The sequence below is a fragment of the Arthrobacter sp. BB-1 genome (assembly GCF_006151685.1).
Taxonomy (GTDB): Bacteria; Actinomycetota; Actinomycetes; order Actinomycetales; family Micrococcaceae; genus Arthrobacter.
In genome coordinates, this window is record NZ_VDEV01000015.1 from 1 (window position 1) to 57,671 (window position 57,671).

The window sequence follows — 57,671 nt, forward strand, 5'->3', positions numbered from 1 at the left end:
CAGTAGAGCTCCTTCGGGGGTAGCGACCAGGGCGTCTTCATTCTTGCGAAGTTCTTCGATGACCCGGGAAACAAGGTCGGCAGGGGCAACATCCTGGCCGGTTTCCTGGGTAATGGTTGTCACGCCGGCATCCGTGATTCCGCAGGCGATGATCTGTGAATACGGTGCAAGCTCGTTGTTGCAGTTGATGGCGAAGCCGTGCATTGTTACGCCTTCGTGCACCCGGATGCCAATGGCAGCGATCTTCCGGTCCGGGCCCTTGCTGTCTGCGGTGATCCAGACTCCGGCCCTGCCTTTGATGCGGACGGCGTTGATCCCGTAGTCGGCAAGAACGGCAATAATCACCGATTCCAGGCGTTCGACATAATCACGGATGCCTGCCCGGTTCTTCAGTTTGATGATGGGGTATCCCACCAGCTGGCCCGGACCATGCCAGGTCAGTTTCCCGCCGCGGTCCACCGGGACCACCGGGGTGCCGTCGAACGGCCGTTCGTGGTCCTCGGTCCGCTTGCCGGCGGTGTAAACCGGTGCGTGTTCCAGGAGGAGGACGGTGCTGGGGGCCACCCCCGCGACCACTTTGTCATGGAGTTCGCCCTGGATTTCCCAACCACGGGTGTAATCGACAAAATCGGGAGCAAGACCCAGCTGTGAAAACTCAAGAGTCATGGCATCCAGCTTAGACCCCGTGGCGTTCCCGGCCCGGTTTAGTGCTTAAGCTCACCCATCCGCTGGAGGCACGTCACAGGCTGCCCGACGCCGGTGCGGAGCGCGGCTGCGGGGCCTGTGGATAACTTCTGCGGGCCCCGCCAAATTCGGCTAGACATAAGCCATGGAAGATTTGCAGGCACCCGAGGTGCCGGGCTTCGCCGTCGAACGCTTGCTTGGGCAGGGCGGCAGTGCGCTTGTCTGGCTGGCCAGGGAGCAAAGGACGGGGCGGAACTTCGCGGTGAAATGCTTCCGCCCGGGCCCGGGCGGGGTAGAGGGTGCCGAAGCGGTCACGGAGGACGCGGTGCGGCGCGAGATCCGGATCCTGTCTGCCCTGGACCACCAGCATCTGGTCAAAGCGCATGATGCCGTCCGGCTGCCCGGGCCGCCGGACGGCGGAACGGCCCTGGTCATGGACTACGCGCCAGGCGGGTCCCTGGCAGCCCTGGTAGCCAGCCGCGGCCGGCTCAGTATTGGGGAGACAGTGACAGTGCTGACGCCCCTGGCCCAGGTCCTGGGCTACCTGCACGGCAAAGGATTTACCCACTCGGATGTCTCTCCGGGAAACGTCCTGTTCACCGGACAGGGCAAGCCGCTGCTGTCCGACCTCGGCATTGCGCGCATGTTGGGTGACCCCGGCAGCGCCGGGCGTTCCGGGACGCCCGGCTTCGTGGACCCGGCCCCGGTGGACGCGGTGCGGGGCCTGCAGCCGGAACGGGATGTGTATTCGACGGCGGCACTTGGCTGGTTCTGCCTCACCGGCCAGGCTCCGCCACGGACGGCTGACCGCCCGCCGCTGTCCCTCCTGGTTCCGGAGGTTCCGCGGGCGCTTGCGGCCGCCTTGGAGGCCGGCCTCAACGAGGACCGGAGGAGCCGGCCCACGGCGGCGTCCTTGGCCATAGCCGTCTACCGCAGCGCATCGCCCCGGCCGCTGGATCTCGCGGCCTCGGTCCATCCCACGGTGATCCCGGAGTTGATGACCCGCCGGCACGTCCCGGCGCCCTCCCGGCGCGGAGCAGTGCAGGACAAAGCCGCGGCCGCTGTCAGGCGGATCGCCACTGCGGCGTGGGTGCGGCTGCCCCAGCCGAGGCAACGCATGCCTTTCCCGGACACAGCGGGTGAAGCCCACCCTTCCCAGGGCAAACACGCGCGCACAGCTCCCGGCGCGCGCACACCGGCCGGCGGGGTCCGGCGCCGTGTGCGGGTGCTGCGCCTGCTGCCGGCCGCAGTGGCTGTGGCAGCTGCCGGCCTGTGGTGGCTTTCCGGAACCGGAGGCACGCCCGCCGAATCTGCCCCCGCACCGGGATCAGCCGCTGCCCCCGCCGGACCGCCACCGGCAGCGGCCGGGACCGAAGGAGGGACAGGCCCGGCGGGTGCGGCCAGGCACCAGGCCGGGGCCGCCGATCCCGTCCAGGCTGTCGAAGGCCTGGCCCGCCTGCGGGACCTCGCCTTCAGCGGGGGCCAGTGGGAACTGCTGGACGAGGTCAATGCCAAGGGTTCGCCGGCGGCGGCAACGGACCAGCAGACGGCGGAACCCCTTCGCAGGTCCGGCCACGTCCTGGCCGGGTTCTCCAGCAACATTGACGAGCTCCGGACCGAGGACGGTGCAACCGCCGCCCGTGCCGTGGTGCGCCTTCTCTCGGGTTCCTCTGCATATGAGGTGAAGGATGCCCGGGGCGCCGTCATCGGCAAGGGGCCGGCGGCGGGCGCGCTCCAGCTCAGGTTGGTACTTGTGGCCGAGGACGGTACGTGGCGGATCAGCGACATCCTGCCGGGAAGCTGACCCGGCTGACCCGGCTGATCCGGCCGCCGGGCTGGTCAGCCCAGGCCGGCGCCTTCCTTGCCTGCAACCTTGTCCCTGCCGGCAACCCACTGCGCGGCCTGGGCCAGCGTGGGATGCTGCCACACAAACCCTTCCGCCTGCAGCACCGCAGGTTCCATGCGCTGGCTGGACAGCAGGAGTTCCTCCGCCAGATCGCGCATCAGCAGCCGCAGGACGGGGGCCGGGACCCGCAGGGCCGAGGGCCGGTGCAGTGCGTGGGCGATTTCCCCGACCAGCGCGTTGACGTCGGTTTGTTGGGGAGCGCAGACGTTGACCGGGCCGCTGATACCGGACTCCAGCAGAAAGAGGGACGCCGCCGACACGTCCGGAAGGGTTATCCAGGGCCAATACTGTCGGCCGTTCCCCAGCGGCCCGCCGACGCCCAGCCGGATCAGGGGCAGCAGCCTGCCCAGGGCGCCTCCCTTGCGGCTGAGGACCACGCCCGTCCGCGTCACCACCACCCGTACACCCGGGGGAGCGGTGGCGGCGGCGTCCTCCCACTCCCCGCAGATGGCGGCCAGCGTTCCGGAACCGCGCGGCGCATCTTCGCGGAGCACCGTATTTCCGGCGTCGCCATAGTAGTTGGAGCCTGACTGGCTCAGCAGGACAGGCGGCGGGGAATCAAGCTGCTGCATTGCCCGGGTGAGGGTACGCGTCGAGTCCACCCGCGAGCTGAAGAGCTCCTCGACGCGCTTGCGGGTCCACGGCCTGTCACCGATGCCGGCGCCGGAGAGATTGACGACGGCGCCCGCCCCGGCGAGGGCCTGTGGGTCCAGTTCGCCCGCGGCCGGGTTCCAGCGGACTTCCGCCGCCTTGCCGGGGGCCCGCCTGACCAGGGACACGACGTCGTGTCCCGCGTTCCGGAACGTTGCTGACATGGATTTGCCGATCAGCCCGGAGGCCCCGGCCATGACGATGCGCATGGTCCATCTCACCACGCCACGGCCCCTGCGGCACCTCCCGACCGGCCGCAGAAGGGTTGACTATGATCGAACGATGACCTTTTCGAGCTACTTCCGTTTCCCGCATCTGCATGGCGATCTGGTCACTTTCGTGGCCGAGGATGACGTATGGATTGCGCCCCTGGGCGGCGGCCGCGCCTGGCGTGTCTCCGCGCTCCAACTGCCCGCCCGCAACCCCCGCTTCACCCCCGACGGCAAGCGGCTGGTGTGGACGGTGGTCCAGGGAACGGCACCTGAAGTGGTCTCTGCAAAGGTCGACGGCGGCGGGTACCGCCAGCTGACCTACTTCGGCCACAGCACCACAAGGGTCAAGGGCTTTACGGCCGGCGGTTCGGTGGTGGTCACCAGCGCCTTCCGGCAGGCCGAAAGCAGGCACACGCATGCCTACAGCGTGCCCCTGGAGGGCGGCTGGGCGGAGGAACTCCCGTTCGGACCAGTCGAGTCCGTGGCTTTTGGCCCCGAAGTGGGCGACGAGCGCCCCGTGGTGGTGGGCAGCGTGCTGTCCCGGGAACCGGCCTGGTGGAAGCGCTACCGCGGAGGCACGACGGGGAAGCTGTGGATCGACACGGATGGAAACGGGGAATTCGAGCGGCTCCTTCCGGAGCTTGAGGGCAACCTCGCTGACCCCATGTGGGTGGACGGCCGCATTGCGTTCCTTTCCGACCACGAGGGTTACGGGAACCTGTATTCGGTCCTGCCCGGCGGAAAGGACCTGCGCCGGCACACGGACCACGAGGACTTCTACGTCAGGCACGCCTCCACCGACGGCAAGCGCGTCATCTTCGAGTCCGCGGGCGAACTCTGGGTGCTGCACGATCTCAGTTCCGACGCCGTCCGGCTGGACATCAGCCTGGGCTCCGCCTCACAGTCCCGGCGCCCGGCACTGCTGAAAGCAGCCAAGCACCTCGGCGCAGTGGTACCGGACGCATGCGGCTCAGCCAGCGCGGTGGAATCCCACGGCACCATCCACTGGCTCCGGCACAAGGATGGCCCGTCGCGCATCATCGAAGCCACGCCGGGGGTCCGCGCCCGGCTGCCCCGGCCCCTTGGTGACGGCAGGATCGCCTACCTGGCAGACCACGACGGTGTGGAGGCGCTGTACATCAAGGACATTGCCGCCCCTGTGCCGCAGCCTGCCGCAGCACACGGCACCGATGCACGCAGCCCCCATGCCGCGGGCACGGAAAGCGGGGACGGGCGTCCGGATACAGCGGGTCAAGGGGAAAGCGTGGTGCTGCCGCAGCCCGTCCCGGCTGCCGGCGCCGGCGTGCTTGCCGGGAACGCCCCGGCCGTCCACGCCTCGGACGAGCAGGCCGACGTCGCGCCTGGATCCGGCGCACCAGCTGCGGAAGCACCGGCAGGTCCGGCCGCAACCCGCATCGCTTTCCCCAAGCCCTCGCGCGCCAGTGCCTTGGAGGCGAGCCCGGACGGCCGCCGGATAGCCCTCGGGACGTCCTTCGGTGAGGTCTACGTGGCGGACACGCAGACGGGAGAACTGACACTCCTGTCAAGCATCGGTGAGGGCACGGTGGCCGACCTCGCATGGTCCGGAGACTCGCAGTGGCTCGTATGGTCGGAACCAGTCACGTCCTTCGGCTCCCGCAGCCGGCTGCGGCTGGCCAGCATTGCAAAGCCCGGCGCCGCCCCGGTGGACGTCACCGATGGCCGCTTCTGCGACCAGTCCCCGGCCTTCACCCCGGACGGGAAGTTCCTGGCCTTCCTGTCCAACCGCAGCTTTGACCCGGTGTACGACGGACATTCCTTCGACCTCTCCTTCCCCAGCCCCATCAAGCCGTACCTTGTGGCACTCGCTGCGGACACGCCGTCGCCCTTCGGCCCCGCCGTGGACTCCGAAGGGGCGGACACGCCGTCCGCTGGTGAGGCAGGCCGGAAGGACGAGGGCGGCCCGGAGCAGCCGGAGGTCCGGGTAGACCCCGAAGGCCTGGCGCACCGGGTCATCACCGTGCCCGTGCCGCAGGGCAACTACACATCCCTGAAGGCCGCCGAGGGCGCGCTGCTGTGGCTCGACTGGGCCCTGGCCGGCGTTACCGGTGATGGAAAGGCCAGCCAGGAGGACAAGGACTCCCGGCCAAGCCTGGTCCGGTTCGACCTCGGCCGGCGCAAGCAGGCCACCCTCGTGGACGCGCTGGACAGCTACCGGCTGTCAGGGGACCGCAGCAAGGTGGTGCTGATCTCGGACAAGCAGGTCACGGTGGTCCCCGCCGACGCCAAGACGGATGAGGAGTCCGGGAAGCTGGTCAAGGTTGACCTGGGCCGGATCCGGGTGATGATGGACCCGCTCAGTGTTTGGGGCCAGGCCTTTGACGAGGCCTGGCGGCTGCAGCGCGATTTCTTCTGGACCGAGGACATGGCCGGGCAGGACTGGGACTCCATCCACCGCCGCTACCGTCCGCTCGTGGAACGCCTGGGCTCGCACGATGACCTGGTTGACCTCCTCTGGGAGCTGCACGGCGAGCTGGGCACGTCCCACGCCTACGTCCGGCCGGCTCCGGTCACCGAAAACGGCAGCCACGGCCAGGGCAGGCTGGGCGCGGACCTGGCCTGCACCGCCGCCGGGTGGGAGATCACCCGGATCCTGGCCGGTGAGTCTTCCGATCCGCTGGCCACGTCACCCCTGACCAGGCCGGGAGTGGGGGCGAAGGCCGGCGACGTCCTGCTGGCCATCGACGGCGTGCCGTTGTCCGAAGCTGTCACCCCGGCCATGCAGCTGGTGGGTGCGGCCGGACGCGCAGTGGAGCTGACCCTCCTGAACGGTTCGGCGCACGGGGCCGCCGCAGGCACCCAGCGCCGCGTCGCCGTCGTTCCCATCAAGGACGAGGAGCGACTCCGGTACCAGGAATGGGTGGCCTCAAACCGGCGCACCGTCCGGGAGGCCTCGGCGGGCACGTTCGGCTACCTGCATATCCCGGACATGATGGCCAACGGCTGGGCGCAGCTGCACCGGGACCTTGACACCGAGACTGCGCTGGACGGCCTCATCGTCGATGTCCGCCGGAACCGCGGAGGCCACACCTCGCAGCTGGTGGCGGAACTGATCGGCCGCAAGGTGACCGGGTGGAGCATGCCGCGCGGGGAAAAGCCGCGGACCTACCCGCACCACGCGCCACGCGGCCCGGTGATCATCCTGGCGGACGAATTCGCCGGTTCTGACGGTGACATCATCACGCAGGTGTCAAAGCTGCGGGGTATCGGTCCGGTCATCGGCACGCGCACCTGGGGCGGTGTGGTGGGCATTGACAACCGGTTCTCCCTCGCCGACGGCACCGGCGTGACGCAGCCGCGGTACGCCACCTGGTTCGGCGGCGGGGTGGGCTGGAGCGTGGAGAACTACGGTGTGGATCCGGACATCGAGGTCACCTACCCGCCGCATGCCTATGCCGCGGGCCGCGACCCCCAGCTGGAGTACGGCATCGGTGCGCTGAAGGAAATGGTCCAGGAGCTGCCCACGGACCGCCCGCCGGCCCGCGAAGGGTACCGACGCCTGCGGCCGGCTCCGCTCCCGGCGCGCCGCCAGGGGAACTGACCGGGGAGCAGCCCGGGGGCGCCAGCGAGGCACCCGAAACAGCAAAAAGGCCCTGCCTGGCCGGAAAGATTCCGGTCAGGCAGGGCCTTTTGCCGTCAGCCCTGGATCAGGGCTGGATCAGGAGCCCAGGGTCAGGACTGCAGCGTCGCATCCAGGGTGATGTCGATGCTTGCGAGGGCGCCGGAGACCGGGCAGCCCACCTTCGCTTCAGCGGCGATCTTCTGGAATTCCTCTTCGGAGATGCCGGGGATCCGGGCGGACATGGTCAGGTGGCTGCCAGTGATGCCGGTGCCCGGAACGAAGGTGACGTCCGCCTTGGTGTTGACTTCCTCCGGCGCGTGGCCGGCCTGGGCCAGCGCGTGGCTGAAGGCCATGGAGAAGCAGGCCGAGTGGGCTGCGGCAATAAGTTCTTCAGGGCTGGTCTTGCCGCCGGAAGCCTCGGTACGGGCCTTCCAGGTGACCTCGTAGGTGCCCAGGCCTGAGCTGTCCAGCGTGGTGTTCCCCGAACCCGTCATCAGGTCGCCGTTCCATACCGTGTGCGCGGTGCGTGTTGCTGCCATAACCACTCCTCAAGTCGATTCGAACCGGGGCAGGCCAGTGCCTGGCCCCGCCGTCTCCCATCCTAGGGACTTCCCGGGAGCCGTGCACCAGCTGTCCGCTGTCAGAGGATTGTGACCAGGGCAGGCGGGTAGCCACCGCGGCCAATACATAGCGACGGCGGGACATAACGACGGCGGGACATGACGACGGCGACGCCCCCGGCTGAGGGGGACGTCGCCGTGATCGCGTCAGCGGCCGGCGTTACTTCCAGAGGGTCGCGATGGCGATGTTCAGCAGCGCGAGGCCGCCGACGCCGTGCGCCAGGCCCGCGCTGATGTCCTCGCCCTTCTTGTACTTCCGGCGGCCGATGAAGGCCAGCACGCCCACGGCGAGGGCAACGGCGAACTTGATGCCGAGCTTGAAGTAGTTGGCGTCCATGTCCAGGGCCGGGATCAGGCCCATCAGGGCGACGCCGGTGAGGAGCTGGAGCATGGCGCCGTCGAACTGGCGGGGGTGGACGGTGGGCTTCTTCATCTGGCCGATCCAGATGCCCACGATCATGGCGGCGCCGACGATGTGCAGGAAAACCACGATGTTATAGACGATGTTCATGGGACCAGTGTAGCCAGAGATTCTACAGCCTGTAGTAGTTAAACGCCGACGGCGGTGCAGGCCGCCCGGTGGATTTCCACCGGTGCCTGCACCGCCGTCGTACGTTTTGGTCCGTTACAGGCCCAGATCAGCCTCGAAGGCGCCTTCTTCAAGGCGTGCCTTCAGGGTCTGGAGGAACCGGCCGGCGTCCGCGCCGTCCACCAGACGGTGGTCGTACGTCAGGGACAGGTACATCATGGAGCGGATGGCGATCGAGTCGTCGCCGTTTTCATCGGAAACAACCACGGCACGCTTGACGATGGCGCCGGTGCCGAGGATGCCTACCTGCGGCTGGTTGATGATCGGGGTGTCGAACAGGGCCCCGACCGAGCCGATGTTGGTGATGCTGAACGTGCCGCCGGACAGTTCATCCGGGCCGATCTTGCCGTCGCGGGTGCGGCTGGCAACGTCGGCGATCTTGCCGGCCAGGCCGGCGAGGTTCAGGCTGCCGGCGTCGGAGATGACCGGGACCAGCAGGCCCTTGTCGGTGTCGACGGCGATCGCCAGGTGCTCCGCGTTGTGGTAGGTGATCTCCTGCTTTTCCTCGTCGTACGCAGCGTTGAGCTTGGGGTGCTGCTTGAGGGCCTCGGCCACTGCCTTGGCGATGAACGGCAGGAAGGTCAGCTTCACGCCGTTCTGCGCCTGGAACGAGTTCTTGGCCCGGGCGCGGAGCTTGGCCACCTTGGTCATGTCCACTTCGTGGACCTGCGTCAGCTGCGTGGAAACCTCAAGGGACTCGCGCATGCGGCGGGCTATGACCTGGCGGATGCGCGGAGCCTTCTGCGTGGTGCCGCGCAGCGAGGAGACCGCGCCGTTGGATGCTGCGGCGGCGGGTGCTGCCGGGGCCGAAGCGGCTGGAGCGGCGGCCGGTGCAGCCTTTGCTTCGGCCGCAGCAATGACATCCTGCTTGCGGATGCGGCCGCCGACGCCGGTACCCGAGAGGGAGGTGATGTCCACGCCGTGCTGGTTTGCCAGCTTGCGGACCAGGGGAGTCACGTAGCCGGATTCGCCGCCGGCAGCGGGTGCCTCGGCTGCGGCCGGGGCGGACTGCGGTGCACTCGCCGGTGCAGGCGCTGCCGCGGGGGCCGGCGCTGCTGCCGGTGCTGCTGCGGGGGCTTCCTGCTTCGGTGCCTCCTGCTTGGGCTCTTCCTGCTTCGGTGCCTCCTGGGCGGGGGCGGCCTGCGGTGCTGCAGGTGCCGGAGCGGCAGCCGCGCCTGAGCCGATGACGGCCAGGACGGAGCCAACCTCTGCGGTCTCGTCCTCGTTGACGCGGATCTCCTGGAGCGTACCGGCCACGGGGGAGGGGATTTCGGTGTCGACCTTGTCGGTGGACACCTCCAGCAGGGGCTCGTCCACCTCCACGGTGTCCCCGACGGCCTTCAGCCAGCGGGTGACGGTGCCTTCGGTGACGCTCTCGCCGAGGGCCGGGAGGGTGACCTCGTGGCCCTCGCCGCCGCCTGCAGCGGGAGCCTGCTGGGCCGGTGCCTCTTCGGGCGCTGCTTCCTGTGCAGGGGCTTCGTCCGGTGCGGGGGCCTCGGTGGACGGGGCCTCGGCGGGGGCGGCCTGCCCAGCAGCCGGGGCCTCTTCGGCAGGAGCTTCTGCGGCGGGTGCACCGCCACCGGAGCCGTCGCCGATGCGGACCAGGGGAGCGCCGACCTCGGCGGTCTCGTCCTCGGCGACCAGGATTTCCTCAATCACGCCAGCTACAGGAGAGGGGATTTCAGTGTCTACTTTGTCGGTGGAGACTTCGAGCAGGGGCTCGTCCACCTCTACCCGGTCACCTACCTGCTTGAGCCAGCGGGTGACGGTTCCTTCGGTGACGCTCTCACCGAGGGCGGGCAAGTTAACGGATTCAGACATGTCGTCCCCGTTCTCCTTATTGATCTTTAGTGCGGATGATTGCTGCCTTGTTGGCCAGCCTAGTGCACCCGGCATTCCGTGCCGGGTGCACCAGGCCCTGTGGTGCTTGGGGGAGACTAGCCGTGAAGGGGCTTGCCCGCGAGTGCCAGGTGGGCTTCGCCCAGGGCTTCGTTCTGGGTGGGGTGGGCGTGCACCAGCTGCGCCACATCCTCGGGGTAGGCTTCCCAGTTCACGATCAGCTGGGCTTCGCCCACCTGCTCGCCCATGCGGGCGCCGATCATGTGGACGCCCACCACGGGGCCGTCCTTCTGGCGGACCAGTTTGACCAGGCCGGAGGTGCCCAGGATGGAGCTCTTGCCGTTGCCGGCCAGGTTGTATTCCTGCGTCTGTACCTGGTCCTCGCCGAACTTTTCCTTCGCGGCCTTTTCGGTGTAACCAACCGTGGCGATTTCGGGCTCGGAGTAGGTGACCTTCGGGATGTTGATGTCCTCGACGATCACGGGCTTCAGGCCGGCGATTTCCTCGGCCACGAAGATGCCCTGCTGGTAGCCGCGGTGTGCGAGCTGGACGCCGGGCACGATGTCGCCCACTGCGTAGATGTTGCCGACGCCGGTGTGCAGGCGCTCGTTGGTGATGACGAAGCCGCGGTCGATTGTGACGCCGGCTTCCTCGTAGCCAAGGTTGGCGGTGACGGGGCCGCGGCCCACGGCAACCAGGAGGAGGTCGGCTTCGAAGGTCTTGCCGTCCACCAGGGTGACCTTGACGCCGTCCTCGTTCTGCTCGACGCCCTGGAAGAAAACGCCGGTGGAGAACTTGATGCCGCGCTTCTTGAAGGCACGCTCGAAGTTCTTGACGATGGTGGCGTCCTCGTTGGGAACCAGCGAGGGCAGGCCTTCCACGATGGTGACGTCCACGCCGAAGGACTTCCAGACGGAGGCGAACTCGACGCCGATTACGCCGCCGCCCAGGATGATGGCGCTCTTGGGGATGAAGTCCATGGTGAGGGCCTGGTCCGAGGTGATGACCTTGCCGCCGAGCTCCAGGCCCGGGAGGGTGCGGGAGTAGGAACCGGTGGCCAGGACGATGTTCTTGCCCTTGTACGCGGTGCCGTTCACCACGACGGTGTCGGTGCCCTGGAGCTTGCCTTCACCTTCAATGACAGTGATGCCCTTGGACTTGATGAGGCCCTGCAGGCCCTTGTACTTGCCGGCGATGATGCCGTCCTTGTACGCGTTGACAGCGTTGATGTCGATGCTGTCAAGGGTGACGTTCACGCCGTACTTGGCGGAGTCACGGGCGTGGTCGGCCAGCTCCGCAGAGTGCAGGAGGGCCTTGGTGGGGATGCAGCCGTTGTGGAGGCAGGTGCCGCCCAGCTTTGCCTTCTCCACGAGGCCGACGGTGAGGCCAAGCTGTACTGCCCGCAGCGCGGCGGCGTATCCGCCGCTGCCGCCACCGAGTACCAGGATGTCGAATTCTTGCGCAGTTGCCTGATCGGCCACTTAAACGCTCCCTCGCGTGAACGATGACGCGGTCCTGCGCATCATCTGGTCTTGGAACCTGCACTGCCGTGATTATTCCAGCAGGCCAATTCTCTTGCATTTGTGACTACCGTGGTTCACCTTAGCGAACCACTTATCCATGCTCCACCCTGGCACCACGTTTGTGGAGCGCTTGTGTCGAGTGTCACGCGGCTTTGTGGCACAGGGATCACCGGTCCCGCAAAGCCGCGTGCCAGCACGGTGCCGGCCGCCGGATGTCAGGCAGCAGCAGCCAGGATGTCCTCCACGTAGGCCACCAGCGTCCGGACCGTGCAGCCCGTTCCCTGCTTGTGCGTGTAGCCATAGGGGCTCCCGTTATTGAAGGAGGGCCCGGCGATGTCGATGTGGGCCCAGGGGATCTGTTCCCCGTCCTTGCCCTTACCCACGAACTCACGGAGGAAAACGGCCGCGGTCATCATGCCGCCGTGGCGTTCGCCGATGTTCGCGAGGTCGGCCACCTGGGAATCAAGGCTGGGCCGCAGTTCCTCGGGAAGCGGCATCGGCCACACGAGCTCTCCGGCCCGGTCCGCTGCGGCCTTGAGCGGGCCGGTCACGCTGTCCGATCCCATGACGCCCGCGGTCCGGTTCCCCAGGGCGATCAACTGCGCCCCGGTGAGGGTTGCGACGTCGATGATGGCGTCCGGGTACTCGGCGCTGGCGGCAACGATGCCGTCGGCCATGACCAGGCGCCCTTCGGCGTCGGTGTTCAGGACCTCCACGGTCTTGCCGCCGAACATCATCAGGACGTCAGCCGGACGTGATGCGGCGCCGGAGGGCATGTTCTCGGCGATGCACAGCCAGGCGGTTGCCTTGACCGGCAGGCCGAGTCCCGCGAGGGCCAGCACAGTATTAAGGACGACGGCGGCGCCCGCCATGTCGCTCTTCATGTCGCCCATGCCAAGGGCCGGCTTGATGGAGATTCCGCCGGTGTCAAAGGTGATGCCCTTGCCGACGAGCGCGATCTTTGACGTTGCCTTGGCGGGAGAGTATTCCACCTTGACGAGGCGCGGCTGGCGGGCGGAGCCCTTGCCCACGCCCATGATGCCGCCGAAGCCCTCCTTCTCGAGGCGCTTCTCGTCCCAGACGGTCACCTTGACGGGCAGGCCCTTGGCCAGGTCCTTTGCAGCTTCGGCGAAGGACTCGGGGTAGAGGTGGCTGGGCGGCTGGTTCACCAGGGAACGGGTGGCGTTGACCGCCTTCCCGATCAACGCCGCCCTCTTAAGGACGGGGCCAAGTTCCTTCTGGTCAGCCAGGTCGGTGAAAATAACCGCATTGCGGACCGGATCCTTCAGGCCGTCCCTGGAGGTCCGGAACTCGGTGAAGGAATAGGCCCCCATGGCGGCACCTTCGGCCACCGCTGCGACGTCGGTGACTGTCGCCGTCGGAAACGCCAACGCGACCGTGGCGAAACCGGCGAGCTGGCGGATGGCGGAACCGGCCGCCCGGCGCAGTGCTTCCCCGGCAAGCGGTTCCGCAGCCGATACCTTGCCCACGCCGGCCAGGACCAGGACACCCGCGCCGGTTTCCGGCAGGCCCGGCAGGCGCACCAGCTGGTCGGCCGCGCCCGTGACCCCGAGCGCCTTGAGCGAATCCGCGAGTGCCTCGGCGGACCTGGCAGTCAGCGGGTTCTCCAGGAGGACGGGACCGTCTGCACCCTGCCCAACGCCTATGACCACCGCGTCGCTGGGGCTCTTCTTCAGGTCCCGCGAGAGGGTACTAAGGTTGATTTCAGTATTCTTGACCACGGGGTCAGTCCTCGATTCTCGAAAGATGTTCGGGCAGGGGTGCATGTTCGGCGTTCTGCCATGGTTGCCCGGGTACGGCCGTTCGGAACGCAGTCCGGGTGTCTGCAGGCCCGTCTGGCAGGCCAGTTCCGATCGTAGCCCGTAGCCGCCGCGCCGGGGGAATTTCGTGAGAGGTGCGCCACACCGGGTGCCGGAATGCGCGGCCGTCCCGGGGCGTTGTAAAAGAATGTCCACCCGCACCTGTGAAAGGAACATGCCGTGCTTGAACGGATCTCCGGCTCCCTGCTGGACCCCGGCGCGCTCTACGCGAGCAACATTGGGCTGTTCCACAGCCCCGGGCTCCGCGGGCTGAACCTGGTGATGGGCTTCACGGGATTCGCCGATGCCGGCCACGTGGTGAAGCAGATCAACGCGGAGCTGCTGGACTCGCTCGACGCCGAGCCGGTGGCGGTGTTCGATGCCGACCAGCTGATCGACTACCGCTCGCGCAGGCCGCACCTGACGTTCGTGGAGGACCACCTCCAGGATTACCAGGAACCGAAACTGGCCCTATACCGCCTCGTCGACGGGCTGGGTAAGCCTTTCCTCCTGCTGGCCGGCTTCGAACCGGACCTGCAGTGGGAACGCTTCGCACGCGCCGTGGTGGGCATCGTGGAGCAACTGGATGTCAACCTGGTCACCTGGATCCACTCCATTCCGATGCCGGTTCCGCACACCCGCCCGGTGGGCGTCACGGTGCACGGGAACCGGCCGGAGCTGATCGAAGGCATCTCCGTGTGGAAGCCCACCGTGGAGGTTCCCGCAGCCGTGGGCCACATCCTCGAACTCCGCCTGATGGAGGCCGGACGGAATGTGGCCGGTTATGTCATCCACGTGCCCCACTACCTGGCCGAGGCGGAATACCCCACGGCCGCCGTCGCCGGCCTGGAATACCTTGGCGCAGCCGCCTCGCTGATGCTGCCCTCGGACAGGCTCCGCGAAGCGGGCCGTGAAGTCAGCCGCCAGATCGCCGAACAGATTGATGCCTCCGAGGAAGTCCAGCAGGTGGTGTCGCGGCTGGAGACCCGCTATGACGAAAAGGCGGAGGGCACAGTTCGCCGCTCGCTCCTGGCGGACGAGAACGACGAACTGCCCAATGCCGACGACCTCGGCGCCGCGGTGGAAGCGTACCTGGCACGGGAGAACCCGGGTCAATAAAGGGGCTGGACCAATAAAGGCCTCCGGCCGCCGCCCGGGCATAATGAAGTGGTGACTGCACCCCGCGCCTGGCTTATCTGGACCATCGGAATTTTTGGGTACCTGGTAGCGGTGGCGCAGCGGACGTCCTTTGGCGTAGTGGGACTGGAAGCCACCGAGCGGTTCCAGGCCAGCGCGTCAGCGATCTCGTTCTTCACCGTCCTCCAGCTCCTGGTCTACGCCGGACTCCAGATTCCCGTTGGCCTGCTGGTGGACAGGTTCGGCTCTCGCGCCATGATCGCCGGCGGTGCGGCCCTGATGGGGCTGGGCCAGCTCCAGCTGGCTTTTGCCGACACCATTCCCGGGGGAGTCGCAGGCCGGGTGCTGGTGGGGGCCGGGGACGCCATGACATTCATCTCTGTGATCCGCCTCATTCCGCTGTGGTTTGCTCCTGCCCGGGTGCCCCTGGTGACCCAGCTCACGGGCATGTCAGGCCAGCTCGGTCAACTGTTCAGCGTGATCCCGTTCGCCTTCGTCCTGCATCTCTCAGGCTGGACCCCCGCGTTCCTGATGCTGGCAGGCCTGTCAGCCTTCGCCGTCGTCCTGGTCCTGCTGCTCCTGCAGGATGCACCGCCAGGCACCGAACGGCCACACGCGAAGCAGGGCCTGCGGGCTACGGGTGCGTCACTTGCCCGGGCGTGGCGCCAGCCGGGAACACGGCTGGGCATGTGGAGCCACTTCACCATCCAGTTCAGCGGCACAGTGTTTGCGATGACCTGGGGCTACCCCTTCCTCATTTCCGGCCAAGGGCTGGACGCCGGAACAGTGGCCGCACTCATGGCGCTGTACGTCGCCGCCGCAATGGCCGTAGGTCCCTTCATCGGGCGCTTCGTTTCACGGCATCCGCTGCGGCGTTCCACCATGGTCCTGCTCATTGCCGGCGCCACCGCCGGGGCATGGGCTGCCGTCCTGCTGACTCCCGGACAGGCGCCCCTGTGGCTGCTGGCCGGCCTTGTCGTGGTGCTTGCCGTCGGCGGCCCCGGCTCGATGATCGGCTTCGACTTTGCGCGGACGTTCAACCCGGCGCACCGGATCGGAACAGCGACGGGCATTGTCAACGTGGGCGGGTTCATCGCAGCCCTTGTTGCGATCTTCCTGATCGGGCTGGTGCTGGACGTCCTGTTTGCCAGCGGCTTCTCCAACGGCGTGCTGTATGGCCTGGATCCGTTCCGCATTGCGCTGAGCGTCCAGTTCCTGCTGCTCGGATCAGGTGCGGCGGCGATGCTGGTCTGCCGGCGCAAAGTGCGGCGGCAGATGGCCGCGCAGGGCGTCGTTGTTCCACCGCTGCGCAGCGCCATTGCCCGCCAGCGGCGGGAAAACCTCGCCCGTCGCCGGCAGCCAACGCCTGTGGATGACGCCGACTAGTCCTGCACCGACTAGTCCTGCACCGACCAGTCCTGCACAGGGCAGGTTTCTTCACATAGCCGACGGCGGGCCTTACCCGGCATCGGAAGCCAGCGAAGGCTGGAGGCATGACACCTCCAGAACACCTGACAGTCCGCAGCCCGCAAGACGTCCTGGGCTTCATTCCCCATTCGCTGGGCTACTGGCCGTCCGCAAGCCTGGTTGCCATGACGTTGCAGGGCAAACGGCTGGGCGCCACGCTCAGGCTGGACCTTCCCGCTCCGGAGGTCCTTGCGCAGCCCGCCGCTTTTGCCCGGACGGTCTGCGCCTACCTTGAAGCGGACCAGCACGCCGACGGGTCGCTGTTGGCACTTTTCACGAACAACGGCTGGCTGGCGGGTCCGGACGGCTACGGCAGCCTGCTCGCGGAGTTGCAATGGACGCTGGACCATGCGGGAATGCCGGTAAGGGACGCCTGGTACGTCGGCAGCGAGTACTGGCGGGACGCCTTTTGTGCCGATCCCGCCTGCTGCCCTTTTCCAGGACGTCCGGTCCAGGAGATCCGGGACAGCACCCTGAACGCCGAAATGGTGTACCGCGGAAGCAGCGTGGGTCCGCCGCCGCATGAACAGCCGGCCGCGGTCCTGCCGGGTTCCAGCCTCCACTGTGCTGCCGTCCGGGAGGCGGAGGAGGCGTGGTCGGCGGAACTGGACCTTCGCCGAGGAAGCAGGGGGCAGTTTGACGCCGTGCTCGGGCTCTGGACGGCCCTGCTTAACCGTCCGCCGGGTGAACCATGGCTTCCCGAGGCTGACCGCGACGGTTTCCTGCGGGCAACCCTGCTGGTGCCGGGATGGCGGGATGCCGTCCTGATGATGGCCGCCGCCGGACGGAGGGCAGCGGAAGCCGGGGCTGAGCAGTTCGCCATCTTTCGCGATGAGTGCCGCCTGGATCCCGTGGCGCCGCCGGCAGGACCCCCGGGAGCAGGCCCCGCCGAGGAAGTGGCCGGGCTTGGCGGTGGCGTAAGCGGCCGGGTGCTGGAGGTTGGGGTTCCTTGCTATGGCGATGTCCTGATGGGGATCCAGCCCGCCGTTCCGGACTGGGAGAGGCTCGACGCGCTGGATCTCGTACTCCAGCAGCTGGCCGCGGCCGGCGGCCCGGCAGCCGCAGCCTCGCTCACGGGAAGGGGCTGGATCGCCTGGTGCCGGGGCCGCGGTTCGTTCTCGGCAGCCCACCTGGCGCAGGCCCTTGAGATCGAACCCGGGTATCGGCTGGCCGAGCTGCTGCTGGAAATGGTCCACCGAGGCACCATCTGCGGCTGGGCGGCCCGGAAGGAAGCTGCGTGGCAGAAATTCGGTCCTGACGCCGCCTAGGGCCACACGCAGGATGGCGGGGAGGGTGCCGCGGGCCCGGGGCGGCGGCCCCTGTGGCGGCGGAGAACGGCGGGGAGGCCGGAATCGGGGAAATCATGAGACAATGGATGCCGAGACCCGGTTGGGTCCGTGTATCGAGCGCTCAGGATTGTGCCCTTCGGGGAACATTACAGCGGCTCCGGCAGTTGTCTTAATAGACTCTGCCGGCCGTGGTGGCGCTTGGTTTTCACCACGGACTTGACAGGGTCATAGTGGTGTTGCCCGTATGGTGATTCCACAGACCACCGCTAGAAAGGTTTTCTGTGACCCCGTCTTCCACGAAGAAGGACCCCGCCGCCCAGGACGAACTGTCCGCCGAGGAGAAGCAGGCTGCGACCAACGCCAAGCGGGCAGCTACGCGGGCAGCCAACAAGGCATCTGCCGGTGAGGCCGCGGACGGCAAGCGCGAGCCCAAGAAGCGCGGCCCCAAGCCCGGTGCAAAGGCAGCTGCCGAGGCTGCCGGCAAGTCTGCGGCCGGTGGCGCGGACGATGTAGAAGAAGTCGAGGAAGAGCTCGACGACATCATCCTCGAAGGACCTGAGGTCATCGAGGAGGACGCCGAAGCAGATCCAGCCAAGGGAGCTGCCGGCTCGGGCAAGGGCTTCGTCTATTCGGACGCCGACGACGACGACGCACCCGTGCAGCAGGTCATGTCCGCCGGGGCTACCGCCGACCCCGTCAAGGACTACCTGAAGCAGATCGGAAAGGTCGCGCTGCTCAACGCAGAGCAGGAAGTGGACCTGGCGCTCCGGATCGAAGCCGGCCTGTTTGCCGAGGAAAAGATCAACGCCGACGACGGCTCCATGGATCCGAAGTACAAGCGTGAGCTCGAATTCATCATCCATGACGGCAAGCGCGCCAAGAACCACCTCCTCGAAGCGAACCTCCGCCTGGTGGTCTCGCTGGCCAAGCGCTACACCGGCCGCGGCATGCTGTTCCTGGACCTCATCCAGGAAGGCAACCTGGGCCTCATCCGTGCGGTGGAGAAGTTCGACTACACCAAGGGCTTCAAGTTCTCCACCTACGCCACCTGGTGGATCCGCCAGGCGATCACCCGCGCCATGGCTGACCAGGCACGCACCATCCGTATCCCCGTGCACATGGTGGAGGTTATCAACAAGCTGGCCCGCGTCCAGCGCCAGATGCTGCAGGACCTGGGCCGCGAACCCACGCCTGAAGAGCTGGCCCTCGAACTGGACATGACTCCCGAGAAGGTTGTTGAAGTCCAGAAGTACGGCCGCGAGCCCATCTCGCTCCACACACCCCTGGGCGAGGACGGCGACTCCGAGTTCGGCGACCTGATCGAGGACTCCGAAGCCGTGGTACCGGCGGACGCCGTGAGCTTCACGCTTCTGCAGGAGCAGCTGCACTCCGTCCTGGACACGCTGTCCGAACGCGAAGCCGGCGTCGTGGCCATGCGCTTCGGCCTGACCGATGGTCAGCCGAAGACTTTAGACGAAATCGGAAAGGTCTACGGAGTCACGCGCGAGCGTATCCGCCAGATCGAATCGAAGACCATGTCCAAGCTCCGCCACCCGTCGCGGTCGCAGGTGCTCCGGGACTACCTGGACTAAAGCCAGGTCCGGTCAACAAAGCGGCCAGCCAGCCGCCGCGCCCCAGGCGCGGCAGCCGGCGGGCCGCTTTGGGTTTCCGCCGTAGCGGGCGGAACCGTTGCGGGTGGGCCCAGGGCGACGCTGAAGGTTGGTGCTTAAAAGGATTGGGACCCCACCTTGCGGTGGGGTCCCAACAGCTTCGGGAACCTAGTCGATTTCTACGACGGCCTTCTCGTGAAGCTTGCCCGTCTCGTCGTGCCAGTCGGAGCTCAACGGCTTGAGGGTGGCCTCCACTGCACGGGCATGGTGGCCGCAGAACAGCAGTTCACCGCCGGAGGACTCCAATACAACCCGGACGTAGGCCTGCGCTCCGCAACGGTCGCACCGGTCGAGTGCATTGAGTGTGCGGTCTGCCACTGCTGTTGTCATGTCGGCCTCCTTAGTAGATCAGTACGTCTATATAACCAGCATTCGTAACAAAACCATCGCAAGGATGGGGCAAGTTCGCTGTGCGCGTATCCGCAAAGTTGGCTCAAGTTCGCCGCAGCAGCCGCCGGCACCACCGGCGTGGCGCGCTCCACAGCCACCGCCAGGTGTGGCAGCCGTCCGCCCGGCTCCGGGCCGACTACCCTAGAGGAAGCGATTCCAGCCTGCTGTTTCCGTCCCTGAAGGAGTTCATCACCAGTGGCACCAAGTTCTGATTACACCGCCCGGCACCTGTCTGTATTGGAGGGCCTCGAGGCTGTCCGTAAGCGCCCGGGCATGTACATCGGATCCACAGACTCACGCGGACTTATGCACTGCCTCTGGGAGATCATCGACAACTCCGTGGACGAGGCCCTGGCCGGATTCGGCCACGACATCAGGATCATCCTCCACGCAGACAACTCGGTCGAGATCCACGACGACGGCCGCGGCATCCCCATCGACAAGGAACCCAAGACTGGCCTGACCGGCGTCGAGGTGGTCTTCACGAAACTCCACGCCGGCGGCAAGTTTGGCGGCGGCTCCTACACCGCCTCCGGCGGCCTGCACGGCGTCGGCGCGTCCGTGGTCAACGCGCTGTCCTCCCGCCTCGACGTCGAAGTGGACCGCGGCGGCAAAACCTACAAGATGTCCTTCCGGCGCGGCGAGCCCGGACGCTTCAAGGACGTTGGCTCCAGGATCGACCCCGCCGCACCCTTCACTCCGTTCGTGGACGATTCCGTCCTGGACGTGGTGGGCAAGGCCAAGCGCGGCGTCACGGGCACCCGCATCCGGTACTGGGCCGACCGGCAGATCTTCACCCCGGACGCCAAGTTCTCCTACGACGAACTCGCTGCCCGGGCGCGGCAAACGTCCTTCCTGGTGCCGGGCCTGAAGCTGACGGTCCGTGACGAGCGCAGGGTCCCCGGAACCGCCGGTGAGTCCGGGCCGCACGAGGAAGTCTTCCACCACGACGGCGGGATCTCCGAGTTCGTCGAGTTCCTGGCCGCAGACCCGGCCGTCACCGACGTCTGGCGGCTGCACGGCTCCGGGAAGTTCAAGGAGACCGTTCCGGTGCTGGACGAACGCGGGCACAGCCAGCTCGCCGAGGTGGAACGCGACTGCGAGGTGGACGTTGCCCTGCGCTGGGGGATCGGCTACGACAGCACCGTGCGGAGCTTCGTCAACATCATCTCCACCCCCAAGGGCGGAACCCACCAGTCGGGTTTCGAGCAGGCCCTGGTCAAGACGTTCCGCAAGGCCGTGGAAACCAATGCCCGCAAGCTCAAGGCCGGCAACGACAAAATTGAAAAGGACGACATCTTCGCGGGCCTGACTGCTGTCCTGACGGTACGGCTGGCCGAGCCGCAGTTCGAGGGCCAGACAAAGGAGATCCTCGGCACCTCGGCCGTCCGCGCGATCGTGGCCAAGGTGGTGGAGCGCGAAATCACGGCCAAGCTCGGCTCGGCGAACAGGAACGACAAGGCCCAGTCCGCGCTCCTGCTGGAAAAAATCGTCAGCGAGATGAAATCGCGCATCTCGGCGCGCGTGCACAAGGAAACCCAGCGGCGCAAGAACGCCCTGGAAACTTCCTCCATGCCCACCAAGCTGGCTGACTGCCGGACGGACGACGTCGGACGTTCTGAACTGTTCATCGTGGAAGGCGACTCGGCGCTGGGAACCGCCAAGCTGGCCAGGTCCTCCGACTTCCAGGCCCTGCTGCCCATCCGCGGCAAGATCCTCAACGTGCAGAAGGCCTCGGTGGGGGACATGCTCTCCAACGCCGAATGCGCAGCCCTCATCCAGGTGGTGGGCGCTGGCTCCGGCCGCAGCTTCGACATCAGCGCCGCCCGCTACGGCAAGGTGATCCTGATGACGGACGCCGACGTTGACGGCGCCCACATCCGCACGCTGCTCCTGACGCTCTTCTTCCGCTACATGCGCCCCATGATCGAAGAGGGCCGCGTCTTCGCCGCGGTCCCGCCCCTCCACCGCGTGGAGGTCATCAACGCCGGCCAGAAGGCCAACGAGATGATCTATACCTACTCGGAGGCGGAGCTCCACGTCCTCCTGGCCCGGCTGGCCAAGGAAGGCAAACGGTACAAGGAGCCCATCCAGCGCTACAAGGGCCTGGGCGAGATGGATGCCGAGCAGTTGGCCGAGACCACCATGGACCCGCGGCACCGCACCCTGCGCAAGGTGGGCATCGAGAACGCCAAGCAGGCAGAGGAGATCTTCGACCTGCTGATGGGCTCCGACGTGTCCCCGCGCAAGGACTTCATCATTGCCGGCGCGTCCAGCCTGGACCGGGAACGCATCGACGCCTGACGTCGGGAAGCGGGCCCCCCATAGCGGGAGGCCGACGGCGGGACTCAGCCCAGCAGGCCGGGCACCACCAGCAGGGCGGTGGGCAGCGCGAGCAGCAGCACGGAGCCGGCCATCACCATGTGCCGGACCGGCGCCGGGAGCTCAGGCTGGGGTGAAAGCAGCCTGCTGACCCGGGTGGCCGTGGTGCGGGCCGGGTCCGGGTAGGACGTGCCGGCGGCCGTTTCGAGGCCGGGCAGTGCCAGGCTGGACGCTCCGGGATGGAGTTCCGCTCCGCCGGCGTTCCCGGCCGAGCCGCTGGCCACGATGGCGATTGCCTTGATCAGGGTGGCCTTGCTCTCGGTTTTCAGTGCGACGTCGTCGGCCAGCATTTCAATCAGCGAATTTACCGACTCCTGGGCAAGGCGGGTGGTGGGCAGCCACGGCAGGGCCTGGCGCCAGGCAGCAAAGGCCCACAGCAGCAGGTGGTGCCGTTGGCTCAGGTGCGCGTTCTCATGGATCAGGACCGCCCGGAGTTCGGCCGGTTCAAGCGCCGCCATCAGGCCGTCCGAGAGGACCGTCACAGAACGGGCGCCGCCGGGAAGGCAGTAGGCCACGGGGGAGTCGTGGCTGATAACGAGCGTTCCTGTTCCCTCAGCGGACGGCGAAGCCAGGAGGGCAAGCAGTTCGCGGTGCCGCCGCCGCTGGCGCTCGATCTTGTAGTACGTCAGCAGCAGCGTGAACACCAGGTGGGCGGTGAGCAACGCGGCGGCGGAGAGGGCAAAGATGTGCCAGAACCCCAAGGCTGTGGTGGGGGCATTAAAGAGCACCATTCCGGCCAAGGCCCGGAGCCCTGAAATCAGGTTGTCCCCGACAGGCTCCAGGCCGTAGACCAGCATGGCGCCGATCATCGACAGGCCGCCGGCCAGGGCGATCGCCTGCCACAGGAGCATGGCGGTGAACGGCGAGCGGGCGGGCCACTTCGCCCGCGAGAGGAGGATAGGCACCGGCCACGCCAGGACTATCGCAAGGACCGCCAGCAGGTACGAGGCCCAGAACATGGTGCGTTACAGGTGGCCAAGCAGTTTGCGCAGCGTCTCGGCCTCGCCCTCGGACACGGACCCGATGAAGCGTGCCAGCACGGCCTCGCGGTCCGGCGCTGATCCCAGCACCTCATGCATCAGCTCAGCGGTGTGGTCCTCGCGGCTGGATACTGCCTGGTAGCGGTGCGGACGGGTGCCGCGTTCGCGTTCCACCAGGCCCTTCTTCTCCAGCCGGGACAGCACGGTGAGAACGGTGGTGACGGCAAGTTCCTTGCCTTCGTGGCCTGCCGTGCCGTCCTGTCCGGCAGAGGTCTGTGCCAGCCGGTCCCGCAGGGTATTCGCGGTGGCTGCTTCCTGGCCCGCCCAGAGCAGATCCATCACTGCCCGTTCCAGTTCACCAAGACTAGCCATTGCACTTTTCCTTTGTTTCCCCGCGCCACCGCCTCGAAGCGGCGGTGGCTGCATGCTTTTGTTTCAACTACAACCTCTAATTTACCCGGTTTTCCCCTGACTTTCTACGCCGGGTAGAACACGGGTCGGACGGGCACCCCGCCCTGGTGTTACAAGAGCCGGAATGCCGGTTTTACACCGCTGCGGACGCTGTTCTACACTCGGTAGAAGTTAGACTTCTACAAAACGTAGAAGATCTGCAGCCGTTGACAAGAGGGAATACCTTGGACGCTATGGACGCCCTGGAAATCGCACGCTGGCAATTCGGTATCACCACCGTCTACCACTTCATGATGGTCCCGCTGACTATCGGCCTCGGCCTGGTGGTCGCCGTGATGCAGACCGCCTGGCACCGCACAGGCAAGCAGGAATACCTCCGCATGACAAAGTTCTGGGGGAAGCTCTTCCTCATCAACTTCATCATGGGCGTGGCCACCGGCATCGTGCAGGAGTTCCAGTTCGGTATGGCCTGGAGCGAGTACAGCCGGTTCGTCGGAGACGTGTTCGGAGCTCCGCTGGCATTGGAGGCCCTCCTTGCCTTCTTTGTCGAGTCAACGTTCCTGGGCCTGTGGATCTTCGGCTGGAAGCAGCTGAAGCCGGGCATCCACCTCGCGTGCCTCTGGATTGCGGTGATCGGCTCGGTGTTCTCCGCCTACTTCATCATCGTGGCCAACAGCTGGATGCAGCACCCCGTGGGCGTGGAAATGGTGGACGGCCGGCCCGTCATGACCGATGCCTGGGCAGTCTTCACCAACAACACAGCACTCGTTGCTGTGCCCCACACGCTGTTCGGCGCGCTGGCCGTCGCCGGCGGCTTCCTGCTGGGCATCGCCTGGTACCACCTGTGGCGGAGGCGGCGCGACGGCGTGGACACCGTGGGTGCCGACGGCAAGGTTATCCCCGGCGAAGCAGCAGGGATCCCCGGCCGTGACGTGAACGACCACAAGGTGTGGCTCCGGTCCCTGCGCATCGGGGCGGTGGTGGCCATGATCTCCTTCGCCGGCACCGCCCTCACCGGCGACCTCCAGGGCAAGCTGATGTTCGAGCAGCAGCCCATGAAGATGGCCGCGGCGGAAGCTGCCTGCCACGACGGCACCGGATTCTCTGTCCTCAGCATCGGCAACATCGGCTCGCAGAACTGTGACGACATCGTGGCGCTGATCGAGGTTCCGGGCATCCTCTCCTACCTGGCCAAGGGCGACTTCACCACCGAAGTCCAGGGCGTCAACAGCCTGCTGCCCGAATACCAGGAGAAGTACGGCACGCACCTGCCGGACAACCCGATCTACGGCGAACGCGCCGGACAGGCAATCGACTACCTGCCGGTCATGGAGGTGACCTACTGGGGCTTCCGCATGATGATCGGCTTCGGCGGGCTTGCCGCCCTGGCAGCGCTGGTGGCGCTGTGGATCACCCGGAAGGGAACTGTTCCCGAGTCCCCGTGGCTCATGCGACTGGCGGTCTTCGGCATCCTTGCCCCGTTCGGCGCCAATGCGGCCGGCTGGATCTTCACGGAAATGGGACGCCAGCCTTTCGTGGTGGCTCCGAATCCCGATCCCAGCGGCATCGACCAGGTCTTTATGTTCACGGCGGCCGCCGTTTCGCCGGGGGTCTCGGCGGGCGAACTGCTGGCATCACTGGTGGCATTGACGGCGGTCTACGCGGTCCTGCTGGTGGTTGAGGTCAAGCTGCTCGTCAAGTACATCCGCGGCGGGGTGGTCTCCGCAATGCCGGAACTGGTCCACGCACCCGTGGACGAGAACGAGGACGCCACCCCCGGACAGGGCGGCCCCGGCGGCGGGAAACCGGCCGACGACGTCCTGGCCTTCGCGTACTAGCCCGACACCAAGCAGAGGAAACACAGAATGGAACTGCTCCCCACCATCTGGTTCATCGCCATCGCGGTGCTGTGGACCGGCTACCTCTTCCTGGAGGGCTTCGACCTCGGTGTCGGAATGCTCATGAAGCTTTTCGCCCGCAACAACACCGAACGCCGGGTCCTGCTCAACACCATCGGCCCGGTGTGGGACGGCAACGAGGTCTGGCTCCTGACGGCAGGCGGCGCCACCTTCGCTGCCTTCCCGCTCTGGTATGCCTCCCTGTTTTCGGCCCTCTACCTGCCGCTGCTGGTGGTGCTCGTTGCCCTGATCTTCCGGGCGGTGGCCTTCGAATACCGCGGCAAGGTGGACACGGACCAGTGGCGTGCCCGGTGGGACTGGGCCATCGCGCTGGGTTCCTTCTTTGCCGCCTTCGGAGTAGGCGCCGCGCTGGCCCTCACCACCACCGGGCTTCCCCTGAATGCGAACGGCGACCGTGAAGGCGGCCCGCTGGCCTGGTTCAGCGGCTACGCGGTGCTGGGCGGGCTTGCCGTGGTGGGATTCTCGCTGCTGCATGCCCTTGCCTTCCTGGCGCTGAAGACCGACGGCGACGTCCGGCACCGGGCCCGCCAGTGGTTCGTGCGGCTGCTCCCTGCCCTGCTGCTGCCCATCGCCGCCTGGGCCCTCAGCATCCAGTTCCTCGACGGCAAGCCCTGGACCTGGGCCCTGGTCGTGGTGGCTGTCGCTGCTGCCGCAGCGGCCTGGGTGTGGGCCCGCAAGGGAGCCGAAGGCAAGGCATTCCTGGCCCTCGGCGCCTTCCTGGTCCTCGGTACCGCATCCATCTTCGGCGCAGTATTCCCGGTGGTGCTGCCTTCAACCCTGGACGGCGCCTTTGACCTGACCATCTCCAACGCTTCCTCCTCGGACTACACTCTTGGGCTTATGAGCGTCGTGGCCGCCTTCGGCCTTCCCCTGGTCATCGCGTACCAGGCCTGGACCTACTGGGTCTTCCGGCGGCGGGTCAGCGCAGCGCACATTCCGGAGGCCCACAGCTTCCTGCCGGCCATCGCCGCCAGGGCCTTCACCACGAAGGGCTGACATGCGGTCAAGTTTCCCGCCCGGTCCCGCCACCCGCTCCGCCATCTACCTGCTTGGACTGCTGGCTGCGCTCAAGGCGCTGTCACTGGTGCTCATGGGCCAGGCAGTGGCGTCAGTCCTCACCGGACTTGTGGCGGGGGATGCGGGCTGGGCCGGCCAGGTTCCCCTGGGACTGGCCGGCGTGGTCCTGCGGTCCCTGACCGTCTGGGGACAAGCCGTTGCGGCCCGCCGGGCCGCCCTTGGCATCAAGGAGGAGCTGCGCACCCAGCTCCTGGAAAGGGCACTGCGGAACGGGGCCAGGGAGGCGGGACCGGCCGACGGCGGACTCGCCGTCCTGGCAACGCGCGGCCTGGACGCCCTGGACAACTACTACACCCAGTTCCTCCCCGCCCTGGTCAACTGTGCCGCGATCCCGCTGCTCCTGGGGGCCCGGATCCTCTTCGCCGACTGGGTCAGCGCGGTGGTGATTGTCCTGACGGTGCCGCTCGTGCCGCTGTTCATGGTGCTGATCGGCCGCTACACCGAGGACAACGTCCGCGAGGCACAGGCCTCGCTGGCACGGCTCTCCGCCCACATGCTGGAACTGGCAAAAGGCCTGCCCGTCCTGGTGGGACTCGGCAGGGCCACGGCGCAGCGCAAGGCGCTGGAAGAAATCTCGGAGGAATACCGCGCCCGCACCATGGGAACCCTGCGCACGGCGTTCCTGTCCGCCCTGGCGCTGGAACTGATCGCCACCATCTCGGTGGCCGTGGTGGCGGTGTTCATCGGCGTCCGGTTGGTGCACGGCGACATGCCGCTTGAGGCAGGCCTGCTCGCCCTGATCCTGGCACCCGACTGCTATCTTCCGCTGCGTGAACTGGGCACCGCCCACCATGCCAGCGACGACGGCCGCGTGGCCCTTGCCGAAACCACCGCGGTCACGGAGGCTCCCGAGCCGCGGCCGCTTCCCGCGGCCAAGGCGGGAAGGCCTGGTGCGCCGCTCACCGTCACCGGCCTGGCCGTGAGCTACAGCGGAAGGTCCGGGCCCGCCGTCGGCCCGCTCACCTTCTCGGCGCCCCAAGGCAGGATCACCGCCTTGGACGGGGCCAGCGGCGCAGGGAAGAGCACAGTCCTCGGCGTCCTCGCCGGGACCATTGGCGATGGTGCCGGCACCACGGTGTCCGGCGCGGTCCAGGGACTTGACCGTGCCGCCCTGGCCTGGGTGCCGCAGCATCCGGTGATGCTCGCGGAAACCGTCCTGGAGGAGGTGGTGCTCTACCTTTCCGGGGACATCCATGGCGGCCGCGGCCAGGCAGGCGTGCAGGCCGCAGCGCGGGCCTGCCTGGCCCGCGCCGCTGCCGGCCACCTGGCCCGGCAGCACCCCGCAGAACTGAGCCCTGGCGAGCTGCGGAGGGTCGCTCTGGCGCGTGCCCTGGCGAGGATCGAGGCGGGGGCCACAGTCCTGCTGCTGGACGAGCCCACTGCCCATCTGGATGACGCGTCGGCGATGGCCGTCGAGGACGCCATCAGGAGGATTCGGGGCCGGGTAACCGTCATCCTGGTGGCGCACAACGAACGCACCCGCAACCTGGCAGACCACGTTGTGCCCGTGGGGCCGGGCCGAACGGTCACGGCGGCCAGCCACCAACCTGCCGGCCACCAACCTGCCGCGCTGCCGGCGGACGCCGCCCAGGCAGGACGTATTGCCCCGGCCGGCCCCGATGCAGGCGAAACGCCCTACAGCCCACCCACGACGGACGCGGGCGCCGCCCCTGCGGCAGCAGAGGGAGCCGGCAACCGCGCCACCGCCCGGCTCCTCTCGGCGCTCCTCGCGCCGGTCCGCGGCAAGTTCGCCGCCGCCGCTGCAGTGGGCACGCTCGCGGCGGTCTTTGCCGTGGCGCTGTCCGGCCTGTCCGGCTGGCTGATCATCCGGGCCAGCGAGCAGCCGCCCATCCTTTACCTGCTGACGGCGATTGTGGGCGTGCGGTTCTTTGGCATCGGGCGGGCCGTGCTCCGTTACTGGGAACGGCTCCTCCTCCACGATGCGGTGTTCGCCGCCCTCACCCGGCTCCGCGGGCGGCTGTGGGAGTCACTGAGCCGCAGGGCGCTCGCCCTCCGCCGCCTGCTCCAGGGCGGCAACGTGCTGGGAACGGTGATTGACGACGTCGATACCGTCCGCGACCTCCTGCCCCGCGTTGTGCTGCCGCCGCTGACCGCCCTTGCCGTCTCCGCGCTGGCGCTGGCAACCACCGGGCTGCTGGTACCGGCCGCGCTCCCGGCCGTCCTTGCGGCCGCTGCGGGCAGCCTGTTCCTGGCCCCTGCCGTGGCACTGTGGGCCGACCGGAAATCTGCCAGCGCCGAACAGGTGCTGAGGTCCGGAGTCCTGCGCCGCATTTCCGCCGCACTTGATGCCAGGGCCGAGCTCCATGCCAACAATGTCGCCTTTCCGGTCCTTGCCGGACTGCGCGCCCAGGACCGCAGGGCCACCCGCGCGTCCCAGCGCTCGGCCTGGGCGGACGGCCTGGGCCACGCCATCACCACCGCGTCCTGCTGTGCGGCGGCTTTCGCGGCCGCCTGGCTGGCGGCTCCCGCGGTGTCCGACGGCCGGCTCGAGCCCGCCACGGCGGCGGTTCTGGTGCTGCTGCTCCTCGCGCTGGTGGAACCTTACGCAGCGATGACGACGGCGGTCCGCCAGTTCCCCGCGCTCCGGACAGTCATGCGGCGGGTTGCGGCCTCCGGCGCACTGGACGCCGACGCCCCGGGTTCCGGGGGCGGCGCTGCCGACGGCCTGCAGGAGGTGCCTGCCCGGCGCAGCGGTGCTCCCGGCGTCGAAATCGAGAACCTTGCCGCGGCCTGGCCGGGCGGCCTGCCGGTGTTTACCGGGCTGGACGCGGTGGCGGAACCGGGCCGGTGGCTGGCAGTCACCGGGCCCTCCGGCTCCGGAAAGTCCACCCTGCTCTCGGTCCTGCTGGGCTTCCTTCCGGCCGCTGCGGGAGCTGCCCGGGTGACCGGCCGGGCAGCGTGGTGCCCGCAGGAGGCCCACCTCTTCGACTCGACCATCCGCGGCAACCTGCTGCTCGGCAGGCCTTCCTCCGATGACCGGACTGCCGGCGGCGGAACCGGCGGAGCCGGCGGCGACAATGAACTCCGCGATGTGCTGGCGTCCGTCGGGCTGTCCGGCCTGGTGGAGCGGCTGCCGGCCGGCCTGGACACCAGGATCGGTCCCGGCGGGGCGTTCCTGAGCGGAGGGGAGCGCCAGCGCCTGGCGGTGGCCCGCACGCTGATGACGGGTGCGGAGGTCATCCTGCTGGATGAGCCGACGGCCCACTTGGATGCGGAATCTGCGCGGACGATGCTGGCCGACCTGCGCACAGGCCTGCGGGACCGCACGGTGGTGCTGGTGACCCACAACCCTGCCGATGTCCATCCGGAGGATGCGAGGCTGGTGCTGGCCGGATCCGGGGACGCCGGAGGTGCAGGACGCAATGGTGCGCCGGCGTATGCCGCCGTGGCGGAAGGTGCTCAGCCGTCCACGTCGTGAAGGTGGTGGACGACGTCGTGCAGGAAATACTGGGCCAGCGTCAGTACGGTGAATTCGGCGCCGTTGCTGCGCAGCCCTTTCCGTCCCCACTCAGCTTGGCGGACGCCGGCAAAGGATTCCGCCACCTGCTTGCCTTCCGCGGCCAGCTCGGCGCTGACTACGGCGGGATCGGCGTTGGCGTAGTCCTTGTCCAGCGCTGTCTGGTCCTGGTCCCAGTTCTCGAACCGTGCGCCGTCCGTATCCAGCATGAGGTTGAGCCTCTGGTCAAAGAGGCTGAAGACGTCCCGGACGTGGCAGGCGTACTCCAGCGCCGACCAGGTGTGCTCATTCGGGCGCTCGGCAGCGTCCGGCCTGCGCAGGACGGCCCGCCAGCGGGGGAGCATGTTTTCGATGGTCCCGGGGACCGTTGACGGGGTGACCGTGGAAGCGTCAAAAGAGCATTCCGGGCAGGGACGGGTCAGGACCCAGGTCCAGTCCTTCTCATCAGGAACGATAGGCATGAAAGCAGTCTAGGCGGGATCGGGCCAGGCCATGGCAGGACCCACCACATCCACCGGCTGGGAGAGCGGGACGCCGGATCCGTCCCGGCGGCCGTGCTCCTGCGGCAGGGACCTGGCAACCCCGGCAGCCGACGACGCCTTGGCCGGGCCGTGGCCAGCCCAGGCCAGCAGCAGCGTGTCCTCGCCCTTCAGGAAGCGGTGGGCCCGCACACCCGCCGTGGCGCGGCCCTTCACCGGGTACTCGGAGAACGCCGTCACCTTGGCCGTGCCGGGGGCGGTGCCGGGAAGGGCTCCGGTGGTCCCCGCGATTGTGACCACGACGGCGGCCTCGTCCTTGGGCTGGACGGCGCCGAAGTACACCACCCGGTCCCCGGCCGCGAGCTTGATCCCGGCCATGCCGCCTGCGGTGCGTCCCTGCGGCCGCACGCCGGCGGCGGCGAACTTGAGCAGCTGCGCCTGGCTGGTCACGAACACCAGCTCGGCATCGTCGGCTCCCGCAGGCACCACATTGACCACAACGTCCTTGTCCTTCAGGGAAATGACGTCCCAGTCTTCCCTGTTCAGGGGATAGTCCGGCTGCACGCGCTTGACCACTCCCTGCGCCGTGCCGATGGCGAGTACTTCGTCCAGCGGGACGAACGCCACCAGTGTTTCCCCCTTCAACAGGGTCAGGAAGTCCTTGGCCGGAACCCCGCCCGCGAGGTTCGGCAGCCCCGAGACGGGGGGCAGCACGGGCATGTCCATCACCTGCAGGCGCAGCATGCGCCCCTGCGAGGTGACCGCGGCGATCTCGCCCCGCGCCGAGGTCCTGACCACGGACGTGTACACATCGTGCTTGGCCCGGGGTCCGGCCTCCGCCAGCGGCTCCTGGTTGCTGGTCCGGGCCACCTGCCCGGATGCGGTCAGGATGGCCCAGCAGGGGTCGTCCGCAATTTCCAGGGCCAGCGGCGCGGCCTTGCCCTTCCTGCCGTTGGCCCCGGAAAGTTCGGCGGCCACGGTGGGGGCCACGGCCTCCGATTCCAGCAGGACCGTCCGGCGCGGGGTGCCGTGCTCTTCGGCGAGGGCGCCCAGTTCGTCGGAGACGAGCGTGCGCAGCCGCTCCTCTGAACCCAGGATCGCCTCCAGCTCCGCGATCTCGCGGCGCAGCTCGTCCTGTTCCTTCTCGAGCTCGATCCGCGAGTACTTGGTCAGCTGCCGCAGCCGGAGCTCCAGGATGTAGTTCGCCTGGATTTCCGTGAGGTCGTAAATGGACATCAGCCGCGCCCGGGCGGCGGCGGCCTCATCGGAGGACCGGATGATCTGGATGACCTCGTCGATGTCCACGATGGCGATAAGGAGGCCCTCCACCAGGTGGAGGCGGTCCTTCTTCTTCCCCAGCCGGAACACGGTCCGGCGGCGGACCACATCGATCCTGTGGTTCACGTACACGCTCAGCAGCTGCACCAGGCCCAGGGTCTGCGGCTGCCCGTCCACCAGGGTGACGTTGTTGATGCCGAAGGAGTCCTCCATCGGCGAGTAGCGGTAGAGCTGCTGGAGCACCGCGTTGGGGTTGAAGCCGTTCTTGAGTTCGATGACCAGCCGCAGGCCGTGCTTGCGGTCCGTCAGGTCCACGATGTCGCTGATGCCCGTCAGCTTCTTGGCGTTGACGGCGTCCTTGATCTTCTCTATGACCTTCTCCGGACCCACCATGTAGGGGAGCTCGGTGACCACCAGGCCGGTCCGGCGTGCGGAAAGCTGTTCCACCTCCACCTTGGCCCGGGTCTTGAAGGATCCGCGCCCGGTGGCGTAGGCGTCGCGGATGCCGTCCAGGCCCACGATCCGGCCGCCGCTGGGGAGGTCCGGGCCGGGCACGAAGCGCATGAGGTCGTCCAGTGTCGCGTCCGGGTTGGCGATCAGGTGCCGTGCGGCGGAGATGACCTCCACCAGGTTGTGCGGGGCCATGTTGGTGGCCATGCCGACGGCGATGCCGGTGGCGCCGTTGACCAGCAGGTTGGGGAAGGCCGCGGGCAGGACGTCCGGCTGGGTCAGCTGGTTGTCATAGTTGGGGACAAAATCCACCACGTTTTCATCGAGGTGGTCGGTGAGCGTGAGGGCGGCCGCCGCCAGCCGCGCCTCGGTGTACCGCGGTGCTGCAGGGCCGTCGTCGAGCGAGCCGAAGTTGCCGTGCCCGTCGATGAGCGGCAGCCGCAGCGAGAAGTCCTGCGCCATGCGCACCATGGCGTCGTAGATGGCCGTATCGCCGTGCGGGTGCAGCTTGCCCATGACCTCGCCCACCACGCGGGCGCTCTTCACGTGGCCGCGGTCCGGGCGCAGGCCCATGTCGCTCATCATGTAAAGGATGCGGCGCTGCACCGGCTTAAGCCCGTCCCGGGCGTCGGGGAGGGCCCGCGAGTAGATCACCGAATACGCGTACTCCAGGAAGGACCCCTCCATTTCGGAGGTGACATCGATGTCCACGATGTTCTCCGTGTAGGGGGTGCTGTCTTCCACGGTGGGGGCGGGGGTTTGGCGGCGGGCCATGGGGTTGGTGAATCCTTCTGGAGTGCTGTGCAATCGGTTTATTCTGCGCAAGCGGCGGTGCTGCGGGAGTTTTTGGCTAGGCTAAGCCTATGGTGGATCAGCCCGTGGACGGCGAATATCCGGAACATTGGGAAGCCGATGTCGTCCTGCGGGACGGCGGAACCGCGCATCTGCGGCCCATCCATCCCTCTGACGCGGACGCTGTCCAGGCGTTCCACATGGGACAGTCGCAGAATTCAATCTACATGCGCTTCTTTGCGTTCAAGGCCAAACTCTCCAGCAAGGAGCTCAAGCGGTTCACCGAGGTGGACTACCGGGACCGCGTGGCGTTCGTCATCACCATCGGCGGCGAAATCGTGGGTATCGGCCGGTATGACCGCCTCGACGACCCCACCGAGGCGGAAGTGGCGTTCAACATCGCGGACGCCCACCAGGGGAGGGGCATCGGCTCCATCCTGCTGGAACACCTTGCCGCCGCCGCCCACGAGAACGGCATCCGCCGCTTCAGCGCCGAGGTGCTCCCGGAAAACCGCAAGATGCTGATGGTCTTTTCCGACGCCGGCTATGACGTCAAACGGCACTTTGACGACGGCGTCGTGAGCCTGGAGTTCAACATCGACCCCACCGAAAAATCCCGGGCCGTGATGGAATCCCGCGAGCACCGCGCAGAGGCGAGGAGCGTCCGCGACCTGCTGACGCCGTCGTCCGTGGCCGTCATCGGTGCCAGCCGCAAATGGGGGACGGTGGGCTACCAGCTGCTGGAGCACATCATTGAGGGCGGCTTTTCCGGACGCGTGTATGCCATCAACCCCGAGGCGCTGGAACTGGCGGGCATGATGTCCTTCGGCAAGCTCTCGGAAGTCCCCGAGCCCGTCCAGCTTGCGGTGGTGGCCGTCCCCTATGAAGAGGTAGCCGCCGTCGTGGCCGACTGTGCCGCAGCCCGGGTCAAGGGGCTGGTGGTTGCGTCAGCGGGCTTCGCGGACGACGGCGAACGCGGCCTCGCGAGGCAGCGGGACCTGGTGCGGCAGGCCCGGGCCAACGGCATGCGGGTAATAGGGCCGGCGTCGCTGGGAATCGTGAACACGCACCCCGACGTGTCCCTGAACGCTTCCATGGCGCCCTCGCTGCCGCTGCGGGGCGGCCTGGGCCTGTTCTCGCAGTCTGCCGCCATCGGCGTCTCGCTCTATGCCGCCTCCAGCAGGCGGCGGCTGGGCCTGTCCACCTTCCTCTCCGCCGGGAACCGTGCCGATGTGTCCGGTAACGACATGATGCAGTACTGGGAGGACGACGCCGACACTTCGGCCGTGGGCCTCTACCTGGAATCGATCGGCAATCCGCGCAAGTTTTCCCGGCTGGCCCGCCGGCTGGCGCGCATCAAGCCGGTGATCGTGGCGAAGTCCGACGCCATGGGGCTGCGGCTGCCGCCGGGGCATGCCGTCCGGACCACCCAGGCGCCGGCCGGGGCCCTCGACGCCATGCTGCGCCAGTCCGGCGTCATCCGGGTGGAAACCATAGAGCAGCTGGTGGATGTTGCGCAGGTCGTCTCCGGCCAGCCGCTCCCGGCCGGGCCCGGCCTGGCCATCTTCAGCAACTCCCAGGCGCTGGGGAAGGTGGTGGCGGACAGTGCCTCCTCGCACGGCCTCGGCATCGGCCAGATGGTGGCGGGGGTGGACCTCGACGCCGGCCAGTCAATTGCCCTGCCGGCCCTGCGATCGGCGCTGCTCGCCGCGCTGGAGTCCGACGCCGTCCACGCGGCCGTTGCCGCACTGCTCCCGGCCCGCGGGCTCACCGTGGACAGCATCGCCGAAGTACTTGCCGAATGCTCCGTGAAGTCCGGAAAGCCCGTGGTGGCCGCCTTCACCGGGATCCTCGATCCCTCGGTCTACGTCGAAGGCATGGTGGGGACGGGGGAGCGTGCCGTGCCCTGCTTTTCCAATCCGGGCGCTGCCGTGGCCGCGCTCGCGGCCGTGGTGCGGTATTCCGAGTGGGTCTCGCGCGACCACGGGCACTTCGTTGAACCGGAAGGCTGCGATCCGCAGCGCGCCCGGGACGAACTCGAGGCCCACCTCCGGGATGTAAGGGGTGAGCAGCTCAAGCAGCTGGACCCCGCGGCCACGCGTTCCCTCCTGGGCCACTACGGCATCACCGTGCTGCCCTCGGTCGGCTTCGACACCCCCGACGAGGCGGTGGCGGCCGCGGAGGCCCTCGGCTGGCCGGTAGCGCTGAAAACCACCGATCCTTCCCTGCGCCACCGGCTTGACCTCGGGGGAGTGCGGCTGGACATCCAGGACGCCGAGTCCCTGCGGCTGAACGTGCTGCAGATGCGCCGGACCCTGTCCCGTTACGGCGACCCTGCCCTGGAGGTGCAGACCATGGCACCCGTCGGGCAGGCCTGCACCTTCAGGGCCATCGAGGACCCGCTCCTGGGACCGGTCATCTCGTTCGGCCTGGCCGGCGACGCCGTCAACCTGCTGGATGACTGGGCGCACCGGGTGCCGCCGCTGTCCGCGGCGGACGTGCACGACTTTATCCGCGGACCGCGGGCGGCCCGGAAGCTGTTCGGCTACCAGGGCCTGCCCGCGGTGGACGTCGCCGCACTCGAGGACCTGGCCGGCAGGCTCGCGTGGCTGAAGGACAGCCATCCGGAAATCGCCCTGCTGGAGTTCAATCCCGTGCTGTGCGGGGCTTCCGGAGCGGTGATCCTGGCCGCGGACGTCCGGATCGGCAACGCGGCCCAGCGCACGGACAGCGCCCGCCGCGCCATGCTCGGCTGACGCGGTTAGCAATGTGACCGGCCCATCTGTGAAAATGGGGGAATGAGCTCACAGCCTCCCGCGTCGGCGCCCGAAACGCCCGGCAATGAAAACCAGGCAGTCCGCCACAGCTCACACAACCACGGTGCCCAGGGCCAAAGCCTGGACGGGGCGCTGCAGAAGGCCGGTTTCTATCCGCGCCTGGTTGCCGACGTTGTTGACGACGCCCTGGACGGCCGCGACTGCGTAGCCCACCTGGTGCACCTGGAAACACACTTTGACCGGGCCGAGGTCCGGCGCCACATCACCGTCCTGGTGCTGACTGCGGACATGCTGGTGATCACCCACGTGGACGACCAGCAGCTTGACGAGGCCGGCGAACAGATCGTGGCCCAGATCTCCACGGAGTCCGTTCCCGTGGCGCAGATCCGCTCCGTGGTGCTCAGCTACATGTACGCGCAACCGCAGAACTACAAGCCATCGGATCCCGTGCGCGAGGTGACGCTGTCCATCGCCTGGTCCGGCGGCCAGCGGCTGGATATGGGTCCAGCCAGCTGCGGGGATCCCCAGTGCGAAGCCGACCACGGCTACAGCGGCACCATTGCCCAGGAAGACATCGTCCTCCGGATCAGTGCCGAGGCGGATGGGCTGCAGGCGGTCCAGGACGCCAAGCTTTTTGCCCGCGCGCTGCGCGCAGTGAACACAGGTTCCGCCGCTCCGGCGCCGCATGTCCAGTCCCTCCCTCCGCGGCCGCGTCCGGGTGTGTTCGGCAACCGGCTGAGCCGCGGGCACCAGCAGCGCTGAGATGCCGGACGAACGCCGCTCAACCATCCCTGACGCAGCCGCCCCCTCCGGCGCCGCCCCAGTCCAAGCGGGCCGGGCGCCCGAGCTTCCGCCCGCCCCTGCCTACGGCCGGCGCTCCGTAGCGGACGTGCTGTCCAGCGCCGCGGCAAGCCTGGGACTCGATGGCTTCACCAACACGCTCGGTTTTCCTGCCGCGCCGCGTGTCTGCGTCGTCGTGGCCGACGGCCTGGGCAGGAACCTCCTGAAGCAAAAGTCCGCGCACACACCTTTTCTCAGGTCGGTCATCCAGGCCGGGCAGCGTGAGGTTCCGGTGTGGCTGGACTCAGCATTCCCCTCCACCACGGCTGCCGCACTGGCCAGTTTTGGTACCGGGCTGCCCCCTGGCCAGCACGGCATGGTGGGCTACGACGTGCTGGACCCCGCCCAGGACAAGGTAGTCAACATGCTGGGCAACTGGGACGCCGGCGTGGATCCACTTGCCTGGCAGCCGTTCCCCACCGTGCTGGAACGCGCTGCCGGCCAGGCCGCCGTCACCACGGTCAGCCTTCCCCAGTTCGGTGATTCGCCCATGACCAGGGCTGCCCTGCGCGGCGGAAGCTTCATAGCCGGCACCACGTCCCATGCCCGGACCGAGGCCGCCGCCGAAGCCCTCGCCGCCCCTGGACCGGGCCTGCTGTACTTCTACCTCAATGAGCTGGACAAGGCCGGACACCGCTACGGCTGCCAGTCCGAACACTGGGAACACCAGATCGAGGAGCTGGATTCGACCATGAAGCGGTTGAATGCCTCCCTGCCGGCGGGGACCACCATCCTGCTGACTGCGGACCACGGCATGCTGGACGTGCCGGAACAGCAGCGCATCGACTTCTCCGCAGACCCGGCGCTGGTGGAAGGCGTCCGGCACACCGCGGGCGAACCGCGCATGGTGCACCTCTACCTGGAACCCGGAGCGGACGGCACAGGGCCCGACGCCGGTGCACGCGGGCGGCTTCTCGCCGCCTGGCGGGCCCGCTTCGGTCCGCGCATCTGGGCCTTCACCCGGGAGGACGCCATTGCGGCGGGCCTCTTCGGTCCGGTGCGGCCCGCCGTCGAGGGCAGGATCGGGGACGTGATGATTGCAGCCCGCGATGAGCTCGCGCTGTATGACACAAGGCGCGTCCGCCCCACGGCGATGGACGTGGTGGGCCAGCACGGATCCCTGACCAAGGCTGAGCGGGAGGTTCCGCTGCTGTGTTTCACGGCAGGCGGCAGGAGCGTCCGCCGTGGCTGAACTCGTCTTTTTTTCGGGCACCATGGACTGCGGCAAATCCACCCTTGCGCTGCAGATGGACCACAACCACCGCGCCCGGGGCCGGGGCGGGGTGCGCTTCAGCCGGAACGACCGTGCCGGCGAATCAAAAATCTCCAGCCGGCTGGGCCTCGAAACCGACGCCGTGGAGGTGGCGGACGGGACGGACTTCTGGGAGGAAGTCATGCTGCGGCGAACCCAGGGCCAGCGCGTTGATTACCTGATTTGTGATGAGGCACAGTTCTACACGCCGGAACAGGTGGAACAGCTGGCCAAGGTGGTGGACGAGATCGGCGTCGATGTGTTTGCTTTCGGCATCACCGCGGACTTCCGCACCAGGCTTTTCCCAGGCTCGCAGCGGCTCATCGAACTGGCGGACCGGGTGCAGGTCCTGCAGGTGGAAGCCCTCTGCTGGTGCGGCCGCCGGGCAACGCACAACGCAAGGACGCTGGACGGCGTCATGGTCACCGAAGGTGCCCAGGTGGTGGTGGGTGACGTTGACATGGCCGTTGACGGATCCGCTGCTCCGGCGCCTGGCCACATTCCCGTTGTGGGCTACGAAACCCTCTGCCGGCGGCACTTCATGCGGCGCGTCACTGCCCATGGTGCCAACCTCATGGCCGAGCAGGACCAGCTGCTGCCGTTCGACGTGGACGCGTGCCTCTGGCGCGGCACCGGCGGAACAGGGGCAGGCGCCTAGTCTCCGCGGGTCCCGAAGACGATCTCGTCCCAAGACGGAACACTGGAGCGCTTGGGCCTTGCGGGCTGCCTTTCCGGTGCACCCGTTTCCGGCAGCTGGCCGGTGGTGGGGGAGTTGTCGTCAGTCCTTGGTGCCGGCCGCCGCGGCTTCCCGCCGAGCAGCTCATCCAGTCCCGCCCCGCTTCCCGACGCGCCCGCGCCCCGTGGCGCATCAGGTTCAGCGGAGCCGGAGGGCCGCTGGGGGGAGGCCACGATGGTGATTTCGCGGGTGTCCGTGCTGACCCCGTTGTGCAGCCGGAGGTTGTCGTCAACCGGGTCAGGGTGCGGGGGGATGAGGCTCAGCCGGGAAAGCATCGACGGCCGGGCATCCCGGCGCCGGATGAAGGAATCACCCTGGGCGGCGGGAGCACTGCCGCGGTCTTCTTCCGGTTCCGCGGCCTGCTCGTCCGCTTCCGGCAAGACCTCGGAGGGCCGGGGGTGGGCCGCGGGCACGCCGTGCGTCAGCAGCAGGGCAAGGGCGTCGTCGGAATCTTCATCCACGCCCAGCCGCTGGCCCCGGCGGGAACGCAGCATGTCCAGGAGGCCGTCGGATTCCTTTTCCTTGCCGGGAGCCTGGCCGGCGTGGTCTCCCGGGCTTCCGGGAGCGGAATCGGCATCGGTCTCAAAGTCAAAGGGCCGGTCGGAGACGGCTGACAGCCGGCGGGCGGGGACTGGCCCGTCCAGCGGCTCCAGCTCGCTCAGCTGCTGGGCCCACCGGTTGGCGTTCTGCAACGACTTCCGGGCCGGGCTGAAGGTCCACAGCGCCGGGGGCTCCTCGCCTATGCCTGGCGTGTTGCCCGTCTTGGGTTCGAAGGTGGCAGAGACAGTCCAGGTGCCGTCCTGGCGGCGCCAGGAGTCCCACTCCACCGTTGAGGGGTCTATGCCATGGGCTGCCAAGCGGTGGCCCACCATGTCGTTCAGGGTGGCAGGGTTGTCGCCGAACGCGGAGCGGTAGGCGTCATGGCCGGGAGAAGGGGACGCCACTTCCACCTTGCGGGCCTGCTGGGCTACGTACTCCCGTTCTGCAAGGACCGGACCTTCATACCGTTCAACCTTGGCCAGCGGAAGCCCGGAAAGCTCGGCGACGTCGGCCGCCGTGGCCCCCGCACGTATCCGCGCCTGGATGTCCCGTGGGGACATGGGAACTGCCGGCCGCTCAGCCCGCGGCTTAACCGCCGGCCTGCTGGCCGCTCTCAGCGCTTCGTCGATCGGCAGCTGGAACATCTCGCCGCCGGCCCCGCTCAACAGGAGGTGAGTCCCGTCGTCGTGTACGCCTACAAGCCGTAGATCCTGCATACAAATCCTCCACCCTGGCATTACTATCACTCGAAACTTTGCCACCCTGGGGGCGGGTTTTCGCTCAAGGGGCAGGGCGCGCCGCGATTTTCCGGGACAACGCTCGCAAATCACTGCCGCAGCCGGCTTTTCGTCCGGGCACCAACGGGCGGCATCCTGCGTTGTCACAGGTGTTGTCCCAGACACGCACACAACAGGAAGAAGGCCAGGGCCACGATGTCCACCGATTACGATGCCCCGCGCAAGTCCGAGGAAGACGCCAACGAAGATTCGCTGGACGAGCTGAAGACGCGCCGGGCGGACAAGCCGGTCGCGGTGGTGGATGAGGACGAAAACGAGCTGGCCGCCGGCTTCGAACTCCCGGGAGCGGACCTCTCCGGCGAGGAGCTGGTGGTCCAGGTAGTTCCGGCGCAGGCTGACGAATTCACCTGCTCCTCCTGCTTCCTGGTGCGGCACCGGTCCCAGATCGCCAGGGAGAAGGACGGCCGGTTCTACTGCAGGGACTGCGAGGGCTGAAGGGCTGCCGCCAGTTTGTCCGGGCGGCGGGTGGATGCCAGCCAGTACGGCGTCGGGTCCGAGGGGTCGGTGATGTCGATCTTGACCACGGGATCGATCCAGCCCCGGATGCACAGGTAGGCCAGGCCGTTCAGCCGGGTGCCGCGTTCCGCCGTCGCTTCTTCACCCCGGAATGGCTGGGCGGCGCCAATAAAACGGCGTTCAATGGTGGCCCGCCCCACCGTGAGGGTGTTACCGGTGACCAGGATGGTGGGGGTGGAAGCGAGCAGGAGTATGGCGATGATCGCAAAGAGCACCACCGCAGCCGTGTAGCCCGCAGCCGCGCTGATAGGTGCAAACACCAGGATTCCGGCACCTGAGATGCCCGCTGCAATGATCCAGATCCAGGCATTGGGCCACAGCTTTTCCCGGTAGATCACCGCGGCCCCGGCAGAGGGTGTACTGGGAACGGGCGCGGCGGAACTCGATTCGGGCATAGGGCAAGCTTTCCATTTTTCCCTTGCTATTTCATCCCGGCGGCTCATGCCCCGGCTGCTGCGGCTCCTCCCGGCCCGCCCAGGCTGTCGGGGGCATGCATCGCCTAGGTCCCGGCCACGGGCGCGGGTTAGAGTGAGTGACTGTGACTGATCATTCCGCAGCAGTAGACACCTTCCCCGCAGCAGCACCTGCCGGCCCGGCCCCTTCTGCCTCAGCCCCCACCCTGCAGGTCCAGTTGAAGATGCTGGACCCTGGCCTTGAGGCGCCGTCCTACGCGCACCCGGGCGACGCCGGCGCTGACCTTCGTGCCAGGGAGGACGTTGTCCTGCGGCCGGGGGAGCGCAAGCTGGTTCCCACCGGAGTGGCCATCGCCCTGCCGGAAGGGTACGTCGCCCTGATCCATCCGCGCTCCGGGCTGGCCACCAAGCACGGCCTGACCATCGTCAACGCCCCTGGAACGGTGGATGCCGGATACCGGGGGGAAATAGCAGTCACCCTGCTGAACACCGATGCGACCCAGTCCATTGAGCTGCACCGCGGCGATAGAATTGCGCAAATGGTTATCCAGCGTGTGGAGTATGCACAGTTCATCCCCGTCAATGAATTGAACGGGTCTGTGCGCGGCACGGGAGGATTCGGGTCAACCGGCGGATTCAACCGGCCGGTGGCCTAGGGAACCATTCTTCCGGTTCCGGCAGCACTCCTGCCTGGCGCGTACAGCACGACGGCGGGACCCCCATGGGGCCGTACCGGCACATTTCACAACTAAGGAGACACCCTCATGGTCTTTGGGCTCGGCAGGAAAGCAAAGAAGGAACAGGCAGCCGAACCGGACGACTCCCTGGCCGGCGCGGAGGCTTCCGCTGACGCAGCGGCCCCCACGGGTATCCGTGCGAACGGCCCGCTTGATGAATCCGAAATCACCAGCCGCGACGGTTACGTGGATCTTGGCGCGTTGCTGATCGCTCCCAGCGAGGGCCTCCAGTTGCGCCTCGAGGTGGAAGAAGCCACCCAGCGCGTTGTGGCAGTCACGCTGGACCTCAACGGCTCCAGCCTTCAGCTCCAGGCGTTCGCCGCTCCCAGGACCGAGGGCCTGTGGGATGAGATCCGCGAGCAGATCGGCCAGTCCGTGGGTGCGCAGGGTGGCCAGGTGGAAGAGATCGACGGCAGCTTTGGAACCGAACTCGTGGCCAAGTTGCCCGCAGGGCTGCCCGACGGCAGCCAAGGCTACCGCGTGGCCCGCTTTGTGGGCGTTGACGGACCCCGCTGGTTCCTTCGCGGCGTGCTGGGCGGACCGGCAGCCCTTGAACGTGAAGCAGCCGAGCCGCTGGAGGCGCTGTTCAGGCAGGTTGTGGTGATCCGCGGGGGCAGCCCCATGCCGCCCCGCGACCTGCTGCAGCTGCGCCTGCCCAAGGATACGGCCACGACGCCTCCTCCCGCTGCCCCCGCACTGGGGGAACCGGAACGTGGTCCGGAAACCACACAGATTGGCTGACGCGGCACCTGGGGACGGGCTCCAGCGCCGCCCCGCCGTCCTCTCCCTGGACCAGCTTCCGGACAAGGGCCGCGTGGTGTGCCAGGGCCGCATTGAATCCGTGACGTATCTCCCGGCGGACCAGGCTCCTGCATTCAGTGCCATTGTTTCCGACGCCGAACCAGGCAGGTCACTATCCGGCCCCGCCGGGCCAGGCCGGGCAGAGCCAGGCAAAAAACTGTCCGGCCAGGCCAGGGCACAGGGCCGGCTCCGGGTTGTGTGGCTGGGGCGCCGCCGGGTGCCGGGCATCGAAGCCGGCGCCGAGCTCCGGCTTGAAGGAATGCTTTCCCGCAGCCAGGGCCTGCCCACCATGTTCAACCCCCGCTACGAAATACTGTCCCGCCAGGAGAACGAATGACCGAGCCCCAGCCCGACCCCTCCTCCGGAGCCCAGAGCCCCGGCAGTCCTGAACGTGATTCGCGGCCGGGACCTGCCCAGGAGGCGTCACCAATGGCCGGCCTTGCGGCAGAGTACGCGGCCAAGGCGGGGCTGCACCGTACACACGACGGCCGTGTGGACGTCCTGCGCAGCGCCGGAGGAGTCCAGGGGATTGCCGAAAGCATCCTGCCCGGGCTTGTGTTCCTGGTGGCCTTCACCATCACCCGGGAACTGACGCTGTCCCTGGTGGCGGCATTGGCCTCCGCGGCGGTGTTCACCGTGGTCCGGCTGGTCCAGCGGCGCCCGCTGACGCAGGCCTTGGCCGGAGTGGTGGGCGTGGGCATCTCGGCCTGGCTGGCCAACACCACCGGCAAGGCGGAGGACTTCTACCTCCCCGGGTTCTTCACCAATGCCGGCTACATCCTGGCGATGGCGCTCTCCATCTTCCTTAAATGGCCGGTGGCCGGCCTGCTCTTCGGATTCATCCGCAATGAAGGCCTGGACTGGCGCAAGGATCCGGACCGGGTCAAGGCCTACCAGCTGGGCACCTGGATCATCGTTGCGGTCCTGGCGCTTCGGCTCGTGGTGCAGGTGCCCCTCTACCTCATGGGTGCGGACGGGCTTGCCGCGCTGGCCACCACCCGGCTGATCATGGGCGCGCCCCTGTACATCCTGGGTGTCTGGATTGCCTGGCTGGTAACCCGGCCGGCCCCCGTCGACGCTGGCACGGACTCCAGCGGGGAGGACACGGGCCTGAAAGCCTGACCCCGGCGGGCGCATGACTATTGGCCCGCCCTAGCCGTCGAAGCCGTCGTCCTCCGGGGCCTGCTGGGCGGTCCTGGCGCCGGCGGGCAGCGGAGCCTCCGCCTCGCCGGCGGTATCGGGGGCGTCCGGCGACAACAGGGCGCGCAGGTCATCCTCGGCTGCAATGGTGGTCACGAAAAACAGCTCGTCGCCGCCGTCAATGACGTCGTCCCGGCTGGGCGTGATGGGGGCATGATCCCGCAGGATGGCCACCAGGGTCGCGTCCTCGGGCCACCGGATATCGCCAACCGTCTGGCCGATCACGTGCGAGTCGTGCGGCACCGTGAACTCCACGAGGGAAGAAACGCCGGTCTGGAGGGTGAGCAGCCGGACCAGGTCGCCGATCTCCACGGCTTCCTCCACCAGAGCGGTCATGAGCTGAGGGGTGTTGACGGCGACGTCAACGCCCCAGGAATCGTTGAACATCCAGTCGTTCTTGGGGTTGTTCACCCGCCCTACGGTGCGGCCCACCCCGAATTCGGTCTTGGCCAGCAAGGAAACCACCAGGTTGACCTTGTCATCGCCGGTGGCCGACACCACCACGTCTGCCTCTTCCACCTTGGCCCCCTGCAGGGTGCTCAGCTCGCAGGCGTCGCCCACCAGCCAGTGCGCGCCCCGCAGGCCGCTCCGGCCGATGACTTCCGGCTTAAGGTCGATCAGCAGGATCTCATGCTTGTGCGCCAGCAGCTCCCTGGCGATGGACGAACCGACGCTGCCGGCACCCACGATGACTACTTTCATTGGTACTCCTTGGCGGGTGCTTTGGCGAGGATGTGGGCCACCTGGGCGCTGCGGTCAACCTGCAGCATGGCGTGCACGGTGTCGCCGTCCTGGTAGGCGGTGGCCGCTTCCGGCAGGAGTCCTTCGCCGAAACGGGTCAGGTACGCCACGCGGATCGCGGCGGCTTTCTCGATGGTGCTCACCCGTTGTCCGATCCAGCTGGCGTCGAGGTCGAGCTCGGCCAGCACCAGGCGCCCGGACGGCTCGCGGAAGTCGCCTGCCAGGTGCTGTTCGGGCAGGATGCGGCGGAGCACCTGGTCCGCGCTCCAGCGCACGGCCGCCACGGTGGGGATCCCAAGGCGCTGGTAGATCTCAGCCCGGCCGGGATCATAGATGCGGGCCACGACGTGGGGGACGTGGAACGTTTCCCTGGCCACCCGGGTGGCCAGGATGTTGGAGTTGTCTCCACTGGAGACGGCGGCGAAAGCATACGCTTCAGCCACGCCGGCCTGCTTCAGGGTGTCCCGGTCGAAGCCGACGCCCGTGACTTTGCGCCCGGTGAATCCCTGCCGGAGCCTGCGGAAGGCGCGGTCGTCCTGGTCGATGATTGCCACGGAATGCCCGGCGTCCTCCAGCGTGTGCGCCAGCGTTGCCCCCACCCGGCCACATCCCATGATCACGAAATGCGCCACGGTCTCTCCTCTGTATTCCTGTCAAGGTCCTGCTGCTAGAACTCTACCGCCAGCGTCCGGGCTCCCGTCGTCCCCGGTCCGTCATGACATCGTCCGGGAATCAGACTAGCTTTGTGGGGTGCTGACAATATTGAACGCCGCCAAGCGTGTGCTGGTGGGCAGGCCATTTCGCAATGACCGGCTGGCCCACACGCTGCTTCCCAAGCGGATCGCACTCCCGGTCTTCGCCTCCGATGCCCTCTCGTCCGTAGCCTATGCCCCGGACGAGATCCTGCTCACTCTGGCGCTGGCGGGCGTCAGCGCCGTGGCGTTCTCGCCCTGGGTGGGCGTGGCGGTGATGGTGGTCCTGCTGACGGTGGTGGCCTCCTACCGGCAGAACGTCCACGCCTATCCTTCCGGCGGCGGCGACTATGAGATCGCAGGGGAGAACCTGGGCAAGTACGCAGGCCTGACGGTGGCGTCGGCACTGCTGGTGGACTACGTCCTGACCGTGGCGGTGTCCATGTCCTCCGCTGCCGCCTACCTCACCACGGCGGTCCCCGCCCTGCACGGCCAGCAGGCGGGCATTGCCACCATCGGCGTCGTAATCCTTGCCCTGGTGAACCTGCGCGGGATCAAGGAGGCCGGCACACTCTTTGCCGTCCCCACCTACATCTTTATGGCGTCCATCCTGGGCATGACCGCGGTGGGCCTCTTCCAGGCGGCGACCGGACAGCTGGGCCAGGCTCCCTCCGCCGCCTTCACCATTGTTCCCGCCCCTGGTTTCGACGAAGGACTGGTGGGCCTCGCCGGCGCCTTCCTGCTGCTGCGGGCCTTTTCCTCCGGCGCCGCGGCGCTGACCGGCGTCGAAGCCATCAGCAACGGGGTGCCCAACTTCCGGCCGCCGAAGAGCAAGAACGCCGCCACCACACTGCTGCTGCTGGGCGTCATCGGCGCCACCATGCTGGCGGGCATCATTTACCTGGCCAATGCCACCAAGGTCCACATCGTCCTGGACCCGGCGACAGAGTTCCTGCTCAACGGCAGTCCGCTGCCGGAGGGCTACATCCAGAACCCTGCCATCAGCCAGATCGCGCAGACCATCTTCGGCCCCGGTTCCATACCGTTCTATATCGTGGTTGCCGCCACCGGCGTGATCCTGGTGTTCGCCGCCAACACCGCCTTCAACGGCTTTCCGGTGCTGGGCTCCATCCTCGCCCAGGACGGCTACCTGCCCCGGCAATTGCGCACCAGGGGTGACAGGCTGGCCTTCAGCAACGGCGTCCTGGCCCTGGCCGCCGGCGCACTGGTGCTGATCATCGCCTTCAACGCGGACGTCACCAAGCTCATCCAGCTGTACATCGTGGGTGTGTTCATCTCCTTCACCGCCAGCCAGCTGGGCATGATCCGGCACTGGGGGCGGCAGCTCAAGCTGGCCAAGGACAAGGCAGTCCGACGGCGGATGGCCAAGTCCCGCGTCATCAACAGCATCGGCTTCGGCATGACAGCCACGGTCCTGGTGATCGTGCTGGTCACCAAGTTCGAGCAGGGCGCCTGGATTGCCCTCCTCGCCATGGTCATCCTGTTCCTTATCATGTGGAGCATCCGGGCGCACTACGACAACGTGGCCAGGGAGCTGGCAGTGGACGAGGACTCCTCGCCGCGCGCCCTTCCCACCCGGGTGCACGCCGTCCTGCTGGTATCGCATGTGCGCAAACCCGTTCTCCGCGCCCTGGCGTATGCCAGGGCGTCCCGGCCCTCCCGGCTGGACGCGGTGACGGTGGACATCGATGCCGAAGAAACCGCGCAGACCGTGGCCGACTGGGAGAAGCTGGAGATTCCCGTGCCGCTGACCGTGCTGGCCAGCCCTTACCGCGAGACGGTCACGCCCATCATGGAGTACGTCAAACACATGCGGAAGGATTCCCCGCGGGACCTGATCGTGGTCTACATCCCCGAATACGTGGTGGGCAAGTGGTGGGAGCAGCTGGTCCACAACCAGACTGCCCTGCGCATCAAAACCCGGCTGCATTTTGAGCCCGGCGTTATGGTGGCGAGCGTCCCCTGGCAGTTGAAATCATCCGAAGAAGCGAAAAACCTGCAGGACGTCCAATAATGGCAAACACCGAAACACAGCCGCCACTGACCGGAGAAGCGGGCAGGGAAATAGTGCTCGACGTCGGGCCCGTGGCCCATGGCGGCCACTGCGTCGCCAGGCACGAGGGCCGCGTGATTTTCGTCAGGCATGGCATTCCCGGCGAAAAGGTGCGGGTGCGGCTGACGGACGCCGAAGAGAAGGCCAAATTCTGGCGGGCGGACGTCGTCGACGTCCTTGAAGCCTCCCCTGACAGGGTTGGCCACTTCTGGCACCAGGCCGACTCGGCGCGTGCCTGGCGCCACGGACATCCTCCTGTGGGCGGCGCCGAATTCGGCCACATCACCCTTGCCCGCCAGCGCAGCCTCAAGGCAGAAGTGCTGGCTGAACAGCTCAAGCGGCTCGCCGGCGTCGAGCATGGTGCTGGAGGGCCGGGCACGCGCGGCGCCGGCAGCGTGGAAGCAGTGGGCGGGACGGCCGACGGCGGGGACGGCCTTGGGTGGCGGACGCGGGCTAGCTTTTCGGTCACCCCCGGCGGCAAGCTGGGCATGCACGCACACCGCTCCACCCACATCGTTCCGGTCCGGGAGATGCCGCTGGCCATTGAGGCCATCAACAACCTCCGCCTGTGGGACATTGACCTGCAGGGCATCGAGCGGGTGGAAGTGGCAGCACCGGCCAACGGCTCCCGTCCCCTGGTGCTGCTGGCGCCGGCGGAGGCCACCAAACCCAAGCGGCTCAGCGCCATAGCTGCCCAGCTGCCGGATGACGTCTCCGTCGCTGCCTTTGATCCGGCCAGCGAGGCCGTGCAACAGCTCCGGGGCCGAACCTGGGTGCAGGAATCAGCGGCCGGACACGACTACCGGGTCACCGGTGCAGGGTTCTGGCAGATCCACCGCGACGCGCCCGGGGCCCTTGTGGGGGCTGTCACAGAATTCCTCCGCGGCGGAGGATTCCTCCATCCCGGGGCTGTTGTTGCCGACCTGTACGCGGGAGCCGGCCTTTTCACGGCAGTCCTGGCTGACGCGGTGGGGGAGACAGGGTCCGTCCTGTCCGTTGAAGGTGCCGCCGGAACCAGCCGGGATGCCCGGAAGAACCTGCACGGGGCGCCCCAGGTGGAGATCGTCCAGGGCCGGGTGGAGCGCGTGCTCCGCCAGCAGCCGCGGAGTTTTGACGCCCTGATCCTCGACCCGCCACGGGCGGGGGCCGGGAAGGCGGTGGTGGGCCAGCTTGTTGCGTCCCGTCCCCGCGCCATAGCCTACGTGTCCTGTGATCCGGCGTCGTTCGCCCGGGACGTGGGGTACTTCCGCCAGGCGGGGTGGGGGCTGTCCGGCCTCCGGGCCTTCGATCTCTATCCCCACACCCACCACCTGGAGACTGTGGCGCTGCTGGCACCGCTTCCGTGATGCCGCTGCTGTTGCTTCCGTGATGCCACTGCTGTTTTGGACTACGATGGCCGTAGTAGTCCCACGTCGCGCTCCGTAATCACGGCCGGCCGTGTGCAATTTTCGGGCCCGGAACTAATTAGGGCTTCCTAACTAGCAGGCGGTCAACCGCGCGACAAAGATGAAACTGTTGCGAGAGGAGTCCTGCGATGAGCACTGTGGACAGCTTCGGTTCAAAAGGCAAACTTAATGTAGCCGGAACCGAATACGAAATTTTCCGGTTGAACTCCGTTGAAGGTGCAGAAAACCTTCCGTTCAGCCTCAAGGTATTGCTTGAAAACCTGTTGAGGACCGAGGACGGCGCGAACATCACTGCCGATCACGTCCGCGCCTTGGCAGGCTGGGATCCCAATGCCCAGCCCGATACAGAAATCCAGTTCACGCCTGCACGCGTGATCATGCAGGACTTCACCGGCGTCCCCTGCGTGGTGGACCTGGCGACCATGCGTGAAGCGGTCAAGGAACTGGGTGGCGACCCCAAGCGGGTGAACCCCCTGGCGCCTGCCGAGATGGTCATCGACCACTCGGTCCAGATCGATGCTTTCGGCAACTCCGGCGCACTGGAGCGCAACATGGAGATCGAATACCAGCGTAACGGGGAGCGTTACCAGTTCCTGCGCTGGGGCCAGACGGCGTTCGACGACTTCAAGGTGGTTCCCCCGGGAACCGGCATCGTGCACCAGGTCAACATCGAATACCTGGCGCGCACCGTCATGACCCGCGAAGTCGATGGGGCGCTCCGGGCGTACCCTGACACCTGCGTGGGCACCGACTCGCACACCACCATGGTCAACGGCCTGGGCGTGCTCGGCTGGGGCGTCGGCGGCATCGAAGCCGAGGCCGCAATGCTGGGGCAGCCCGTTTCCATGCTGATCCCGCGCGTTGTGGGCTTCAAGCTGAGCGGTTCCATCCCTGCCGGCGCCACGGCAACCGACGTGGTGCTGACCATTACCGAAATGCTCCGCAAGCACGGCGTTGTGGGCAAGTTCGTGGAGTTCTACGGCGAAGGCGTGGCCGCAGTGCCGCTAGCCAACCGCGCCACCATCGGCAACATGAGCCCGGAGTTCGGTTCCACGGCCGCCATGTTCCCGATCGACGACGTGACCTTGGACTACCTGCGCCTCACCGGCCGCTCCGAGCAGAACGTTGCCCTCGTGGAGGAATACGCCAAGGAACAGGGCCTCTGGCACGATCCTTCCCGCGACATCAAGTTCTCCGAGTACCTGGAACTGGACCTGTCCACGGTTGTTCCGTCCATCGCAGGCCCCAAGCGCCCGCAGGACCGCATTGAACTGACCGAGGCCAAGGACGAGTTCCGCCACGACCTCAAGAACTACGTCTCCCACGACGCGAACGCCGGCACCCTGGATGAATCCCTCGAGGAGACCTTCCCGGCTTCCGACGCCCCGTCCTTCACCTCCGGCGGTACGCATGTCTCCGACACTGACCGTGAACCGCCGAAGTACTCGGCAGGCCACGGGGCAGCTGGCCGGATCTCCCAGCCCGTGCCGGTCAAGACGGCTGACGGCCGCGAGTTCGAGCTGGACCACGGTGCTGTCACCATCGCCTCCATCACGTCCTGCACCAACACGTCCAACCCGTCGGTCATGCTGGCCGCCGCGGTCCTGGCGCGCAACGCCGTGGACAAGGGCCTGACGTCCAAGCCGTGGGTCAAGACCTCCGTCGCCCCCGGCTCGAAGGTTGTCACCGATTACTACGAGAAGTCCGGCCTGACTCCGTACCTGGAGAAGCTCGGCTTCTACATCGTGGGCTACGGCTGCGCCACCTGCATCGGCAACTCCGGCCCGCTGGAAGCTGAAGTTTCGGAAGCGATCCAGGCCAACGACCTCGCCGTCGCTGCTGTCCTCTCGGGCAACCGCAACTTCGAAGGCCGCATCAACCCGGACGTCAAGATGAACTACCTGGCCTCGCCGCCGCTGGTCATCGCCTACGCCCTGGCCGGTTCCATGGACTTCGACTTCGAAACCGACGCCCTGGGCCAGGACCAGGCCGGCAACGACGTCTTCCTGAAGGACATCTGGCCCAACCCGGTTGAGGTCCAGCAGGTCATCGATTCCTCGATCGACAAGGACATGTTCGCCAGGGGCTACGAAGGCGTCTTCGAGGGCGACGACCGCTGGAAGGCGCTCGACACTCCCGCCGGCGACACCTTCGCCTGGGATCCGAACTCCACCTACGTCCGGAAGCCCCCGTACTTCGAGGGCATGCAGGCGCAGCCGGAGCCGGTCAAGGACATCACGGGCGCCCGCGTGCTCCTGAAGCTGGGCGATTCGGTCACCACTGACCACATCTCCCCGGCAGGTTCCTTCAAGTCCGACACCCCTGCCGGCCAGTACCTGCTGGCCAACGGCGTGGAGCGCAAGGACTTCAACTCCTACGGTTCCCGCCGCGGCAACCACGAGGTGATGATCCGCGGAACGTTCGCGAACATCCGCATCAAGAACCAGATCCTGGACGGCGTCGAAGGTGGCTTCACCCGCGACTTCACCCAGGAAGGCGGCCCGCAGGCCTACGTCTACGACGCCGCGCAGAACTACCAGGCGGCCGGCACCCCGCTGGTGATCCTGGCCGGCAAGGAATACGGTTCCGGTTCCTCCCGTGACTGGGCTGCCAAGGGCACCGCCCTGCTGGGCGTCAAGGCCGTCATCGCCGAGAGCTACGAGCGCATCCACCGCTCCAACCTCATCGGCATGGGCGTCCTGCCGCTGCAGTTCCCGGCCGGCGAATCCGCAGCCAGCCTGGGCCTCTCCGGCACGGAGACGTTCTCCGTTGAGGGCGTCACAGCCCTGAACGAGGGCACCACGCCGAAGACCCTCAAGGTCACCGCAACCGCAGAGGACGGCACCTCGACGTCGTTCGACGCCATCCTGCGCATCGATACCCCGGGTGAAGCGGACTACTACCGCAACGGTGGCATCCTGCAGTACGTGCTGCGCCAGATCTCCGCGAACTAGCGGGTTCTGCCAGCAGGCACCACCTCCCGAAGCCCCGGCCGGTCACCGACCAGCCGGGGCTTCGGCTTTTAGGGTGAGTCAGGCCCTGCAGGCCGAGGCGTTAGAGTTAAACGGCACGTCTACCACCCGAAGGAGGGGTCATTGGGAATCTTGGACACCATCCGGAATCCGCAGGACCTGAACGAGTTGTCCGAAGAGCAGCTGAAAGAGCTGGCTTCGGAGATCAGGGAGTTCCTGATCACGAACGTCTCCCAGACGGGCGGCCACCTCGGACCAAACCTCGGCGTGGTGGAGCTGACGCTGGCCGTGCACCGCATCTTCGACTCGCCCCGCGACAGCATCGTTTTTGACACCGGCCACCAGTCGTACGTCCACAAGCTCCTGACCGGGCGGCAGGACTTCAGCACGCTGCGGCAGGAAGGCGGCCTCTCCGGCTACCCCGCCCGCGCGGAGTCCGAGCACGACATCGTGGAAAGCTCGCACGCCTCCTCCTCGCTGTCCTGGGCCGACGGCATCTCCCGCGCCCGGCAGCTCACCGGCGAGGGCGACCGGCACGTCGTCGCCGTCGTGGGTGACGGTGCCTTGACCGGCGGCATGGCCTGGGAAGCCATCAACAACATCGCGGCCGACAAGAAGCGCCGCGTGGTGATTGTGGTCAATGACAACGGCAGGTCCTATGCCCCTACCGTGGGCGGCTTCGCCGACTACCTTGCCTCCCTCCGCCCCACCATCGACTCCTTCCGGGCCACCCCCGCCTACGAGCGCGCGCTGGACTGGTGGAAGAAGAAGCTCCAGAGCGGCGGCCCCGTGGGCCAGTTCACCTACAAGAGCCTGCACGCCATGAAGAAGGGCATCAAGGACTGGTGGGCGCCGCAGGGAATGTTCGAGGACCTCGGCATGAAGTACATCGGCCCCGTGGACGGCCACAACCTCCAGGCCATGGAGCATGCCCTGGCCACGGCCAAGCACTACGCCGGTCCCGTGATTGTCCATGCCATGACCGAAAAGGGCCACGGCTACGCCCCGGCACGCGCCCACGAGGCTGACCAGTTCCACGCCGTCGGCATCATCGATCCCGAAACCGGCGAGCCCACCGGAACCGCGGGCGCCCAGTCCTGGACGTCCGTGTTCGCCGATGAGATCGCCGCGATCGCGGATGAGCGGAAGGACGTCGTGGGCATTACCGGCGCCATGCTCATCCCCGTGGGCCTGCACAAGTTCGCGGCCCGGCACCCGGACCGCGTGATCGACGTGGGAATCGCCGAACAGCACGCCCTCACCTCTGCCGCGGGCATGGCGTTCGGCGGCCTGCACCCGGTGGTTGCCGTGTACGCCACCTTCCTCAACCGGGCCTTCGACCAGCTCCTGATGGACGTTGCCCTCCACAAGGCAGGCGTCACCATCGTCCTTGACCGGGCCGGTGTCACGGGGCCGGACGGCGCCAGCCACCACGGCATGTGGGACATGTCCATGGTCCAGATCGTCCCGGGCCTCCACCTGGCAGCGCCGCGCGATGCCAGCCGCCTGCGTGAGGAACTCCGCGAAGCCGTGGCCATCAGCGATGCACCCACCGTGGTCCGCTTTTCCAAGGGATCGGTGGGTGCCGAAGTGGAAGCCCTTGAACGGTTGAGCGACGGCGTGGACGTACTGTCCCGCAGGCCCAGCGGCTCAACCGAGAACGATGTCCTGATCGTCAGTGTGGGCGCCATGTCCGAGCTTGCGCTGGACGTGTCCAACAGGCTTGGCGCGCAAGGCATCAGCACCACCGTGGTGGACCCGCGCTGGGTGCTTCCCGTCCCGCGCTCCATCATTGCCCTGGCGTCCCACCACCGCCTGGTCATCTGCATCGAGGACGGCGTCCGTGCCGGCGGCGTCGGTTCACGGATCCGCCAGGAAATGCGCGCAGCAGGGGTGGACACCGCCCTGAACGAGGTTGGCCTGCCGGTCGAATTCCTGGACCACGGCACCCGCGGCCAGATCCTTGAACGCGTGGGCCTTACGGCCCAGCAGATAACGCACGACGTCGTAGCGCAGGTTCTGGGGACAAAGGTCCCGTTTGCGCGTCCCCTGCCCGGCCAGCAGCACCCCACCACCGGCAGCCTTCCGATTCTGTGAGGGAAGAAGACGCACTGAAGTACCCGGGTGCGGTGGGGGAGTCCGGGCCGGCCATGCACACCACTACTACCCGGGTACCCGCGGGGCTGAAGCCGGGCCAGTTGGTGGTGTCCAGGAACAGGAAATGGAACGGCAAGGCGCACTGGGTGGTGCCCGGCCGGTACCTCGGCGAAGACCGGCACGGGTGGTGGATCTTCCAGGGCACCAATGAGTTCTGCTCCCGGCCCGGGGCGGCGTTCTACACCAAATCCGACGCCGTGCTGCTGGTTCCGCGCTCCGGCGACTGGGTTGCCACCTTCTACGACGACGCCCACCCCAACCAGGTCCGTGTGTACGTGGACCTGGCCGTGGCCCACGAGTGGACGGTCATCCGGCCCGCCGTCACCGAGTTCCACGTGATCGACATGGACCTGGACGTCATCCGCACCGCAGACCGGGGCGTGTTCATCGACGACCAGGACGAGTTCGCGGAGCACAGCGTCTCCATGCACTACCCGGACCTCCTGGTGGCGGACATCCAACGTGCAGCAGACCAGCTTTACCAGGCCGTCAAGGCGCAACAGGCTCCGTTCGACGGCACTGACGTCGCATGGTTCACAGAGGGACGAAAATGAGCGGAATTGTCAGGGTCTACAAGCGCGACGACGAGGGCACCCTCCACTTCCGGGAGGCCTGGTATGACCAGGACTACAGCCAGTTCGTCATGAACTACGGCGTGGTGGGGCACCAGAGCAAGACGGAAGAGACCGACGTGCCGGATGCGGAGGCAGCCGAGGGCCTCCTGGACGCGTTCGCGGCCCAGTGCGCGGAGGACGGCTACGCCGAAATCCCCGACGAGGAGCAGTTCTGGGTAGTAGCCCAGTTCGCCCTGAAAACCAGGGAAGGCACGGACCGCGACCGCTACCTGGAAGAGAAAGCAACGGATGCCCTCATCAGCCACCTGGCATGGCGTGGACTGGGCACCGTGGAGCGTTCCGGGTTCACGGACTACAAGCTGAACATCTTCTGCCTCTGCCCAGAGGTGAACAAAGCCGTGAACGCCATCAAGGTCTGCAGCCGGAGTGAGGACCTGGACTTCACCAAGCTCAGCATCGGCGTCGCCCCGTACAACGAGCCTGAGAACTTCAAACTCAAGCACTCAGCCAAGGCCGCCACCGGCTTCAGCCTTTAGGAGGATCCCGTGACCACGTACCGCCGCGTCGGCAGATCCGGCCTGACCGTCTCCACCGTGGGCCTGGGCTGCAACAACCTTGGCCGCGCCAACACCCCCACCGAATCCCAGGAAGCCACTGACGCCGTGGTCCATGCGGCACTCGACGCCGGAATCACCCTGTTCGACGTCGCCGACACCTACGGCCGCGAACCCGGCCTCAGCGAAACAATGCTCGGCAAGGCGCTCGGCAGCCGGCGGCCCGGCGTCGTCCTGGCCACCAAGTTCGGCATGAACATGAAAGGCGCCAGCGGGCCGGACTTCGGGGCGCGCGGCTCCCGCCGCTACATTATCCAGGCAGTGGAGGCGTCGCTGCGGCGGCTGGGCACCGACTGGATCGACCTCTACCAGTTCCACACGCCGGACCCGCTGACCCCCATTGACGAAACCCTGTCCGCCCTGGACACGCTGGTCACCAGCGGCAAGGTCCGCTACCTCGGGCACTCCAACCGGGCCGGCTGGCAGATCGCCCAGGCAGAGTACGTCGCCCGCGAACTCGGCAGCGCCCGCTTCATCTCCACCCAGAACCACTACAATCTCCTGGACCGCAGGGCGGAACTCGAGGTGACACCGGCGGCGGTGGAATTCGGACTGGGCGTCCTGCCGTACTTCCCCCTCGCCAACGGACTGCTGACCGGCAAGTACTCGCCCGGCCACGCCCCGGAGGGCTCCAGGCTCAGCCACACGCGCACCCATCTGGTCCACGACGCCGACTGGGACCAGTTGGACAGGTTCAGCAGCTTCGCCAAGGACCGCGGCTTGAGCGAGATCCAGGTTGCCTTCTCCTGGCTGGCCGTCCAGCCCTGCGTGGCCAGCGTCATAGCGGGAGCCACCCGGCCGGAGCAGGTCCGCCAGAACGCGGAAGCAGCGGACTGGGTACCCTCCGAAAAGGACCTCGCGGAACTGGACGGCATCTTCCCCGCAGCGCCCAAGGTAGCGCTCTTCTAGGAACGCCATGACCGCCTTCCTGCTGGATGTGGACACGGGCATCGACGACGCCCTGGCCCTCGCCTACCTTGCGGCCCTGCCGGACACCGAGTTCGTCACCGTCACCGCAACCCCGGGGAACGTGGACGCGGACCAGGTGGCGCGCAACACCCTGGCACTGCTGGAGCTGTGCGGACGCCCGGGAGTGGAAGTGGCCGTCGGCGCCCGCAAGCCGTTGGCCGTTCCGCTGGTGACCACCCCGGAAACGCACGGCCCGCAAGGCATCGGTTACGCCGTCCTGCCGGAACCTGAGGGCGCCGTCTCACCGCGGGACGCCGTCGACCTCTGGGTGGAACATGCCCGGGCGCGGCCGGGGGAGCTCACTGCGCTGATCACCGCACCCCTGACCAACTTCGCGCTGGCGCTCCGGCAGGAACCCAGGCTCCCCGAGCTGTTGGCGAAGGTGGTCATTATGGGCGGCAGCTTCTACCACCAGGGCAACACCACGCCCACCGCGGAGTGGAACACCCACGTGGATCCGCATGCGGCTAAGGAAGTGTACGCGGCCTTCCAGGGCCGCCCCCTGGAAAAGCTCCCCATTGTCTGTTCCCTGGACACCACCGAGCGGATGGAGCTGCACCCGGAACATGTCCGGCAGCTGGCGGAGGCCGCGGGCGCAACAGTCCCCGAGCTGGTGCAGCCCGGCCAGCCCGAGGGACAGCGCAGCGCCTCTGACAACGTGCTCATCAGGCACCTGTCCGATGCCCTGCGGTTCTACTTCGAGTTCCACCGCCATTATGACCAGGGATACCTCGCCCACGTCCATGACTACTTCGCAGCGGGCGTGGCCGCGGGCACCCTGGAGTTCGAGGCACGGCCCGCCACCGTCGACGTCGAGACCGGATCACCGCTCCTGATGGGCACCACCGTGGCCGATTTCCGGGGCCTCTGGGGAGCGCCGCCGAACGCCCGCGTGGTCTCCACGAACCATCCGGAGGCGGCCTTCCGGGAGCTGGTGTCCGCCGTCGGGAACCTGGCCCGCCGCGTGGGCTGAAAGGGCGCCCAACAAAGGCTGCTGCCGGTAGAATTGTGCGCGGACCGGAAAGGCGCAGGCTGCCTGCCGGCTGCTGCCGAGGTGACATACGCAGCGCTCCGCCCGGCCCGGGAACACCGGGCCCTCCGTGCGCACCCTGAAGGAACTCCATGTCATCGCACTCCCTGACGCTGCCGTCCACGTCACCGGCGGCCGCCCGCAAACGCCGGCTGCTGGAAATCCTCGGCGCCGTGGCCATCGCCGGCACCTACGTCTACCTGGTCCTCAACCAGCCTGCCGATATCACCGGCGGGCCGGGCAGCGCGTCCGCCCTGATCGCCCTTTCCGGCTTCCTCATCGGAGCCGTCCTGCTGATTGTCGCCGTGCTCCCCACGTTGCCGGCCTCCACCGTGGTGCTGATCCCGGTGGCACTGGTGCTGAACATCGTGCTCGGCCAGTTCGTGGGCAGCACCCTGGTCCCGTTCTACCTGGACACCATCGGCACGGTCCTCATCGCGGTGCTGGCCGGCCCGGCCGCCGGTGCAGCAACCGGTGCGCTGAGCAGCATTGTATGGTCCTTCTTCAACCCCACTGTGCTGCCCTTCGCCGCCGGGGCCGCCCTGATCGGCTGCCTTGCCGGCCTCGCCGCCCGCCACGGGATGTTCCGGCGTTTCTATCTCGCACCGGTGGCAGGGTTCGTCACCGGCATCATCGGCGGCGTGGTGTCCGCGCCGGTGGCGGCTTTTGTCTTCGGCGGCACCTCCGGCGTAGCCACCGGTGCCATCGTCAGCGCCTTCCGGTCCATGGGCGACTCCCTCCTGGGCGCCATCACCAAACAGGCGCTCATCTCCGACCCCATGGACAAAGCGATTGTGTTCACCGTGGTGGCCATCCTGGTTTACGCCCTTCCACGGCGCGCGCGGCTGCAGTTCCCGTTCATCCGCAGGCACCGCGTGCTGGCAGGCAAGACGCCCGAACAAGGCTCCTGATCCGGCGGTGCGCCTCCACCCGCTGACCTCGCTGGCAGCCGCTGGCAGCACGGCGGCCATCACGACGGCGGCAGCGTACCTGCCGCTGTCCCTTGCCGTGATTGCCACGGCAGTGGGCCTCGCAGCCTGGAGTGGTTCGGTGCGGCGGCTCCTGCCAGCGGCAGCTGCCATCCTGGTGCCGCTGTGCTTGTCGCTGCTGGTGCTGCATGGCCTGTTCTTCCCCGAAGGGGACACCGTGCTCGCCGAGTGGGGCCCTGCACGCGTCACGTCCGAAGGG

The 57,671-nt window shown here is 67.5% G+C and carries 45 protein-coding genes (1 of these 45 running past the window's edge); 29 read left to right on the forward strand and 16 right to left on the reverse strand.

Translation table 11 applies throughout. The features are described from left to right. Positions 1-666: lipoyl(octanoyl) transferase LipB (gene lipB, locus FHJ30_RS08535; protein ID WP_139028885.1), on the reverse strand; the 666-nt coding region annotated here is incomplete at its 3' end. A gap of 163 nt (positions 667-829) precedes the next feature. On the opposite strand from lipB, the gene FHJ30_RS08540 reads away from it, so the two are divergent. Beyond that, positions 830-2,488: a serine/threonine-protein kinase gene (locus FHJ30_RS08540; protein WP_139028886.1), complete on the forward strand. Its 1,659-nt coding sequence runs from the start codon at positions 830-832 to the stop codon at positions 2,486-2,488. Positions 2,489-2,523: 35 nt separating this feature from the next. On the opposite strand, the gene FHJ30_RS08545 is transcribed toward FHJ30_RS08540, so the two are convergent. Next, positions 2,524-3,450, reverse strand: a complete 927-nt coding sequence (locus FHJ30_RS08545) for a TIGR01777 family oxidoreductase (protein WP_139029037.1) — start codon at positions 3,448-3,450, stop codon at positions 2,524-2,526. Between the two features lie 73 nt (positions 3,451-3,523). On the opposite strand from FHJ30_RS08545, the gene FHJ30_RS08550 reads away from it, so the two are divergent. Beyond that, positions 3,524-7,033, forward strand: a complete 3,510-nt coding sequence (locus tag FHJ30_RS08550) for a S41 family peptidase (RefSeq protein WP_139028887.1) — start codon at positions 3,524-3,526, stop codon at positions 7,031-7,033. Positions 7,034-7,164: 131 nt separating this feature from the next. On the opposite strand, the gene FHJ30_RS08555 is transcribed toward FHJ30_RS08550, so the two are convergent. The 5 genes from FHJ30_RS08555 to FHJ30_RS08575 all read right to left on the reverse strand — a co-directional run bounded on the left by FHJ30_RS08555 (position 7,165) and on the right by FHJ30_RS08575 (position 13,367). After that, the gene (locus FHJ30_RS08555; protein ID WP_139028888.1) at positions 7,165-7,593 is read right to left on the reverse strand and encodes an OsmC family protein; all 429 of its coding nucleotides are present in this window, start codon (positions 7,591-7,593) and stop codon (positions 7,165-7,167) included. Between the two features lie 241 nt (positions 7,594-7,834). After that, complete coding sequence (locus tag FHJ30_RS08560; protein WP_139028889.1) at positions 7,835-8,185, reverse strand: hypothetical protein; 351 nt, start codon at positions 8,183-8,185, stop codon at positions 7,835-7,837. 114 nt (positions 8,186-8,299) lie between these two features. Continuing rightward, entirely contained in the window at positions 8,300-10,084 is a 1,785-nt protein-coding gene (sucB, locus tag FHJ30_RS08565; RefSeq protein WP_139028890.1) for a 2-oxoglutarate dehydrogenase, E2 component, dihydrolipoamide succinyltransferase, read from the reverse strand. A gap of 116 nt (positions 10,085-10,200) precedes the next feature. Continuing rightward, on the reverse strand, positions 10,201-11,583 hold the full coding sequence (lpdA, locus tag FHJ30_RS08570; protein ID WP_139028891.1) for a dihydrolipoyl dehydrogenase: 1,383 nt from the start codon (positions 11,581-11,583) through the stop codon (positions 10,201-10,203). A 257-nt stretch (positions 11,584-11,840) separates the two neighbouring features. Then, positions 11,841-13,367 carry a leucyl aminopeptidase gene (locus FHJ30_RS08575; protein ID WP_139028892.1) on the reverse strand — a complete coding sequence of 509 codons (1,527 nt, stop codon included), beginning with the start codon at positions 13,365-13,367 and terminating at the stop codon, positions 11,841-11,843. A gap of 258 nt (positions 13,368-13,625) precedes the next feature. On the opposite strand from FHJ30_RS08575, the gene FHJ30_RS08580 reads away from it, so the two are divergent. The 4 genes from FHJ30_RS08580 to FHJ30_RS08595 all read left to right on the forward strand — a co-directional run bounded on the left by FHJ30_RS08580 (position 13,626) and on the right by FHJ30_RS08595 (position 18,930). Next, the gene (locus tag FHJ30_RS08580) at positions 13,626-14,564 is read left to right on the forward strand and encodes a proteasome assembly chaperone family protein (RefSeq protein ID WP_139028893.1); all 939 of its coding nucleotides are present in this window, start codon (positions 13,626-13,628) and stop codon (positions 14,562-14,564) included. Between the two features lie 51 nt (positions 14,565-14,615). After that, positions 14,616-15,968, forward strand: a complete 1,353-nt coding sequence (locus FHJ30_RS08585) for a nitrate/nitrite transporter (RefSeq protein WP_139028894.1) — start codon at positions 14,616-14,618, stop codon at positions 15,966-15,968. A 107-nt stretch (positions 15,969-16,075) separates the two neighbouring features. Further along, on the forward strand, positions 16,076-17,317 hold the full coding sequence (locus FHJ30_RS08590; RefSeq protein ID WP_139028895.1) for a DUF4192 family protein: 1,242 nt from the start codon (positions 16,076-16,078) through the stop codon (positions 17,315-17,317). A gap of 302 nt (positions 17,318-17,619) precedes the next feature. After that, a complete protein-coding gene (locus FHJ30_RS08595; RefSeq protein WP_139028896.1) occupies positions 17,620-18,930 on the forward strand; it encodes an RNA polymerase sigma factor in 1,311 nt (436 codons plus the stop codon). Positions 18,931-19,116: 186 nt separating this feature from the next. On the opposite strand, the gene FHJ30_RS08600 is transcribed toward FHJ30_RS08595, so the two are convergent. Next, on the reverse strand, positions 19,117-19,338 hold the full coding sequence (locus FHJ30_RS08600) for a hypothetical protein (protein WP_139028897.1): 222 nt from the start codon (positions 19,336-19,338) through the stop codon (positions 19,117-19,119). 255 nt (positions 19,339-19,593) lie between these two features. Between FHJ30_RS08600 and FHJ30_RS08605 the strand changes: the two genes are divergently transcribed. Then, the gene (locus FHJ30_RS08605; protein ID WP_139028898.1) at positions 19,594-21,702 is read left to right on the forward strand and encodes a type IIA DNA topoisomerase subunit B; all 2,109 of its coding nucleotides are present in this window, start codon (positions 19,594-19,596) and stop codon (positions 21,700-21,702) included. Positions 21,703-21,746: 44 nt separating this feature from the next. Here FHJ30_RS08605 and FHJ30_RS08610 read toward each other — a convergent pair whose 3' ends face one another. Both FHJ30_RS08610 and FHJ30_RS08615 read right to left on the reverse strand, forming a co-directional pair. Then, complete coding sequence (locus FHJ30_RS08610) at positions 21,747-22,739, reverse strand: M56 family metallopeptidase (protein ID WP_139028899.1); 993 nt, start codon at positions 22,737-22,739, stop codon at positions 21,747-21,749. Between the two features lie 6 nt (positions 22,740-22,745). After that, positions 22,746-23,132, reverse strand: coding sequence for a BlaI/MecI/CopY family transcriptional regulator (locus FHJ30_RS08615; RefSeq protein ID WP_139028900.1), 387 nt, complete (start codon positions 23,130-23,132; stop codon positions 22,746-22,748). 272 nt (positions 23,133-23,404) lie between these two features. Between FHJ30_RS08615 and FHJ30_RS08620 the strand changes: the two genes are divergently transcribed. Genes FHJ30_RS08620 through cydD form a run of 3 tightly spaced genes read left to right on the forward strand, consistent with a single transcriptional unit; the run spans position 23,405 to position 29,606 of the window. Then, on the forward strand, positions 23,405-25,009 hold the full coding sequence (locus FHJ30_RS08620; RefSeq protein ID WP_139028901.1) for a cytochrome ubiquinol oxidase subunit I: 1,605 nt from the start codon (positions 23,405-23,407) through the stop codon (positions 25,007-25,009). Positions 25,010-25,036: 27 nt separating this feature from the next. After that, positions 25,037-26,086 (forward strand): cytochrome d ubiquinol oxidase subunit II, encoded by a 1,050-nt coding sequence (gene cydB, locus FHJ30_RS08625; protein WP_139028902.1) that lies wholly within the window; start codon positions 25,037-25,039, stop codon positions 26,084-26,086. 1 nt (position 26,087) lies between these two features. Further along, positions 26,088-29,606, forward strand: a complete 3,519-nt coding sequence (gene cydD / locus FHJ30_RS08630; RefSeq protein WP_139028903.1) for a thiol reductant ABC exporter subunit CydD — start codon at positions 26,088-26,090, stop codon at positions 29,604-29,606. Here the strand turns inward: cydD and FHJ30_RS08635 are convergent. Both FHJ30_RS08635 and FHJ30_RS08640 read right to left on the reverse strand, forming a co-directional pair. Next, complete coding sequence (locus tag FHJ30_RS08635; RefSeq protein WP_139028904.1) at positions 29,588-30,106, reverse strand: DinB family protein; 519 nt, start codon at positions 30,104-30,106, stop codon at positions 29,588-29,590. The two genes, cydD and FHJ30_RS08635, sit on opposite strands and share 19 nt — an antisense overlap. Before the next feature lie 9 nt (positions 30,107-30,115). Next, positions 30,116-32,626, reverse strand: coding sequence for a DNA topoisomerase (ATP-hydrolyzing) subunit A (locus FHJ30_RS08640; protein WP_139029038.1), 2,511 nt, complete (start codon positions 32,624-32,626; stop codon positions 30,116-30,118). A gap of 89 nt (positions 32,627-32,715) precedes the next feature. On the opposite strand from FHJ30_RS08640, the gene FHJ30_RS08645 reads away from it, so the two are divergent. From FHJ30_RS08645 to FHJ30_RS08660, 4 genes are read left to right on the forward strand one after another with little or no spacing between them, the layout of a single operon-like run. Further along, on the forward strand, positions 32,716-35,400 hold the full coding sequence (locus tag FHJ30_RS08645; RefSeq protein ID WP_139028905.1) for a bifunctional GNAT family N-acetyltransferase/acetate--CoA ligase family protein: 2,685 nt from the start codon (positions 32,716-32,718) through the stop codon (positions 35,398-35,400). Positions 35,401-35,442: 42 nt separating this feature from the next. After that, positions 35,443-36,183, forward strand: a complete 741-nt coding sequence (locus tag FHJ30_RS08650; protein WP_139028906.1) for a DUF5998 family protein — start codon at positions 35,443-35,445, stop codon at positions 36,181-36,183. A 1-nt stretch (position 36,184) separates the two neighbouring features. Then, positions 36,185-37,453, forward strand: a complete 1,269-nt coding sequence (locus FHJ30_RS08655; RefSeq protein ID WP_139028907.1) for an alkaline phosphatase family protein — start codon at positions 36,185-36,187, stop codon at positions 37,451-37,453. Further along, positions 37,446-38,171, forward strand: coding sequence for a thymidine kinase (locus tag FHJ30_RS08660; protein WP_139028908.1), 726 nt, complete (start codon positions 37,446-37,448; stop codon positions 38,169-38,171). Before FHJ30_RS08655 ends, FHJ30_RS08660 begins: the two co-directional genes overlap by 8 nt. On the opposite strand, the gene sepH is transcribed toward FHJ30_RS08660, so the two are convergent. Further along, a complete protein-coding gene (gene sepH / locus FHJ30_RS08665) occupies positions 38,168-39,505 on the reverse strand; it encodes a septation protein SepH (protein ID WP_139028909.1) in 1,338 nt (445 codons plus the stop codon). The two genes, FHJ30_RS08660 and sepH, sit on opposite strands and share 4 nt — an antisense overlap. A 216-nt stretch (positions 39,506-39,721) precedes the next feature. Between sepH and FHJ30_RS08670 the strand changes: the two genes are divergently transcribed. Beyond that, positions 39,722-40,021, forward strand: coding sequence for a DUF4193 domain-containing protein (locus FHJ30_RS08670; RefSeq protein WP_139028910.1), 300 nt, complete (start codon positions 39,722-39,724; stop codon positions 40,019-40,021). Here the strand turns inward: FHJ30_RS08670 and FHJ30_RS08675 are convergent. After that, positions 39,997-40,497 carry a DUF3093 domain-containing protein gene (locus tag FHJ30_RS08675; RefSeq protein ID WP_139028911.1) on the reverse strand — a complete coding sequence of 167 codons (501 nt, stop codon included), beginning with the start codon at positions 40,495-40,497 and terminating at the stop codon, positions 39,997-39,999. The genes FHJ30_RS08670 and FHJ30_RS08675 overlap by 25 nt on opposite strands. Positions 40,498-40,640: 143 nt before the next feature. On the opposite strand from FHJ30_RS08675, the gene dut reads away from it, so the two are divergent. From dut to FHJ30_RS08695, 4 genes are all read left to right on the forward strand, one after another. Continuing rightward, complete coding sequence (dut, locus tag FHJ30_RS08680; RefSeq protein WP_139028912.1) at positions 40,641-41,171, forward strand: dUTP diphosphatase; 531 nt, start codon at positions 40,641-40,643, stop codon at positions 41,169-41,171. A 108-nt stretch (positions 41,172-41,279) separates the two neighbouring features. Beyond that, positions 41,280-41,993 carry a DUF3710 domain-containing protein gene (locus FHJ30_RS08685; protein WP_139028913.1) on the forward strand — a complete coding sequence of 238 codons (714 nt, stop codon included), beginning with the start codon at positions 41,280-41,282 and terminating at the stop codon, positions 41,991-41,993. After that, positions 41,986-42,390, forward strand: a complete 405-nt coding sequence (locus FHJ30_RS08690) for a hypothetical protein (RefSeq protein WP_228405786.1) — start codon at positions 41,986-41,988, stop codon at positions 42,388-42,390. Before FHJ30_RS08685 ends, FHJ30_RS08690 begins: the two co-directional genes overlap by 8 nt. Further along, complete coding sequence (locus FHJ30_RS08695; protein WP_139028914.1) at positions 42,387-43,175, forward strand: DUF3159 domain-containing protein; 789 nt, start codon at positions 42,387-42,389, stop codon at positions 43,173-43,175. Before FHJ30_RS08690 ends, FHJ30_RS08695 begins: the two co-directional genes overlap by 4 nt. A gap of 30 nt (positions 43,176-43,205) precedes the next feature. On the opposite strand, the gene FHJ30_RS08700 is transcribed toward FHJ30_RS08695, so the two are convergent. Together FHJ30_RS08700 and FHJ30_RS08705 are read right to left on the reverse strand one after the other, a co-directional pair. Then, positions 43,206-43,955 carry a TrkA family potassium uptake protein gene (locus tag FHJ30_RS08700; protein ID WP_139028915.1) on the reverse strand — a complete coding sequence of 250 codons (750 nt, stop codon included), beginning with the start codon at positions 43,953-43,955 and terminating at the stop codon, positions 43,206-43,208. Next, positions 43,952-44,626, reverse strand: a complete 675-nt coding sequence (locus FHJ30_RS08705) for a TrkA family potassium uptake protein (protein ID WP_139028916.1) — start codon at positions 44,624-44,626, stop codon at positions 43,952-43,954. The genes FHJ30_RS08700 and FHJ30_RS08705 overlap by 4 nt, the downstream gene beginning before the upstream one ends. 118 nt (positions 44,627-44,744) lie before the next feature. On the opposite strand from FHJ30_RS08705, the gene FHJ30_RS08710 reads away from it, so the two are divergent. The 10 genes from FHJ30_RS08710 to FHJ30_RS08755 all read left to right on the forward strand — a co-directional run. Further along, positions 44,745-46,721, forward strand: a complete 1,977-nt coding sequence (locus tag FHJ30_RS08710) for an APC family permease (RefSeq protein WP_139028917.1) — start codon at positions 44,745-44,747, stop codon at positions 46,719-46,721. Beyond that, the gene (locus tag FHJ30_RS08715; RefSeq protein ID WP_139028918.1) at positions 46,721-48,106 is read left to right on the forward strand and encodes a class I SAM-dependent RNA methyltransferase; all 1,386 of its coding nucleotides are present in this window, start codon (positions 46,721-46,723) and stop codon (positions 48,104-48,106) included. Before FHJ30_RS08710 ends, FHJ30_RS08715 begins: the two co-directional genes overlap by 1 nt. Positions 48,107-48,294: 188 nt before the next feature. Continuing rightward, on the forward strand, positions 48,295-51,120 hold the full coding sequence (locus FHJ30_RS08720; RefSeq protein ID WP_139028919.1) for an aconitate hydratase: 2,826 nt from the start codon (positions 48,295-48,297) through the stop codon (positions 51,118-51,120). 141 nt (positions 51,121-51,261) lie between these two features. Continuing rightward, a complete protein-coding gene (gene dxs, locus FHJ30_RS08725; protein WP_139028920.1) occupies positions 51,262-53,235 on the forward strand; it encodes a 1-deoxy-D-xylulose-5-phosphate synthase in 1,974 nt (657 codons plus the stop codon). Continuing rightward, the gene (locus FHJ30_RS08730; RefSeq protein WP_171058971.1) at positions 53,232-53,849 is read left to right on the forward strand and encodes a DUF402 domain-containing protein; all 618 of its coding nucleotides are present in this window, start codon (positions 53,232-53,234) and stop codon (positions 53,847-53,849) included. Before dxs ends, FHJ30_RS08730 begins: the two co-directional genes overlap by 4 nt. Beyond that, on the forward strand, positions 53,846-54,406 hold the full coding sequence (locus FHJ30_RS08735) for a hypothetical protein (protein ID WP_139028921.1): 561 nt from the start codon (positions 53,846-53,848) through the stop codon (positions 54,404-54,406). Before FHJ30_RS08730 ends, FHJ30_RS08735 begins: the two co-directional genes overlap by 4 nt. Before the next feature lie 9 nt (positions 54,407-54,415). Continuing rightward, complete coding sequence (locus FHJ30_RS08740; RefSeq protein WP_139028922.1) at positions 54,416-55,393, forward strand: aldo/keto reductase; 978 nt, start codon at positions 54,416-54,418, stop codon at positions 55,391-55,393. Between the two features lie 7 nt (positions 55,394-55,400). Further along, positions 55,401-56,426: a nucleoside hydrolase gene (locus FHJ30_RS08745; protein ID WP_139028923.1), complete on the forward strand. Its 1,026-nt coding sequence runs from the start codon at positions 55,401-55,403 to the stop codon at positions 56,424-56,426. Between the two features lie 149 nt (positions 56,427-56,575). After that, positions 56,576-57,394, forward strand: coding sequence for an ECF transporter S component (locus FHJ30_RS08750; protein WP_139028924.1), 819 nt, complete (start codon positions 56,576-56,578; stop codon positions 57,392-57,394). A 7-nt stretch (positions 57,395-57,401) separates the two neighbouring features. After that, positions 57,402-57,671, forward strand: partial view of an energy-coupling factor transporter transmembrane component T gene (locus FHJ30_RS08755; protein WP_139028925.1) — the beginning only. It continues 474 nt past the right edge of the window; 270 of the gene's 744 nt are visible here — the first part of the coding sequence; its start codon is at positions 57,402-57,404; its stop codon lies off the right edge, out of view.

Bases quoted from the DNA above. Each gene is read 5' to 3' on its own strand.
- sepH (WP_139028909.1), bottom strand. From the start codon at position 39,505: ATGCAGGATCTACGGCTTGTAGGCGTACACGACGACGGGACTCACCTC.
- FHJ30_RS08715 (WP_139028918.1), top strand. From the start codon at position 46,721: ATGGCAAACACCGAAACACAGCCGCCACTGACCGGAGAAGCGGGCAGG.
- FHJ30_RS08550 (WP_139028887.1), top strand. From the start codon at position 3,524: ATGACCTTTTCGAGCTACTTCCGTTTCCCGCATCTGCATGGCGATCTG.
- cydD (WP_139028903.1), top strand. From the start codon at position 26,088: ATGCGGTCAAGTTTCCCGCCCGGTCCCGCCACCCGCTCCGCCATCTAC.
- FHJ30_RS08675 (WP_139028911.1), bottom strand. From the start codon at position 40,497: ATGCCCGAATCGAGTTCCGCCGCGCCCGTTCCCAGTACACCCTCTGCC.
- FHJ30_RS08655 (WP_139028907.1), top strand. From the start codon at position 36,185: ATGCCGGACGAACGCCGCTCAACCATCCCTGACGCAGCCGCCCCCTCC.
- FHJ30_RS08540 (WP_139028886.1), top strand. From the start codon at position 830: ATGGAAGATTTGCAGGCACCCGAGGTGCCGGGCTTCGCCGTCGAACGC.
- FHJ30_RS08600 (WP_139028897.1), bottom strand. From the start codon at position 19,338: ATGACAACAGCAGTGGCAGACCGCACACTCAATGCACTCGACCGGTGC.
- FHJ30_RS08670 (WP_139028910.1), top strand. From the start codon at position 39,722: ATGTCCACCGATTACGATGCCCCGCGCAAGTCCGAGGAAGACGCCAAC.
- FHJ30_RS08645 (WP_139028905.1), top strand. From the start codon at position 32,716: ATGGTGGATCAGCCCGTGGACGGCGAATATCCGGAACATTGGGAAGCC.
- FHJ30_RS08640 (WP_139029038.1), bottom strand. From the start codon at position 32,626: ATGGCCCGCCGCCAAACCCCCGCCCCCACCGTGGAAGACAGCACCCCC.
- FHJ30_RS08590 (WP_139028895.1), top strand. From the start codon at position 16,076: ATGACACCTCCAGAACACCTGACAGTCCGCAGCCCGCAAGACGTCCTG.
- FHJ30_RS08545 (WP_139029037.1), bottom strand. From the start codon at position 3,450: ATGCGCATCGTCATGGCCGGGGCCTCCGGGCTGATCGGCAAATCCATG.
- FHJ30_RS08620 (WP_139028901.1), top strand. From the start codon at position 23,405: ATGGACGCCCTGGAAATCGCACGCTGGCAATTCGGTATCACCACCGTC.
- FHJ30_RS08560 (WP_139028889.1), bottom strand. From the start codon at position 8,185: ATGAACATCGTCTATAACATCGTGGTTTTCCTGCACATCGTCGGCGCC.
- FHJ30_RS08615 (WP_139028900.1), bottom strand. From the start codon at position 23,132: ATGGCTAGTCTTGGTGAACTGGAACGGGCAGTGATGGATCTGCTCTGG.
- FHJ30_RS08635 (WP_139028904.1), bottom strand. From the start codon at position 30,106: ATGCCTATCGTTCCTGATGAGAAGGACTGGACCTGGGTCCTGACCCGT.
- FHJ30_RS08735 (WP_139028921.1), top strand. From the start codon at position 53,846: ATGAGCGGAATTGTCAGGGTCTACAAGCGCGACGACGAGGGCACCCTC.
- FHJ30_RS08750 (WP_139028924.1), top strand. From the start codon at position 56,576: ATGTCATCGCACTCCCTGACGCTGCCGTCCACGTCACCGGCGGCCGCC.
- cydB (WP_139028902.1), top strand. From the start codon at position 25,037: ATGGAACTGCTCCCCACCATCTGGTTCATCGCCATCGCGGTGCTGTGG.
- FHJ30_RS08610 (WP_139028899.1), bottom strand. From the start codon at position 22,739: ATGTTCTGGGCCTCGTACCTGCTGGCGGTCCTTGCGATAGTCCTGGCG.
- FHJ30_RS08695 (WP_139028914.1), top strand. From the start codon at position 42,387: ATGACCGAGCCCCAGCCCGACCCCTCCTCCGGAGCCCAGAGCCCCGGC.
- FHJ30_RS08720 (WP_139028919.1), top strand. From the start codon at position 48,295: ATGAGCACTGTGGACAGCTTCGGTTCAAAAGGCAAACTTAATGTAGCC.
- FHJ30_RS08685 (WP_139028913.1), top strand. From the start codon at position 41,280: ATGGTCTTTGGGCTCGGCAGGAAAGCAAAGAAGGAACAGGCAGCCGAA.
- FHJ30_RS08650 (WP_139028906.1), top strand. From the start codon at position 35,443: ATGAGCTCACAGCCTCCCGCGTCGGCGCCCGAAACGCCCGGCAATGAA.
- FHJ30_RS08745 (WP_139028923.1), top strand. From the start codon at position 55,401: ATGACCGCCTTCCTGCTGGATGTGGACACGGGCATCGACGACGCCCTG.
- sucB (WP_139028890.1), bottom strand. From the start codon at position 10,084: ATGTCTGAATCCGTTAACTTGCCCGCCCTCGGTGAGAGCGTCACCGAA.
- FHJ30_RS08700 (WP_139028915.1), bottom strand. From the start codon at position 43,955: ATGAAAGTAGTCATCGTGGGTGCCGGCAGCGTCGGTTCGTCCATCGCC.
- FHJ30_RS08555 (WP_139028888.1), bottom strand. From the start codon at position 7,593: ATGGCAGCAACACGCACCGCGCACACGGTATGGAACGGCGACCTGATG.